Source organism: Lactiplantibacillus modestisalitolerans (assembly GCF_005405425.1).
GTDB lineage: Bacteria > Bacillota > Bacilli > Lactobacillales > Lactobacillaceae > Lactiplantibacillus > Lactiplantibacillus modestisalitolerans.
Genome location: NZ_BJEA01000021.1, coordinates 1 through 49,185, shown reverse-complemented (window position 1 = coordinate 49,185; position 49,185 = coordinate 1). Strand labels below are relative to the sequence as shown.

The 49,185-nt window shown below is 50.1% G+C and carries 48 protein-coding genes and 1 rRNA gene; 31 read left to right on the top strand and 18 right to left on the bottom strand.

Annotated features, from left to right (window positions below; genetic code table 11):
* The first annotated feature begins 6 nt into the window (after positions 1 to 6).
* The 3 genes from rrf (at position 7) to FFM79_RS11490 (ending at position 2,563) form a co-directional block, all read left to right on the top strand.
* Positions 7 to 123, top strand: a 5S ribosomal RNA gene (gene rrf / locus FFM79_RS11500).
* Positions 124 to 689: 566 nt separating this feature from the next.
* Entirely contained in the window at positions 690 to 950 is a 261-nt protein-coding gene (locus tag FFM79_RS11495) for a DUF2187 domain-containing protein (RefSeq protein WP_137643624.1), read from the top strand.
* Between the two features lie 194 nt (positions 951 to 1,144).
* The gene (locus FFM79_RS11490; protein WP_137643623.1) at positions 1,145 to 2,563 is read left to right on the top strand and encodes an MDR family MFS transporter; all 1,419 of its coding nucleotides are present in this window, start codon (positions 1,145 to 1,147) and stop codon (positions 2,561 to 2,563) included.
* Positions 2,564 to 2,632: 69 nt separating this feature from the next.
* Here FFM79_RS11490 and FFM79_RS11485 read toward each other — a convergent pair whose 3' ends face one another.
* Positions 2,633 to 3,532, bottom strand: a complete 900-nt coding sequence (locus FFM79_RS11485; RefSeq protein ID WP_137643622.1) for a metal ABC transporter solute-binding protein, Zn/Mn family — start codon at positions 3,530 to 3,532, stop codon at positions 2,633 to 2,635.
* 166 nt (positions 3,533 to 3,698) lie between these two features.
* Here FFM79_RS11485 and FFM79_RS11480 point away from each other — a divergent pair, with 166 nt between their 5' ends.
* The 8 genes from FFM79_RS11480 to FFM79_RS11445 all read left to right on the top strand — a co-directional run bounded on the left by FFM79_RS11480 (position 3,699) and on the right by FFM79_RS11445 (position 9,550).
* The gene (locus tag FFM79_RS11480) at positions 3,699 to 4,229 is read left to right on the top strand and encodes a CvpA family protein (protein WP_137643621.1); all 531 of its coding nucleotides are present in this window, start codon (positions 3,699 to 3,701) and stop codon (positions 4,227 to 4,229) included.
* Between the two features lie 261 nt (positions 4,230 to 4,490).
* Positions 4,491 to 4,859 carry a dihydroneopterin aldolase gene (folB, locus tag FFM79_RS11475; protein WP_137643620.1) on the top strand — a complete coding sequence of 123 codons (369 nt, stop codon included), beginning with the start codon at positions 4,491 to 4,493 and terminating at the stop codon, positions 4,857 to 4,859.
* Positions 4,849 to 5,361 carry a 2-amino-4-hydroxy-6-hydroxymethyldihydropteridine diphosphokinase gene (folK, locus tag FFM79_RS11470; RefSeq protein ID WP_137643619.1) on the top strand — a complete coding sequence of 171 codons (513 nt, stop codon included), beginning with the start codon at positions 4,849 to 4,851 and terminating at the stop codon, positions 5,359 to 5,361. Before folB ends, folK begins: the two co-directional genes overlap by 11 nt.
* Positions 5,354 to 5,923, top strand: coding sequence for a GTP cyclohydrolase I FolE (gene folE, locus FFM79_RS11465; RefSeq protein WP_137643618.1), 570 nt, complete (start codon positions 5,354 to 5,356; stop codon positions 5,921 to 5,923). Before folK ends, folE begins: the two co-directional genes overlap by 8 nt.
* 13 nt (positions 5,924 to 5,936) lie before the next feature.
* Positions 5,937 to 7,274: a bifunctional folylpolyglutamate synthase/dihydrofolate synthase gene (locus tag FFM79_RS11460; RefSeq protein WP_137643617.1), complete on the top strand. Its 1,338-nt coding sequence runs from the start codon at positions 5,937 to 5,939 to the stop codon at positions 7,272 to 7,274.
* Positions 7,271 to 7,876: a non-canonical purine NTP pyrophosphatase gene (locus FFM79_RS11455; RefSeq protein ID WP_137643616.1), complete on the top strand. Its 606-nt coding sequence runs from the start codon at positions 7,271 to 7,273 to the stop codon at positions 7,874 to 7,876. The genes FFM79_RS11460 and FFM79_RS11455 overlap by 4 nt, the downstream gene beginning before the upstream one ends.
* A 2-nt stretch (positions 7,877 to 7,878) precedes the next feature.
* Positions 7,879 to 9,030, top strand: a complete 1,152-nt coding sequence (folP, locus tag FFM79_RS11450; RefSeq protein ID WP_137643615.1) for a dihydropteroate synthase — start codon at positions 7,879 to 7,881, stop codon at positions 9,028 to 9,030.
* Positions 9,023 to 9,550: a DNA-3-methyladenine glycosylase I gene (locus tag FFM79_RS11445; protein WP_137643614.1), complete on the top strand. Its 528-nt coding sequence runs from the start codon at positions 9,023 to 9,025 to the stop codon at positions 9,548 to 9,550. Before folP ends, FFM79_RS11445 begins: the two co-directional genes overlap by 8 nt.
* A 233-nt stretch (positions 9,551 to 9,783) precedes the next feature.
* Here the strand turns inward: FFM79_RS11445 and FFM79_RS11440 are convergent, their stop codons facing one another.
* On the bottom strand, positions 9,784 to 10,671 hold the full coding sequence (locus FFM79_RS11440; protein WP_137643613.1) for a cation diffusion facilitator family transporter: 888 nt from the start codon (positions 10,669 to 10,671) through the stop codon (positions 9,784 to 9,786).
* Between the two features lie 137 nt (positions 10,672 to 10,808).
* On the opposite strand from FFM79_RS11440, the gene FFM79_RS11435 reads away from it, so the two are divergent.
* The 5 genes from FFM79_RS11435 (at position 10,809) to FFM79_RS11415 (ending at position 14,062) form a co-directional block, all read left to right on the top strand.
* On the top strand, positions 10,809 to 11,153 hold the full coding sequence (locus FFM79_RS11435) for an ArsR/SmtB family transcription factor (protein ID WP_137643612.1): 345 nt from the start codon (positions 10,809 to 10,811) through the stop codon (positions 11,151 to 11,153).
* Between the two features lie 401 nt (positions 11,154 to 11,554).
* Positions 11,555 to 12,193, top strand: a complete 639-nt coding sequence (trhA, locus tag FFM79_RS11430) for a PAQR family membrane homeostasis protein TrhA (protein ID WP_137643611.1) — start codon at positions 11,555 to 11,557, stop codon at positions 12,191 to 12,193.
* A gap of 180 nt (positions 12,194 to 12,373) precedes the next feature.
* Entirely contained in the window at positions 12,374 to 12,682 is a 309-nt protein-coding gene (locus FFM79_RS11425) for a DMT family transporter (RefSeq protein ID WP_137643610.1), read from the top strand.
* A 150-nt stretch (positions 12,683 to 12,832) separates the two neighbouring features.
* Complete coding sequence (locus FFM79_RS11420; RefSeq protein ID WP_137643609.1) at positions 12,833 to 13,213, top strand: DMT family transporter; 381 nt, start codon at positions 12,833 to 12,835, stop codon at positions 13,211 to 13,213.
* A 15-nt stretch (positions 13,214 to 13,228) separates the two neighbouring features.
* Positions 13,229 to 14,062 carry an aminoglycoside 6-adenylyltransferase gene (locus tag FFM79_RS11415; RefSeq protein ID WP_137643608.1) on the top strand — a complete coding sequence of 278 codons (834 nt, stop codon included), beginning with the start codon at positions 13,229 to 13,231 and terminating at the stop codon, positions 14,060 to 14,062.
* Positions 14,063 to 14,279: 217 nt separating this feature from the next.
* Here FFM79_RS11415 and FFM79_RS11410 read toward each other — a convergent pair whose 3' ends face one another.
* Positions 14,280 to 15,401, bottom strand: coding sequence for a vitamin B12 independent methionine synthase (locus FFM79_RS11410; protein ID WP_137643607.1), 1,122 nt, complete (start codon positions 15,399 to 15,401; stop codon positions 14,280 to 14,282).
* A gap of 449 nt (positions 15,402 to 15,850) precedes the next feature.
* Between FFM79_RS11410 and FFM79_RS11405 the strand changes: the two genes are divergently transcribed.
* Complete coding sequence (locus tag FFM79_RS11405; protein WP_137643606.1) at positions 15,851 to 16,891, top strand: AI-2E family transporter; 1,041 nt, start codon at positions 15,851 to 15,853, stop codon at positions 16,889 to 16,891.
* Between the two features lie 155 nt (positions 16,892 to 17,046).
* On the opposite strand, the gene FFM79_RS11400 is transcribed toward FFM79_RS11405, so the two are convergent.
* From FFM79_RS11400 to FFM79_RS12665, 3 genes are all read right to left on the bottom strand, one after another.
* Positions 17,047 to 19,074: a KUP/HAK/KT family potassium transporter gene (locus FFM79_RS11400; protein ID WP_137643605.1), complete on the bottom strand. Its 2,028-nt coding sequence runs from the start codon at positions 19,072 to 19,074 to the stop codon at positions 17,047 to 17,049.
* A 247-nt stretch (positions 19,075 to 19,321) separates the two neighbouring features.
* Positions 19,322 to 20,737 carry a branched-chain amino acid transporter BcaP gene (gene bcaP, locus FFM79_RS11395; RefSeq protein ID WP_137643604.1) on the bottom strand — a complete coding sequence of 472 codons (1,416 nt, stop codon included), beginning with the start codon at positions 20,735 to 20,737 and terminating at the stop codon, positions 19,322 to 19,324.
* Between the two features lie 304 nt (positions 20,738 to 21,041).
* Entirely contained in the window at positions 21,042 to 21,191 is a 150-nt protein-coding gene (locus FFM79_RS12665) for a hypothetical protein (RefSeq protein ID WP_170177455.1), read from the bottom strand.
* Positions 21,192 to 21,321: 130 nt separating this feature from the next.
* Here FFM79_RS12665 and cls point away from each other — a divergent pair, with 130 nt between their 5' ends.
* Positions 21,322 to 22,767, top strand: a complete 1,446-nt coding sequence (cls, locus tag FFM79_RS11390; RefSeq protein WP_170177454.1) for a cardiolipin synthase — start codon at positions 21,322 to 21,324, stop codon at positions 22,765 to 22,767.
* A 494-nt stretch (positions 22,768 to 23,261) separates the two neighbouring features.
* Here cls and FFM79_RS11380 read toward each other — a convergent pair whose 3' ends face one another.
* The 3 genes from FFM79_RS11380 to FFM79_RS11370 form a co-directional block, all read right to left on the bottom strand.
* The gene (locus FFM79_RS11380) at positions 23,262 to 24,044 is read right to left on the bottom strand and encodes a tyrosine-protein phosphatase (RefSeq protein WP_137643627.1); all 783 of its coding nucleotides are present in this window, start codon (positions 24,042 to 24,044) and stop codon (positions 23,262 to 23,264) included.
* Positions 24,045 to 24,257: 213 nt separating this feature from the next.
* Entirely contained in the window at positions 24,258 to 25,229 is a 972-nt protein-coding gene (locus FFM79_RS11375) for a GMP reductase (protein ID WP_170177457.1), read from the bottom strand.
* 25 nt (positions 25,230 to 25,254) lie between these two features.
* Entirely contained in the window at positions 25,255 to 26,544 is a 1,290-nt protein-coding gene (locus FFM79_RS11370; RefSeq protein ID WP_137643601.1) for an adenylosuccinate synthase, read from the bottom strand.
* Positions 26,545 to 26,861: 317 nt separating this feature from the next.
* On the opposite strand from FFM79_RS11370, the gene purB reads away from it, so the two are divergent.
* A complete protein-coding gene (purB, locus tag FFM79_RS11365; protein ID WP_137643600.1) occupies positions 26,862 to 28,160 on the top strand; it encodes an adenylosuccinate lyase in 1,299 nt (432 codons plus the stop codon).
* Between the two features lie 114 nt (positions 28,161 to 28,274).
* On the opposite strand, the gene FFM79_RS11360 is transcribed toward purB, so the two are convergent.
* Together FFM79_RS11360 and FFM79_RS11355 are read right to left on the bottom strand one after the other, a co-directional pair.
* Positions 28,275 to 29,609 (bottom strand): dihydrolipoyl dehydrogenase family protein, encoded by a 1,335-nt coding sequence (locus FFM79_RS11360; RefSeq protein WP_137643599.1) that lies wholly within the window; start codon positions 29,607 to 29,609, stop codon positions 28,275 to 28,277.
* Positions 29,610 to 29,759: 150 nt separating this feature from the next.
* Positions 29,760 to 30,218, bottom strand: a complete 459-nt coding sequence (locus FFM79_RS11355; protein ID WP_137643598.1) for a nitroreductase family protein — start codon at positions 30,216 to 30,218, stop codon at positions 29,760 to 29,762.
* Positions 30,219 to 30,373: 155 nt separating this feature from the next.
* Here FFM79_RS11355 and FFM79_RS11350 point away from each other — a divergent pair, with 155 nt between their 5' ends.
* Entirely contained in the window at positions 30,374 to 31,492 is a 1,119-nt protein-coding gene (locus FFM79_RS11350) for a glycerate kinase family protein (protein ID WP_137643597.1), read from the top strand.
* Between the two features lie 60 nt (positions 31,493 to 31,552).
* On the opposite strand, the gene FFM79_RS11345 is transcribed toward FFM79_RS11350, so the two are convergent.
* The 3 genes from FFM79_RS11345 to FFM79_RS11335 form a co-directional block, all read right to left on the bottom strand.
* Positions 31,553 to 32,494 (bottom strand): alpha/beta hydrolase, encoded by a 942-nt coding sequence (locus FFM79_RS11345; RefSeq protein ID WP_137643626.1) that lies wholly within the window; start codon positions 32,492 to 32,494, stop codon positions 31,553 to 31,555.
* Positions 32,495 to 32,782: 288 nt separating this feature from the next.
* Positions 32,783 to 33,406 (bottom strand): DUF3862 domain-containing protein, encoded by a 624-nt coding sequence (locus FFM79_RS11340; RefSeq protein ID WP_170177453.1) that lies wholly within the window; start codon positions 33,404 to 33,406, stop codon positions 32,783 to 32,785.
* Between the two features lie 320 nt (positions 33,407 to 33,726).
* Positions 33,727 to 34,425: a zinc metallopeptidase gene (locus FFM79_RS11335; protein WP_137643595.1), complete on the bottom strand. Its 699-nt coding sequence runs from the start codon at positions 34,423 to 34,425 to the stop codon at positions 33,727 to 33,729.
* Positions 34,426 to 34,594: 169 nt separating this feature from the next.
* On the opposite strand from FFM79_RS11335, the gene FFM79_RS11330 reads away from it, so the two are divergent.
* The 4 genes from FFM79_RS11330 (at position 34,595) to FFM79_RS11315 (ending at position 37,641) form a co-directional block, all read left to right on the top strand.
* A complete protein-coding gene (locus FFM79_RS11330) occupies positions 34,595 to 34,762 on the top strand; it encodes a hypothetical protein (protein ID WP_137643594.1) in 168 nt (55 codons plus the stop codon).
* A 711-nt stretch (positions 34,763 to 35,473) separates the two neighbouring features.
* Positions 35,474 to 36,313 carry a DegV family protein gene (locus FFM79_RS11325; protein WP_137643593.1) on the top strand — a complete coding sequence of 280 codons (840 nt, stop codon included), beginning with the start codon at positions 35,474 to 35,476 and terminating at the stop codon, positions 36,311 to 36,313.
* Positions 36,314 to 36,491: 178 nt separating this feature from the next.
* A complete protein-coding gene (locus FFM79_RS11320) occupies positions 36,492 to 37,220 on the top strand; it encodes an LrgB family protein (protein WP_137643592.1) in 729 nt (242 codons plus the stop codon).
* Between the two features lie 10 nt (positions 37,221 to 37,230).
* Positions 37,231 to 37,641, top strand: a complete 411-nt coding sequence (locus FFM79_RS11315) for a CidA/LrgA family protein (RefSeq protein ID WP_137643591.1) — start codon at positions 37,231 to 37,233, stop codon at positions 37,639 to 37,641.
* A 334-nt stretch (positions 37,642 to 37,975) separates the two neighbouring features.
* Here FFM79_RS11315 and FFM79_RS11310 read toward each other — a convergent pair whose 3' ends face one another.
* Positions 37,976 to 38,527, bottom strand: coding sequence for a GNAT family N-acetyltransferase (locus FFM79_RS11310; RefSeq protein ID WP_137643590.1), 552 nt, complete (start codon positions 38,525 to 38,527; stop codon positions 37,976 to 37,978).
* Between the two features lie 208 nt (positions 38,528 to 38,735).
* On the opposite strand from FFM79_RS11310, the gene FFM79_RS11305 reads away from it, so the two are divergent.
* Together FFM79_RS11305 and FFM79_RS11300 are read left to right on the top strand one after the other, a co-directional pair.
* Complete coding sequence (locus tag FFM79_RS11305; RefSeq protein ID WP_137643589.1) at positions 38,736 to 39,581, top strand: metallophosphoesterase family protein; 846 nt, start codon at positions 38,736 to 38,738, stop codon at positions 39,579 to 39,581.
* A gap of 68 nt (positions 39,582 to 39,649) precedes the next feature.
* Positions 39,650 to 39,856 carry a PLD nuclease N-terminal domain-containing protein gene (locus FFM79_RS11300; RefSeq protein WP_137643588.1) on the top strand — a complete coding sequence of 69 codons (207 nt, stop codon included), beginning with the start codon at positions 39,650 to 39,652 and terminating at the stop codon, positions 39,854 to 39,856.
* Positions 39,857 to 40,028: 172 nt separating this feature from the next.
* Here the strand turns inward: FFM79_RS11300 and FFM79_RS11295 are convergent, their stop codons facing one another.
* Positions 40,029 to 40,514, bottom strand: a complete 486-nt coding sequence (locus FFM79_RS11295; RefSeq protein WP_137643587.1) for a Fur family transcriptional regulator — start codon at positions 40,512 to 40,514, stop codon at positions 40,029 to 40,031.
* 197 nt (positions 40,515 to 40,711) lie between these two features.
* Between FFM79_RS11295 and FFM79_RS11290 the strand changes: the two genes are divergently transcribed.
* Entirely contained in the window at positions 40,712 to 41,263 is a 552-nt protein-coding gene (locus FFM79_RS11290) for a hypothetical protein (protein ID WP_137643586.1), read from the top strand.
* A 54-nt stretch (positions 41,264 to 41,317) separates the two neighbouring features.
* On the opposite strand, the gene FFM79_RS11285 is transcribed toward FFM79_RS11290, so the two are convergent.
* Positions 41,318 to 42,559, bottom strand: coding sequence for a hypothetical protein (locus FFM79_RS11285; RefSeq protein WP_225424447.1), 1,242 nt, complete (start codon positions 42,557 to 42,559; stop codon positions 41,318 to 41,320).
* 309 nt (positions 42,560 to 42,868) lie between these two features.
* On the opposite strand from FFM79_RS11285, the gene FFM79_RS11280 reads away from it, so the two are divergent.
* From FFM79_RS11280 to FFM79_RS11265, 4 genes are all read left to right on the top strand, one after another.
* A complete protein-coding gene (locus FFM79_RS11280) occupies positions 42,869 to 43,126 on the top strand; it encodes a hypothetical protein (protein WP_137643585.1) in 258 nt (85 codons plus the stop codon).
* Positions 43,127 to 43,425: 299 nt separating this feature from the next.
* The gene (locus FFM79_RS11275) at positions 43,426 to 45,477 is read left to right on the top strand and encodes a PTS sugar transporter subunit IIABC (RefSeq protein WP_137643584.1); all 2,052 of its coding nucleotides are present in this window, start codon (positions 43,426 to 43,428) and stop codon (positions 45,475 to 45,477) included.
* Positions 45,478 to 45,904: 427 nt separating this feature from the next.
* Positions 45,905 to 46,768 (top strand): SDR family oxidoreductase, encoded by an 864-nt coding sequence (locus FFM79_RS11270; RefSeq protein ID WP_137643583.1) that lies wholly within the window; start codon positions 45,905 to 45,907, stop codon positions 46,766 to 46,768.
* A gap of 82 nt (positions 46,769 to 46,850) precedes the next feature.
* Complete coding sequence (locus tag FFM79_RS11265) at positions 46,851 to 47,297, top strand: MerR family transcriptional regulator (RefSeq protein WP_137643582.1); 447 nt, start codon at positions 46,851 to 46,853, stop codon at positions 47,295 to 47,297.
* A gap of 273 nt (positions 47,298 to 47,570) precedes the next feature.
* Here the strand turns inward: FFM79_RS11265 and FFM79_RS11260 are convergent, their stop codons facing one another.
* Positions 47,571 to 48,977, bottom strand: a complete 1,407-nt coding sequence (locus tag FFM79_RS11260) for a subtype B tannase (protein WP_137643581.1) — start codon at positions 48,975 to 48,977, stop codon at positions 47,571 to 47,573.
* Positions 48,978 to 49,185 lie beyond the last annotated feature (208 nt).

Below are 49,185 nucleotides of genomic sequence, written 5' to 3'. Positions count from 1 at the left end.
CAATAGTGTGGTGACGATGGCGAGAAGGATACACCTGTTCCCATGTCGAACACAGAAGTTAAGCTTCTTAGCGCCGATAGTAGTTGGGGGATCGCTCCCTGCGAGGGTAGGACGTTGCCATGCAAGCTAGAACCGGGAGCACCGGTTCTTTTTTTATACCCGATTTTAAGCGCTTTCACAAGTGCGGCGATTAGTTCAGCTCTCAGCTTCAACCGCCCCCACCAGTCCATTCATCGGCTGCAGGCAGCACGAGCCTCCCGCGCCGAAAACGGACCTCCGCTGCCGTTCCCATGTGCATCTAAATACCGACGGCCGGCCAAGAAGTCGCCCACAGGTCCACCCTTAGGGCCGCCCACCGCGCGGCCGGCAGTGCTGCCAACTTAAGACCAACCAAATAACCGCACAGCGTTTAGCACGAATCATAACTACCGTTAGGATTGGTTAGTAGCAGTTTACACGCCCAGGCTTGAGCGTCGTCACCCGTGCAATTAGGGGTGCGGTTGGGGTCATTTTTTCAAAACAGTAACTCTTCATTATAGTCGGATACCCAGCGATGTAAACGGATTAGGTATATTTTGAATGGTTAACATTGGAACCGGATAAAAAAAGTCGGATTTCGGGAACTTTGATTGTTATTCCCCCCGTTAAGTGCTATGTTATTAGCATATTTTAGAAGTGGAGTGATTGTAATGGCTAAAATTACGGTTGGGGATCGCGTCAAATGCCAGAAGAATGGTAACACGAGCTATGATTTTTACGCTAAAGTGGAAAAAATTTACGAAAACTCCGCGTTCGTCACGATTACGCACTACGATGTGCGCGATGATATTAACGTGGCCGAGTTACAATATCGCGCCGTGATTGCGTTGAAAAAAATGAAGGTGGCGCAACCATCAGCGAGCGACAAGGAAAAAATGCAAGCGGTTAGTCCGGCAATGTTAGCGGATTAGCACGCCAATCAAAATGGGTCCCACCGGTGGCGATGGCTGTCGGTGGGGCTCTTTTTGCCCACTGGTCAAATTAATGGTGAAAGTAACCGGATACATTGAAAAGTCAGTGATGGATTGCTGTACATCAAGTATCAGAATGGTACAATGATCAGTGACAGTTAATAACTGTTCTAAAGTAAGGGGGAGGAATTTTGATGAATACTGCAAATCAAACCGCGACCTTAACGGGTCGGCGTCGGTTTTGGTTTATTTTCACGTTACTAACGGGGACGTGGACGATGTCGATCAGTCAGTCGTCATTATCAACGGTTTACCCAACCTTCATGCGCGACTTCAGCATTTCAGCGTCCACGGTGCAATGGTTAACGACCGGGTTTATGCTGACCATGGTCGTGATGATGCCAATTAGTCCGTGGTTATTGAACAACATTGGTTTTAAAAAGCTGTTCTTAGCGGTGCTCGTGCTATTTGACGCCGGATCAATTATTATTTATTTTGCACCTAATTTTGCCATTATGATGATCGGGCGTTTAATTAAAGCGGCGGCCGTCGGGGTATTATTCCCGTCCTACCAATCAATCCTATTAACCATCACTCCGGAAGAGAAGCGGGGGAGTACGATGGGGATTGCCGGTTTAGTCATGGGGACGGCGTTAGCGTCCGGCCCAATTATTTCGGGGGTCGTTTTAAAGTTTACCGACTGGCACGGTTTATTCGCCGTTTTCATTACGGTTGCCACCGTACTGATTTTACTGAGTTTTGCGACGATCAAGGACGTGCTAATTAGTAAGCCGTCGAAGTTGGATTTGCTCTCGATTGTGACGTTACTCGGCTTTGCTGGCATTTTGTACGTCGTTAACCAAATTGGTAAGGCCAACGTCAACTGGCCGCTAAACATTGGGTTACTGGTTGTCTCAATTGTAGCGGTGGCGTACTTTACGTACCGGCAGTTCCACATCCAAACGCCACTACTTGAGTTACGAGTATTAAAGACGTTTAATTACGATTTGGCGATCTTCTTAACGGCGATTTCATACGTCGCGTTGATTGTTGTGACCATCATCTTCCCACTTTACTACCAGGGCGTCTTGAAGGTTTCCCCGTTTATTTCCGGGATGGCGCTAGTGCCCGGGGCGGTGTTCCTAGCCATTTTGAACCCGTTGACCGGCCGGTTGGCTGAAAAAATCGGTTATAAGCAGATTATGTTGTTAGGGATGACGATGATCGTCCTTGGCTGGCTGATTTTAGCGCTAGTTAGCGCGCAGTTGAACCTTTGGACGATGATTCTCCTAGCGGCCTTAATCGAAGGCGGAAACGCCTTTGTAATGATGCCAGCGGTTACGCTGGGGGCGAACTCACTACCCAATGAATTAATTTCACACGGAACCGCGGTCATTACAACCGTCCGCCAAATTCTTGGGTCGGCCGGCGTTGCCGTGGCCACCTTAGTACTGTCGAACGTGACGGCTAGTCAATTGCGTGCTGGCACGCCCCGGTTGGCGGCTAGTCTAACCGGTTATCACACCGTTTTCTGGATGATGTTCGGGATTGAAGTGGTTGGACTGATTTTAGCGCTGCTATTACGGGATGAACGCAGTCAAGCCACGAAGTAACGATTAAAGAAGAATAAGTGAAAAACGCGTCGTACCGGAGAGTTAGCTTGCCGGTACGGCGCGTTTGCGTTAGTTGGTTTTAGCCTGAATTTTACTAAGTTGGCGGTATTGGCTGAGCATCCAGGACTCGTAAGTCTGATTGGCCGGGAGCGTTTCGGTCACTTTTAGCACCGGTACGTTGTAACGCTTAGCTAGTTGAACCATGTTGGTGATCAGGTTGCTATCAGACTGCGTGTTTTCGACGAAAAACGCGATCCGGTGGTGGCGAATGTCGCTTTGCATTTGCTGAATATCTTTGGGCGACGGGTCGGCTCCTTCCTCGATCGATTGGGCGAAGTGCGGATTGCTGATCTGGTAACCAAGGGCCTTTAAGGAATAGTCGAAAACGGGCTCGCTAACCGCAACCCGCTGACCCTGCGCGTGCTTCTTTAAGTCCGCCAGCTCGGCCGTGATGGGTTGCAAACGTTGGCGGTAGGCGCGCGCCTGTTGCTTAAAGTACGCCGCGTGCTTGGGTTGGAGCTTGGCGAGATCGGCCGCAATCCGGTCCGCGAGTTTGGGCATCGTTGTCGGGTCATACCAAACGTGCTCGTTAGCGCCGTCTTGAAGGTGGTTAATGGTGGTACCCACTTGGATAACCCGGGCGTTGCTGGCCTTATTGACGGTCAACTTTTGCATCCAATCGTCGTAGCCCAGGCCGTTATAAATAATTAGTTGCGCGCTACTAGCCTGTTTTGCCGTTTTAACGGTCGCTTCAAAGTCGTGGGGGTCAACGCTGGGACTGTCGATCACCGAGGTGACCTGTCCATATTTGCCGGCGACCGCGCTGGCCGTTTGACCGTAGAAATCGAGGCTCGCCATAATTTTAATTTTGCCATTAGTGGTAGTGGTTGCCGGCTGACTTTGACAACCTGCGAGTAGCCCACTTACTCCGAGCAACACGCCTAACCATACCCATATTCGTCGCCTCATTGTTACCGCTCCATCCTATTCTAGTTGACACATTACTGTTGACTTTAGCGAAAAACGGCGGGAGCGTCAAGTAATTAAGATAATCTTTATTTCGGGCGGCAAACGCGCGCTGACGGTGGTGACGTGCTAAAATAGGTCTACCTATGAAAGGAAGGATGGCGCGCCGATGATTTTTACCATTATCATTTTATTACTTTTAATTTCAGCAATTGTTCGCGGGATTCGCCGGGGATTTGTGATTGAAGTACTCCATTTAATCGGGACAATCGCCGTGTTGATTTTTGCTCGCTTGCTATACCAGCCCCTTGGGACCACGCTCACGTCACTCTTATCAAGCCTACACCTAATCAACGTTAGCACTGCCAGCACCCTGGTTATTAACCTCGTGGCGTTCTTTATTTTAACGTCGCTTGGCTGGGCGGTCATTCGCTTCCTTGGTCAAATTTCGCGGGGAATCACCTGGTTACCGGTTATTAAACAGGTCAACAGCTTAGCCGGGGGTGCGGTGGCGTTTGTGATTTCCTACTTGGTGATTTTCGTGGTGTTGTCACTGGCTAATTTTGTCAACACACCGTTTATTCAGACCCAAATTAATGAATCGGCGCTGGCAACTTACATCGTGAAAGAAACGCCTGGTTTAACCAGTCAATACTTGGGCAAACTCATTAAATTTGAAGACGGGACGCAGGTCTCGTAAAAAAATCATCAACCGCCGACGTGCTTGGAGCGCCGGCGGTTTTTCTATGGTGCGATGATATGCAGTGTTCCAGCCAACCGGTTACACCCGCTGCTGGCGGCATATTAACACGAATTGGTAGTGACCTCACTAGTTGATTGTGGTTCAGTCATTTTTCCAAACATTTCGCCGTTGAACTTGGCTTATTTGTCGGATTACTATCACATGAGCGGGGCTTCATGCTATGATTATAGGTAAAAAATAAGCAGAAGAGGGATATTGATGGGCATGATTCGAATCAACAATTTACGGTTTCATACGTTCAACGGGGTGTTACCAGAGGAGCGCCGCAACGGCCAACAGCTGGCCCTCGACATCGCCATTGACTATCCGATTGAAACCCGGGTGCGGCACGACGACGTCCATGAAACGATTAATTACGCGGAAGTCCGGCAGGTGGCCGATGATTTTATTAGCAGCCATTCGTACAAATTGATTGAATCGTTAGCCAATCACTTATTAGAAACGTTGTTGGCGGCCTTTCCTACGGTAAACGGGATCACGCTAAAAATTCGTAAGTACAGCGTCCCGATGCCGGGGATTTTTGACGACGTTGAGATTGAAGTTGAGGGGGCGCCGCATGCCGACTGAGCAGGAACGGGTCTATTTGAGCGTGGGTGCCAACTTACACCCGCGGGTCGCAACGATTCGGCAAGCCATCGCGCAATTAGCGGCCGTACCGGAAGTGACGGTGCGCGCCACGTCGAACTGGTACGAGACCGAGCCGTGGGGCAAACGTGACCAGCCCAATTTTTATAACGTATCAGTTGCGCTGACTACCACCCTGACGCCGGCGGACTTGTTAACCGTGCTTCATCAAATTGAACGGACTTTTCATCGCCAACGGAAAGTTCATTGGGGACCGCGAACCCTCGATATGGATATTATCTTCTGGGGTGCCCGGACTATTCAGACCCCCACGTTAACGGTGCCACACCCGCAGGCGGCGCACCGGAATTTTGTGTTGCGGCCAACCCTTGAAATTGCGGCGGCGGACCCGCAAGTCGGACCCCAAGTTCGGCGAATGATGGCCGCTAATCAGGATCAAAGTTGGATTAATAAAGTAGGAAATGTGAGTGAGTTAGATGATTGATAAGGAAAATAAAGCAAAGATTGAAGCTGCGGTACGAACGATTTTAACGGCAGTGGGGGAAAATCCCGACCGCCCCGGTTTAGTGGAAACACCAGAGCGGGTTGCGCGGATGTACGCGGAGGTCTTTGCGACTAAAACCGCGGCGCCGTTTGACAACTATAAGTTGTTTAAAGTCGACCACCCAACGGAAATGGTGCTATTAAAGGACATTCCGTTTTATTCGATGTGTGAACACCACCTCTTACCGTTCTTCGGGACCGTGCAAGTCGCGTACGTCCCACAACATCAGCAGGTGATTGGCTTGAGTAAAATTCCCCGGTTGATTGACTACTGTGCAAAGCAGCCCAACGTGCAGGAGCGCTTGACGGTCAACATTGCTGATGAGCTCCAACGGATCTTAGATCCAGCGGGCGTGGCCGTTTCAATCTCGGCGCGGCACATGTGCATGGAAATGCGGGGGGTTAGCAAGCCCGGTGTTCATACGGAAAGTAGCTACTATACCGGTCAATTTAAAGCGGACCGGGACTTGAAACAGGAATTTTTACAACGAATCGCAAACTAGGCGGTGACAGTTAGTGGAATCAACAACAGCAATGCAAACTTACCGCGACTTGCGCGCCCATTTAAATCAGGCGATGCTGGCCGCAAATGATCAGCGGGTCCCGCTCTTACGCCGGATCATGGCCCGCTTGGATCACCCAGACCACCAGTTTCACGTCATCCACATTGCCGGAACCAATGGTAAGGGTTCAACCGGCGCGATGCTCGCCAGCGTTTTACGGGCACAAGGGTACGAGGTGGGCCGGTTCAGTAGCCCGGCCATCAGTGATGACCGTGAACAGCTCCAATTGAATGGTCACTGGATTAGTCCGGAAGCCTTCGTCGCGACGTACCACGAAATCGTGCCCACGTTAACTAAAATGGGCTTGCGTTCCAGCGACGTTTCAATTTTTGAATGGTTTTTCTTAATTGGGATGGTCTGGTTCCGCAACCAGGGCGTACAATGGAGTATAGTGGAGGCCGGTTTAGGGGGCCGCGATGACGCGACCAACGCCCTAGCAAGCCCCCAACTGACTATTTTTACGAAGATTGCGCTGGATCACACCCAAATTTTGGGGCGGACGATTACGGCGATTGCCGAAAATAAGGCAGAAATTATCAAACCGCAGACGACGGTCGTTACGTTAAATGACCAGGATCCCGCCGCACTGGCAGTCATTGCGCGCGTTGCACGTGGGCGGGGCGTCCCGCTCTTGACCGCGAGCGGGTTAGTCCAAACGGTGCGCTCGCAAGACGTCCTTCGCACCGTGGTTGATAGTCACAGTCAACTGTTTGATTGGACCGCGCTGGAAGTGAGCCTAAGTGGGAATTATCAGCGACAAAACCTTAGCCTCGTACTGACCGCGATTGCCGCGCTACAACGGCAACACGTGCCGCTATCGACGATTGCGGTTCGCGAGGGTTTAAAACACGTGACGTTGCCAGGCCGGTTAACGGTCTTGCAGACGCACCCGTTGATGATTGCGGATGGCGCCCATAATCCGGACGGCATGCGGGCGCTCGTGACTAGCCTGCAACAGTTACTGCCTAACCGCGACCTGATTTACGTGCTGGGAACGTTACGCGATAAGGATTATCGAACGATGTTAGCGACGTTACTGCCCACGGCCAAGTTGGTCATTACCAATACGCCGGACAATCCGCAACGAGCGCTCAGTGCCAGTGACTTGGCACAGGCAGCGCTGGCAGTTCAGCCGGCGGGAGCTCCCGAAATTCTCGTCCAACCGGACATTACGGCGGCCGTTAGTTTAGCCCAACAGCGGGCGACCGCGAAGACGGCCATCGTTATTACGGGCTCATTTTACGTTGTGCGGGAACTGCAACGGCATGGTTGGCAGGAGGCTCTAAAATGAACTGGTTAATCGCATCGAATAATCACGGGAAGAGCGGTGACCTACGCGCCTGTTTAGCGTATTACGGGCTCACCGCCGAGTGCTATGACCGCTATTTTTCACGGTTGACTTTTCCAGCCGAAACGACCAGCAGCTACGTCACGAACGCGGTGACTAAGGCTCGCTTTGCTGCGCAACGGTTAGGGCAGCCGGTTATTGCGGATGATAGCGGAATTGAAATTCCCGCTTTGCCGGGGCAACTCGGCGTGACCACCGCGCGTGATCTGGGGGTTGCGGTTAGTGGCTTTCAACGCAATCAAGAAATCTTAACCGCCTTAACGACGTGTCCGAACAGTCACCGTCAAGCCACCATGTGGGCGACTTTAGCGGCGGCTTGGCCGGACGGACACGCCGTTTGGGCACAGGGTAGTTTAAGCGCTTACATTTCTAGTAGTCAGTTAGGGACGCATTCCGGGGGCTTCGACCGTATTTTTTGGCTACCCGCCTACGGTCGAACGTTAGCCGAACTCCCAGCCGTCTGGCGCATTCCCCTGACCCACCGGGGGCAAGCAGCCCGGCGCCTAGTACGTCAGCTTCAAGCCTTGAAAGGATCGGTGAGTTAACCATGTTAGTCGAAGATATTACCAATTCATTAGCTAAAGCAACGGATTTTGCCAGTATCGCGCTCAACGCGCAGGTACAGCGGCAACAACAAATCGTGCTCCGGTTTAGTCAGTATACCCGTGAGCAACAAGTTGATTTAACGCAACTTTGCCATCAATTAGACGGTGTTGTGCAGGCTAGTCCCGAACAGTTGACCGTTTTATTAAATCAACCAGCGGGCTACTTATTAACGAAGCGCTGGGCGGATTATTTTCACGATCAAGCGCCCGTTCAAATTCAATTGACCCAAATTATGAAGCAATACGATGTTTATTGGCAAGCCGGTGATCACCGGTTTAACTTAACGAAGCGGCCCCTCATTTACGGTATTATGAACATCACGCCGGATTCATTTTTTGATGGTGGTCAGTATAAGACGAAGGATGACGTGCTAAAGCACGTTGGGACGATGCTGCAGGCCGGTGCCGACGTCATTGAGGTTAACGGCCAGACGACTCGACCAGGCTTTAAAGAAGTCACCCCGGAAGAGGAATTAAACCGGACGTTACCGTACATTAAGGCGATTCAACAAGCCTTTCCTAAAGCTGTGATTGCGGTTGATACTTACAAGTACCCAGTGATGCAACAAGTGTTGGAAGCGGGCGTTAGCATCATTAACGACGTCAACGGCTTTACCGATGATCCGCGTAAATTGAAGTTAATGGCTGACAGCCGAGCGGGACTGCTCACGATGCACAGTAGCCGTGAACACGAGTACATGGATCTAACGACCAGTATGCGCGACTTCTTTGAACAGAACTTGGCCGAACTAACCCGCGCCGGCATTGATATTGAACGGATTGCGTTAGACCAAGGCATTGGGTATTCCCAAGTGGCGCACGGCGAACAAGACTACGCCATGATGCGCAACATCGACGATTTCAACTACCTGCGGCGGCCGATGATGGTGGCGATTTCGCGGAAGGGGTACCTGGGCTTACTGCTTGGTTTGAAGAAGGAAGACCGCTTGCCAATGACTCTAGTGACCGAAACCGCCATGATGCTTAAGGGCGGCCGGATTTTACGGGTCCACGACGTTGGTGAAACGAAGCAGATGGTGACCTTATTAGAACGCATTCAAAAGGGTTACTGGCTCGTCAACGACCATGCTTAGTTCAACTGATTTTAGCGATTTTACGAGTAACGGCGTTCAGGATTATCACAATTACTTTGGCACGCCAACCCACGACGACCACGTTTTATTTGAGTTATTGATCGTGGGTATTTTGCAAGTCGGTCTTGGGTGGCAACCAGCCGCGAGCCAGTTACCAAAGTTACGTCAACACATGGACGGGCTCCGAGTCGAAGTGGTTGCCGGTTACGTGGAGCCCGACGTTGAGCGGTTGATGCAAACGCCGGGTGTGATGCACAATTCCCGCAAGTTACGGGCAATCGTAACGGATGCGCAGGCGATGATTGGGATTCAACGGGAGTACGGCAGTTTTAGTCGCTACTTATGGCAATTCGTGGACGCCACGCCGCTAATTATGCCGGCGCCGGACGACGAACTGCCAACCCGTTCGCCACTGGGGGCCCGCGTTGCGCGGGATTTACACCGGCACGGGTTCACGTTTGTTGGTCCGGTGGTTACCCACATGTTTTTGCTAGCAGCCGGGTTGATTCGCGTGAATTAGTGTGGAAAGCTGCGGTTGTAATTATGGCTTAGAATAAGGCTCGAATTTGAAATTAATCAGTGATTTTCTGAGTGAGCTTAAATCGATGCCCGCAGTGTTTACGCCAACCGATTACACCCGCTGCTGGCGGCAAGATCAATACCAATTGGTACAGAACAAAAAAAACTGCTAACACGCCGGATGATACCGGTCAGTGTTAGCAGTTTTGTGGTTTAAATTGGTTTTAGCTAAGCTTAGATTGAGTCATCGGTCGTTTCGTATTCAACCTTGCCCAATTCAATTTGAATGGTAATGTGAGTTAAGTTATAGTTGGTGCTCAACTGTTCGTTGAGTTTCTCGAGGAACTCGTTATTGCGATCGAGTGTGTTACGACACAGGTGGACAGTCATGGCCGTTTCAGTCGTACTCATCCCCCAGATGTGCAGATCATGGACTTGGTTGACGGTCGGGCGCGACATTAAGTAGTCGTAAATCGCTTGCCGGTCAACGTTGTTAGGAACGGCTTCCAGCGAATAATCCATGGCGTCGCGGAGCAGCCCCCACGTGCCGATTAAGATGATCACGGCAATTAATAGCGAGACGACCGGGTCAATCCAGAACCACCCGGTTTTTAAAATCACAAACCCAGCGAGCACGACGCCGACGGAAACGCCGGCATCGGCCGCCATGTGGAGAAAAGCTCCTTTGATGTTGATGTCGTGTTGCTGGCCCTTCATGAAGAGGAGGGCGGTTGCACCGTTAATAACGATCCCGATGGCCGCTACGATAATGACGTCCCATTCGGCAACCGGACCGGGATTGGCAAGCCGTTGAACGGCTTCAATTGAAATGGCGCCAATCGCGACCAGTAAAAAGACCGCGTTGAACAACGCTGCTAAGATTGACGAGCTTTTGTAGCCGTACGTGTACTTAGCGTTAGCACTTTTCTGGCCGAGCCAAATCGCGAGCCACGAAATTAGTAAGCCTAACACGTCGCTTAGATTATGCCCGGCATCCGCGACGAGCGCTAATGAGCCGCTCGCAAAGCCATAACTGGCTTCTAAAACAATAAAAATAGTATTGAGTGCGACGCCAATTTTAAAGGCGCCGGTTTCTTGCTTAACTTGATGACGATGAGCCATATTTTCACCTGCTTCTTGGTTGCGTCTTAACCTTGAATGGTTATAATTTAAATATGAATAGCTAAACATATGAATACTTGTTCATGTGTATTGTAACACGTCAATTAGTTGAAAACAATCTGAAAATGAGGTTAAAAATGAACTCAGAGATCAATCATGAAAATGTTATCAAAAATTTGGATAATTTAATCCCCCAAAGTGAGGAACTAGCCCGAATTACGGCGATTTTTAAGGCCTTAGGGGACCCAACCCGCGCTCGAATTATTTACGCGTTAGCCGTTAGTAAATTAAGCGTTGGCGAACTTGCGACGGGGCTCCAATTGACCCAATCAAACGTTTCGCACCAGCTGACGGTGTTAAAGCAATTAAATCTAGTTGTGGGGACCCGGACCGGGCGGAACGTGCACTATCAATTAGCGGATAAACATATTATTAGTATTTTTGAACAGGTAGCCGCCCATGCGGAAGAAGCTGCGGATTGAAATTCGGGGATCGGTGAACCTCAAAAAGGACGGACTAGCACTCTTAGGAGTGGCTGGCCGTCCTTTTTGGGTCTATGACATTTGATGCTGATCTGCGAAGAAGGATGCCAATTGAGTTTTCAAGCAGTTTGCTGTGACTACCGAAATAAGCAAGGGAGATTACGCTAAATAAAATTGAGTAACCGTTCTGAATTATTTTCATTATTTGAGACTTACTGAAATAACTCCTGGAACTCAGTATAAAAACCCGTTGCTGGCGGCAATCGCAACACCAATTGGTACGGAGCATCTTTTTTATCGAATGATGCCAACTGGATTACCTAGTTTGCTAAACTAGATGTATTGATATTCACACGATATGATGCTATGCTATTACTAACGAATAAATGAGGTGATTAAGCATGGCACAAACGTCGCGGCAGTATCAAATTACAAACGAGGTCCTAAATTCAGTGACCCACGGCATTGGCATCATTTTGAGTATCGTTGGCTTCGTCTTTTTAATGTTGAAAGCGTATGCGGACGGCCAAACACTTGAATGGGTCGCCTTCATCATTTACGGTTGCTCGCTATTTACACTGTATACTTGCTCAACGCTTTTTCACAGTTTGTACTTTACCCGAGCGCGGGAAGTCTTTCGGATTTTTGACCACAGTGGCGTTTACCTGCTGATTGCCGGAACGTATACGCCCTATAGTTTAATGGCGATTAAGGGCTGGTTGGGTTGGACCATTTTAATCACCATCTGGGTACTGGCCATCGCCGGTATCACGGTCAACGCAATCTGGCCGGGGCGGTTGCGCAAAATTGAAACGGTGATCTACGTGTTGATGGGCTGGCTCTGCTTAGCCGGTGGCCCCCAACTATGGCACCACCTTGGTCAGACTGGTTTTTGGCTGTTGGTTGGTGGTGGTGTGGCGTTTACACTTGGTGCGTTACTGTATAGCTTTCCCCATATTAAGTATCTACACGTCATTTGGCACCTATTTGTGATGGTCGGCACGACCCTGATGTTCTTCTCAATTTATCTCTACATTTAAAATTCAAATTATTTTGATGACGCGCCCGCAATTTCGCCGGGGGCGTTTTTTCGACTTTTTCCCGTTCTGGTTATCAAAAAAATTATGAGAATCAGATGAGCCAGGCGTATCTTTTGATTGCCTTTTATTTTAAATTTCCGTAAAATGGTAGAACAGCTGAAATTGTGTGAGGTGATAAAAATGGCATACGGATTATTGTTTGGTGGCATTTTCATGGAGGTCGTCGGTAGTTTCTTCTTAAAGCGGACGAATGGGTTTCGGAATATAATCCCGTCCATCATGGTTTTGTTAGGGTATTTTAGTTCGTTAGTTTTAGTAACGCTAGCGATGCAACGGCTCCCACTAGGCGTGACGTATGCCATGTGGGCCGGCTTCGGCACCTTTGCAACCGTCGTGTTAGCAGTGGTGGTTTACCGAGAACGGCTTAACCTTGCACGCATTAGCGGCCTTGCGGCAATCGTGATTGGTGCGATTTTACTAAACGTTTAGACCGGCGGGGTCGGTCCCAACGCAAAGTGTGCAACAATTCAATGTCGCCGAAGTTGGGGCAACCAGCGGGTCCGGACAAGCAACAATGATCGTGGTGGTCGTCGTAAAATTGACTGCGACGGCCCGGGTTGATTGAAAGGAGCGGTTGACATGCGTGCATGGATTCAATTAATTTTAGCAATTGGTGTTGAAATCGGTGGGACTAGTCTATTAAAATTATCAGCGGGGTTCCAGCATCCGGTAATCGGAATGGTTGGGATGTTACTGTACGGACTAGCATTATTTAGCTTTTCACGGGCGCTCAGTCGAATTCCACTAAGTGTGGGTTACGCCATCTGGGCGGGTGCCGGGACGGCCGTCACTGGTCTGATTGGTATTTGGGCGTTCGGCGAATTAATGACCGGTTTGAAGCTAGTTGGGTTTATCGCAATTGTAATGGGAGTCGTATTATTAAACGCACCCGTTAAAGTTTCCGCTAGTCGGCCAGTGCGGCCGGCGCGGTGGCACTTTCGGACGCGAATCAATCGTTAGTGTGGCGAATAGAAAATGGGATTAGTAACACAGTTAATGGAATATGGGCGCGCGCAATCCTGGGTCCGGGCAATCGGGACTGAGGGTTCGCGCAATGATCCGCAGGCGCGTTCCGACGCGTGGCAGGATATTGATATGACGTATTTTACCACCGATGTGACCCAGTTTGACTTTGAAGACTGGTGCCAAACCTTCGGTAAACCGCTGATGTGTCAGCACTTAGTAGGACAAAACCTTTTTAATAGTGAGGGTCACCAGTGGGACGTCCATTTAGTGCAACTCGGCGGGCTCGCCCGGATTGATTTAAAGATCGCGCCAATTTCGGTGATGCGAACGTATTTAGCGGCCGATTCGCTAAATACGATCAATTGGTCCCGGAATTCAGTTGCGTTGACGCGGCAACCGGATAACCATACCCACTGGGTCGGGACGCCGGATCAGGCCCAATTTGACGCGGCACTTAATGAATTCTATTGGTGTGCGGGTAACGTGGTAAAATGTTTAGCCCGCCGCCAAGTCATGGCGGCGAATGAAATTAATAATCGGAATGTCCGCCCAGAACTCTTGCGATTACTTGCCTGGAACGCGGCGATTCCGTTGAAGGGCCGGTTTGATCCCGGTTCGGAATACCGTTACTTAGGGGCGCGGTTACCGCGGGTGATTCAACGCCAAATTATGGCGACCTATCAGCAAGGCGATCTGGTTGCCAGTCGGCAAAGTTTGCAGACCGAGCTGATGGCGATCCAGTGGTGCCAAACGCAACTCGTAGATGCGCTCGACCTAACGCTCCCAGATTTCGTCGTGCCTAGCCGCCGCCAATTACGGCAATGGTTAAAAATTGATATTTAAAGTTTAATAAAATAAATGAGCGTGTGCTAAAAGTCGGTTGGCTTTTGACACACGCTTTAGCTATTAATATGAGATGATACAAAAGCGGCCGCGACAAACGTCACGGCCGCTTTTGTAGGTTTAGTTAAGCCCAAGGGATGAGTAATCACACATTTGGTTAGGTTTCACCATGGTTAAAAGCCGACTTATTCACGTCGGCCACTCCAGCTCTACGCCCCTAAATTGTTGGCCATACGTCCTTGGCCGTGCCGATAACCAGGGCGAGCTTCGCCCACTGCTGGGCTTCGGTCAGCTGGTTGCCTTCCTCGGTTGAAGCAAAGCCACACTGCGTTGAAAGTGCCAAGTTTTCAAGTGGGACCTTCGTTGCGGCCGCTTGAATCCGGGCCTGCAAGTCACTGGCCTTTTCCAATTCAGGAAACTTAGACGTGACTAATCCGAGGACGATTCGTTTGTGGACGTCACCGTTCCAGATTTGATCGAGCACGTCAAAATTACCCGCGCGCTGGTTATCGTATTCCAAGAAGAGGCCGTCGTAGTTGAGCTGGCCTAGGTAGGGCGCGACTACGTCATAACCACCAGAGAAGAGATACGTGGACTTAAAGTTCCCCCGGCAAATGTGCGTTGTTACGGTCAAATCAGCGGGGAGGTCCGCTAAAACGGCATTGATCACCCGAACACTATCCTGCGCTAATTGGGTGTAATGGTCGCGGTCGGCGTGTGGGTCGTTCAGCTTGCTGATGAGAAAAGCCCAGGTCGTATCGTCAAGTTGGAGGTAGCGGCAGCCAAGGTCGTAAAAGTGGACGATGGTGGCATGGTAAGCCTGCGCAACCGCGGTCAAATAAGCGTCCCAGGTGTCGTAAAACTGGTTCCAGTGGTCGCTGCGGTTATCGCGAAAGAGCATCGTGGGTGATGGAATCGTCTGTTTGGCTAGGACGCCGTCGGGAACGAGCGACTGGAGGTAGCTGAACGCTTCAAAGAAGGGGTGGTCGGGATTGTAGGCTACGGGTCCGACTAACTCGGCGTTGTCAGTCCGCGTATGGTCGCCCTTGAACCGGTAACTTTGGTGGTAGTCGTACTTACCGACGCCGGTTAAGCCCCAGAGAAAGTCTAGGTGCCACCAGCTCCGAGAAAATTCACCGTCCGTAACCGCATGGAGGCCCAGTTTAAGTTGTTCGGCAACGATTCGTTTAATTTCGGCGTGTTGAACCGCTAATTCCTGGTCCGCGGTAATGGCGCCAGCGGCCAACTGAGCGTGAGCTTGCTTAAGACTGGCTGGGCGTAAGAGGCTGCCGACGACGTCGTAGCGAAAGGGTGCTTGAAGGGTAGTTGTGTTTGTCATATTAAAAATCTCCTTTTGGGTGTAGAACGAAAAAAAGTCCCGAATGATCATTTGATCATTCAGGACGACGCGGGCCGTGGTACCACCTGAGTTTTAAGTCTAACGACTTACTCAACGTAACTGCAACGCAATTACGAACTTAGGCTAACGGTTAGTTAAACCGGTGTTAGCTTGCACGGATGCTCACTAATACGAACGGAACCCCAGACCATCTTCACTAGTTGCCCCGGTACCGTTCCACCAACCCGGTACTCGCTGTGCGGTTACGCTAGCTACTCATCTTTAATCGTTCTTTAATTATTGATTCCTATCATACTGATGTTGAGAACGCTTGTCAACTTGATTTATGAAAAAATAATGGCAATTGCGTCAATTGCGGATACTCGGACGCGGAAGAAACCGGGCTGAGCGTGGTATAATCCACATGTTATGGATAAGGAGGGCTTGGTTTGGATCGAATCAGTCGGTTTTTAAAACGGGATGACGTTGGATTATACTTAACATTGATCTTTTTAATCGTGGTAGTGTACTTAATGCGGGGCTTTGCGACGATTTTACTTTTGACGACAATTTTTGCCTTTTTAGGCATTAAAGTTAGTCGTTGGCTAAACTTACGGACGCATTTACCGTATTGGATTGCGGTAATTTTAGCGTACGTCGTCGTCATAACGGTCTTTGTGGGGGCGTTGTCGTACGCGGCTCCGACGTTGATTGCGCAGTTGCAGATTATTCCGGACATGGTAGCTAAGGCAATTACGGATCACCCGGTTTTGAATAAAAATATTGACCAGCTAGTAAATCAAGCGATTAGCAGTAGTGAATTAATTAAGAACGGTAAGGCGCTCCTTGTTACGGGGATTAAGGAACTGAGTTCCGTGGGAACGGGATTTACCCACGTGGTGTTAGCGATTTTTCTGAGCTTTGTTTTTGCGGTTTCGCGCGGGCGGATGATGTCGTTTGGGCGCCAGTTCTCAAAGTCACGGTTCCACCGCTTCTTTGAGAACGTCTATTACTTGGTGCATAAATTTATCATGATTTTAGGACGGATTATTGAAACCCAGCTCATTATTTGTACGATCAATACCGCTTTGATGACGATTGGATTCTTGATCATTGGTATGCCCAGTGTGTTAGTGTTAGCAATCATTGTCTTTATTCTGGGCCTCGTTCCGGTGGCCGGCGTATTATTGTCGATGATTCCACTGACCCTGCTTGCGTTTGCGTCGGGGGGCCTGATGCGGGTCGTCTGGATCATCCTACTCGTCATTATCATTCACGCGTTTGAATCGTACTTCTTGCATCCCCGGTTAATGGCTGACCGGACCGATTTACCGGTCTTTGTCACCTTTATCACCCTGATTATTATGGAAAGCTTACTGGGGGCGTGGGGCTTAATCATTGGGATTCCAATTGTTGCGTTCTTCCTCGACGTATTTGACGTCCAAAGTTCAGTTCCCCAACGGCGGACGGGTCCGGCTACTAAGCAATAGCGGTTCCCAAACCGGCACCTTGATCTAAATAAGATAGGCACGTCAAATAGCGGCCGGCACCTAAACGTGGCGGCCGCTATTTGCAGTCTTAATTATGGGTGTGTAGCGTTTCTGAAATTAGATAGCGTTTGGCCAGGCTCATATAGCGTTTGTGATTAAGTTTCCGGGTGCCGGTCGTGCTGGATGGCCTGACTGGTTAAGGTAGCATCGCGGGCTGATTGGATAAAGAGTGGAACCGTTTCTTCCAACACGTCACTGAATTCGAGCCCGTACCAAACGGCGGGGGATGGGGTGATATTTTGCAGGAGCACCCGACCACCGATTAACAAGCGGTCTAGCTGACTAGCCAGCGGGTTGCTAGCTAGATCCATAATTTGCTGATTTTGGACGACAAACTTAAAATCGCCGACGCGCCGGGGCTGGGTGGTCCCGTAACGGGAGTATTGCGGGTCGATTCGGCCATCCGCAATCAGTTCGGTCACAATTTGCCGGAGGTACAGGTTAATGTGCTGTGACTTACGAAAGCCGAGGTTCAGCCGCACTTCCACGATGTTGCGGGTTCCGAGCATGTCGACGTGGTAGTTACAATCGTAGGGGCGGTTGGTTTCGTTAATCGTGATAAACCAGTAGACCTTGGCGCGCTTGGGACGCTTATCTAAAATCGAGTAAAGAATGGCCCGCTTAAGTCGGTGGGCCTGATCAACGCGGGCAAGGTACACTAAGTTGGTTGCAAATAGTGGCAGTCGGTCGTCGTGGCTCAGCGCAATCAGTTGCTGGCGGTAGTCCAGCAAGCTGATTTGCTCGTGGGTGCGGTTGTAGGCGAGGCGGCGCCGTTTACCGAAATACCAAACCACCATGACGAGAAAAATTAGCAACGTTAACGCGAGCGTTAAGTACCCGCCGTGAATGAATTTTGACAGGCTCGCCAGTAGGAAGACCGTTTCTAAACTACCGAAGCCGAGTAGTAACGCAAGCGCTGAACGCCGGTAACCACGCATGGCGACCCACTGGTGCAGTAGTAGGGTGGTCATCAGCATCGTGATGGTGATGGCGAGCCCGTAAGCGGCTTCCATGTGCGCCGACGTTTGAAAAAGCCAGACGATCAGGAGGGTGCCGGCGCAAAGTAGCCAGTTGACCGCGCCAATGTAGATCTGACTGCGCACGTTGCTCGGATGCTTGATGACCATCCGGGGTAGAAACTTCAACCCAATGGCTTCGTCAACGAGCGTGTAGGAGCCGGTAATCAGCGCCTGGGATGCAATGATGGCCGCAAGGGTCGCTAAAATAATCATGCTTATTTGAAGCTGGTTGGGGAGCATCGCGTAGAAGGGGTTCAAGTTGGTTAAATTCGCCCAACCGTTGAGCCGGTAATGGCTCAGTACCCAGGCCCCCTGACCAAGGTAGTTGAGGGCCAACGTCGCGTAGACGAACGGCCAAGTCGCGTGGATGTTGGCTTTGCCGACGTGCCCCATGTCGGAGTAAAGCGCTTCGGCCCCGGTCGTTGCGAGAAAGACGCTGCCGAGAATAAAGATGCCGGCGTGGTTGCTGGGACTGAACAGTACTCGTAAGGCAGGTAGCGGGGAGAGCGCCCGCAAAATTTCCGGCGCCTGGCCAATGTTTAACAGTCCGGCGAGGCCAATGGCGGTAAACCAGAGGAGCATAATTGGGCCGAATGACCGGCCAATGGCGGCGGTCCCAAAGCCTTGAATCATAAAAAGAACTAGTAGAATGCCGGTCACGGTGAGTGGGATTAGCCACGGATGACTGTCTAATAGCGTGAAGTTGGGGAGGCTGCGCAGGCCTTCAATCGCTGACGTGACCGTTACGGCTGGCGTCAGGGTCCCATCGGCGAGTAGCGCCGCGCCCCCCAGGAGGGCCACGATGATTAGCCACTTCGCCCGCTGCCGCACAAGGGCGTATAACGCAAAAATACCGCCCTCGTGATGGTTATCCGCGCGCAGGGCGATTAGGACGTATTTAATCGTTGTAATAAGCATGAGTGTCCATAAAATTAGTGAGATACAGCCGATGACGTAGGTGGGTGTGGCCGCTTTTAAGGCGCCCGCATCATTTAAAATGGCGTTCATGACGTAGAGTGGTGACGTTCCGATGTCACCGTAAACGACGCCTAACGTAATGAGCATTCCCAGCCAAGATCGTTGCCGTAGCCGTTGTTGCCGCATTGGTGCTCGCCCCCGTTAACTCAAAGTGTAATCCATACTATACAAGCTTCAATTTAATTGAGCGGTTTCAAGGGCCTAAACGGGGGACTTTGTTCGGCGGCCTTACGGGTTATTTAGTTTGCTTAGTAACGTTTCAAAGCATTTTGAGAAAAAATATGCCAGCGCCGACTGTCAACGTAGTACTTGCTGGCAATTCGGGCTGGCGTTTGAACGTTTCTTTAACCGCGTAAGCGGATTGGTTGGGAGGCTAATTTTGAGCATTGGCATTTAGCTTAGAGTGGCGAATGGAATAGCTGAAGTAAACGACCATGCCAATCGCGAGCCAAATAACGAACCGCAACCACGTAACGGGTCGCAGGTTAACGAGCAGGAAGACGCAACAGATGATCGACATGATTGGAACGAACGGAACCCACGGCGTCCGAAACGGCCGTTTTAAATCGGGTTGCGTTTTGCGCAGCCGAATAATCGAGAAGGACACGAGGGTGAAGGCGGTTAAGGTCCCAATGTTGACCAGTTCTGCTAGGTCGGCAAGCGGGATGAAGCCGCCCATGACGGCCGCAATCCCGCCGAATAGAAGCGTTGATTTGACCGGTGCGCCGGAACGCGGACTGATTCGACTGAAAATTGGTGGAAGTAGGCCGTCGCGGGACATTGAAAACGAAATCCGGGTTTGTCCGTATAAGCATACGAGCATTACGGTGGTCATCCCGAGTACGGCACCTAAATCAACAATACCGGCCATCCAGTTTTGGCCCGAATACCGAAGAACCGCGGAAACCGGGTGATCAATGTACTGGGCAAAGGTTCGGAACGGGACGACGCCGGTCATAATGGCCGATACCGCGACGTACAAAGTCGTACAAATTCCAAGCGATAGTAACATTGAACGGGGGAGCGTTTTAGACGGTTCGAGGGTTTCTTCAACGCTGGATGAAATTGCATCAAACCCAATAAATGCAAAGAAGACGCTCGATGCGGCCCCAAAAACGCCCTTCATCCCATAGGGGAGTAGTGGCGACCAGTTGGCTGGCCGGACAAAGCGAACGGCGGTTAAAATGAAGAGAATCACGACGGCTAACTTAATGACGACCATGACGTTATTGACCCGCTTCGTCTCCTTGACGCCTAGTGATAACAGCATGGTAATCAAGGCAATGATGGCAAAAGCTGGCAGGTTAAAGTAGCTGCTGACGCCGGCAACCGAACCCGGTGCCGCTGAGAGGGCTGCGGGTAATTTTAAGCCAAAACCAGCCAGAAAAGATTGAAAGTAGCCCGACCAGCCGGCGGAAACGGTTGAAACGGCAAATAAGTATTCCAACATTAAGTCCCAGCCAATGATAAAGGCTACGATTTCACCCAGCGTCGTGTAGGAATACGTATAGGCCGAGCCGCTTTCGGGCACCATCGCAGCGAATTCGGCGTAACATAGTGAAGCGAATAGGCAGGCAATGGCGGCAATGACGAAGGAAATCATTAGGCCAGGTCCGGCGGTTAGGGCGCCGGTCCCGGTCAAAACGAAGATCCCAGTTCCGATAATGGCGCCGATTCCGAGCATCGTCAGGTCGAAGGTTTTCATTTCCTTTTTGAGCGGGCTGTGGTAGCTCGTCAACATGACGTGAATATCCTTTTTACGTAACAAATGGTTATGCGAAAGATCCATAAGCAACGCCCCTTTCATTTGATTAGTTCCAATTGTAGGGCTTACGGTGAAAACGGCGATGGTCAACTTAGCCAAAAATCGGTTAATTTTTAGTGGCTTTCGCTAAAATAAGCGTAAAACCGCTTACTTAAGCGGGCGGTTATTGAATCAGCCAATTAGTTTGACCGACTTTGACGACGAGCGCCGCACCGCTGCCGGCTTAGGGCCAAGCGCCAGCTTGCGGTTGGTGGTGGACTTTTAGTTTGGTTATTAACCACGTAAACGCTGCAAAAAAACGGCGTTGAAACCGCAGTCTCAACGTCGCTTAACGGTGTTGGCGGTAATAGCGATACGCAATTGCCAACACAACTAAAATTAAAATGATCCCGACGGCCGCCTTGGGGCCTGCCAGGTGTTCGGTCATGTGAAACATTCGAATTGGGCCCAGGCCGTGAATTCCTAACATGGCTAACATTTAAACGCCCCCTTAGCGAAATTATTGCGTGTTTGGTCGTAAATTGCAATGATTACCGTCGCAAAACGTTATTATTAGAATGCATTATGCGGTAGAATGAAAATAACATTAAATTAGGTGGGTGCCTCCATTGCAATATATTTTGCCAATTTTTAACGTCATTGTTGTCATTAATGCGGTGGCAGCGGTGATCACGGTCTTCCGGGACCGCCGTGATATTGCGGCGACTTGGGCGTGGTTGCTCGTGTTGATCATGATTCCCGTTGCGGGTTTTATTGCTTACGCGTTTATTGGGCGGAAGTTGCCGAAGAACCGACTGTTCCGCTTGAAAAAAGAGACTCAGATTCGGCTGGAACAAATGATTCAACGCCAGCGCGAGGAACTAGGAAACGATTTGATGCCGGCGGATGCGGTCACGAGTTCGGTTCGCGGGATGGTTAGTTTGTTTTTAAATTCAGACGGGGCGTTGTTAAGCCGGAAAAACCGGGTCAAAATTTTTACCGACGGCCACGAAAAGTTTCACGCCATGTTTCAGGATATTGAAGCGGCGAAGCACCACGTGCACATTGAGTACTACACGTTTTATAATGATCAAATTGGAAATGAGTTGTTACACCTGTTAGAACGCAAGGCGGCCCAAGGGGTCGACGTGCGGGTCATCTATGATCCGTGGGGCTCAATGGGAACGTTCCGCAGCTTCTTTAAGCACTTGGAAGAACTTGGTGGCCATGCGCGGCCGTTCTTAGGTGCGCGCAGTGCGGTCATGGATTTTCGACTGAACTTTCGTGATCACCGCAAAATCGTGGTGACGGATGGCCGGGTTGGCTACGTTGGTGGTTTTAACGTTGGTGACCAGTACCTAGGTCGGAAGGAAAAATTTGGTTATTGGCGCGACACCCATTTACGGATCGTGGGTTCCGGGGTATTCGAATTACAAGAACGCTTCATTCGTGACTGGAACGCAACCGCAACCGAATTACGGGTTGAGCCGAACGCGGAAATGTTCCCGGTCATTAAGGTCAAGGGGGACACGTCGTTACAAATTGTTTCGAGCGGACCCGATAGTGATGAACAGCAAATTAAGTTGGGCTACATCAAAATGATCATGACGGCGCAGCACCGTCTCTGGATTCAATCGCCATACCTTATTCCGGATGATTCGGTGCTGGATGCGATTCGCATTGCGGCCATGTCGGGCGTTGATGTTCGGATTATGGTGCCGGATAAACCCGACCACGTTTTCGTGTACCGGGCGACCCAGTACTATGCCCGGGAGCTAGCGGAGTCGGGCGTTAAAATCTATTACTACAATAACGGGTTCTTGCACGCGAAAACGATGGTGATTGATGGTCAGGTCGCATCGGTTGGCTCGGCGAACCTCGATTTTCGAAGCTTTAAGTTAAACTTCGAAGTGAACGCCTTTTTATACGATACGGCGCTTGCTAAGGAACTTGAGCGCGTTTTTCTTCGTGATCAGGACTTAAGTAGTTTAGTTACCGTTCAAGACTTTGAAAATCAGCCGTGGTGGTTGAAGTTTAAACAAACCTTCTCCCGGCTGTTGTCGCCAATTTTGTGAGCCTACGAATTTGAAAAAGCAGTTCAACGATTTAATAAGTAAGTATCAAAGTAAGTTTAAATTAAAATCCCCAGTAACGTTGTAAGCGTTGCTGGGGATTTTTGCGGCTCTATGATAGATGGTGTTGATCTGCTAGAAGAGATGCCAGTTGAGCTTTCCAAAAATTCATTATGCTTGCCAGAATAAGTGGGCAAGGTTGCGCTTAATTTAATAAATGTTGCGCAGAACCAGCCTTGCCACTTGAGGATTACTAAAGCCCGCCGCGAAACTCCGTATTAAGGCAAGACTAGCCAGTAGCGGGTGTAACCATGGCTCAACTGCGAAATTATTCTTAGCCGGAAGTGGGCTGCTTCCGGCTTAGAATAAGGCTCGAATTTGAGATTGCTCAGTGGTTTTCTGAGTGAGCTCAAATCGATGCCCGCAGTGTTCCAGCCAACCGGTTACACCCGCTGCTGGCGGCATATCAACCCTAATTGGTATAGAACCATTTTTGATTAATCAAGGTAAAGTTCCTTTAAACGGTTGATGTCGGCAATTGAAAGACCAATGACTTTACGCAGGTAGCCCAAGCCACCGTCGTATAAGTTATCGAAAACCTGAAAGACCATCTTTAAATTTTCAGCTTCGACCGCCATGGCGACGTTGAATTGACTAGCTAAGTCACCAGCATTGGCCTTGGTAATAATCGTCGCGGTGTCCAGGCTATCGGCCGCCATAAAAATGGCGTTCGTTAAGAGGTAGTCTTGCATGATAGTTTCGCGGGGAACGTCTAAAGCGGTCATAATCAGCATGGCCGCAATTCCAGTGCGGTCCTTACCCGCAGCACAATGGAAGACCACCGACTGGTCGGGTTGATCGTTAGCCAGTAAAACGGCAAACAGACGCTGCCAGACCTTGACGGCGTGCGAATCAGTAACCATTTGAACGTAAGTTTGTGAGCTAAACGAATCGTCTAGGAGCACGCGTTTTAATAACCGTTTCAGGCGCCGGTCGAGCTGGCGATTATCCGTGAACGGATAAACGGAAGCGTTAATGTAGCGGGTCGTTTTAGGGTAGCGGTCGGGGGTCATTTCAACCTCGTTAGCTTGGCGCAAGTCAAAATCGTAACGCAGACCGTAGCGTTGGAGGTAGGCTAAATCTTGCTTAGTGAGTAGCGACATGCCCCCGCAGCGGAGTAACTTTTGCCATTTAATGGTTTTACCCGCCGCCGTTTGGTAGCCGCCCAGTTCGCGAAAATTGATGCCGTGTTGTAAACGTAAAACCCGATTGTGTTCCATCATGATTACCTCGATTACTGAATTAAGTCTAGTATAACCGCTTTCATCGCGATTGTCAGGCGAATTCGCGGCGTGATAACGGTGTGCTAACAAACGCGACGGGCAAGGTGTACCACCGGGTTAAGCGGGGGCGGCTGACTTTTGGCGCCCGTTTTGGTGCTAAACAACAAAGAAGGGACTGCGACTTCTGTCACAGCCCCTCATACGAACGATTTAATCACCGTTATAAATGGAATTACGTACAATGACGTAGTCGCACTTCGTAATGGCTTTGAGATCCCGACCACCGGCGTATGAAATTGAGGATTGCAGGTCTTCCTGCATTTCGTTTAACGTATCCCCAATACGTCCGCGGTATGGAACTAACATTTGCTTACCCTCAACGTTTTTGTGTTCCCCTTTTTGGGTTTCACTCGCTGAGCCGTAATATTGCTTATAAGTTTTACCGTCTATTTTCAGAATGTTACCCGGAGACTCCTGATGGCCGGCCAACATTGAGCCAATCATTACCATGGTAGCGCCAAAACGAATCGACTTCGCGATGTCACCGTTGGTACGGACGCCACCGTCAGCAATGATTGGTTTACGGGCGGCCTTCGCGCACCAGCGGACGGCGGCTAATTGCCAGCCCCCGGTACCAAAGCCCGTTTTAACCTTCGTGATGCAGGCTTTCCCCGGACCGACCCCAACTTTGGTGGCGTCGGCGCCCGCGTTTTCAAGGTCGCGGACGGCAGCCGGGGTGGCAACGTTCCCCGCAATGACGAAAGTGGTGGGGAGCACCTGCTTGATATGCTTGATCATGGCAATAACGCTATCCGCGTGGCCGTGGGCGATGTCAATCGTCACGTATTCGGGAATGCGTTCTTGCATCGCCAACTCGTTGATAAAGTCGTATTCAGACGGCTTAACCCCGACTGAGATTGACGCAAACAGTTGGTCAGCGTGCATCTTGGCAATGAAATCTGAACGTTGTTCGGGTTCAAACCGGTGCATGATGTAGAAGTAACCGTTGGCGGCTAGCCAATGGGCGAGGTCGTCGTTAATGACGGTTGCCATATTGGCGGGAACGACCGGAATCTTAAACGTCCGGTCACCCAGCGTGACGGTCGTATCGGCTTCAGACCGACTGTTAATCACGCACTTGTTTGGAATTAGTTGAATATCTTCGTAATCAAAAATCTCCATCGCCATGTCTTCAAAACTCCTTTAATTAATCCCAGATATTTTGGTCGATCACGTTAGTTTGATCCCGGTCAGGACCAACGGAGAAGGTAGCAATTTTAACCCCAACTAATTCTTCAATCCGTTTCAAGTAGTTTTGGGCGTTAACGGGAAGTTCCGCAACGGTCTTGACCCCGGTAATATCTTCATCCCAACCAGGTAACTCGTCATAAATTGGTTTGCAAGCTTCCAGTTCTTTCAAGCTAGCGGGGTAATGATAAATTGTCTTACCGTTTAAATCGTAAGCGGTACAAATCTTGATGGTCTTTAAGCCGGTTAAGACGTCTAAGCAGTTTAAGCTTAAATGGGTGAGACCGGAGACCCGTTTAGCATGGCGCAAGACGACGCTATCGAACCAGCCAATCCGACGGGGACGCTTCGTAACGGTCCCATATTCGTGAGCCGTTTCACGGATGAAATCGCCAACTTCGTCAAACAATTCAGTTGGGAACGGCCCGTCACCAACCCGGGACGTGTAGGCTTTTAAGACGCCCACGCAGTTGTCAATCTTAGAAGGCCCAACGCCACTCCCAATGGTAACGCCCCCGGCAACCGGGTTAGATGACGTGACGTAAGGGTAGGTTCCTTGGTCAATATCCAGCATGACCCCTTGGGCTCCTTCGAATAGGACCCGTTTGCCCGCGTCGAGTGCGTCGTTGATAACGACTGACGTATCGGTGACGAACGGTTTCAATTGTTGCCCGTAGTTATAATATTCATCAAAGATGTCTTCAAATTTAAGTGGTTCTAAGTCGTATAATTTCGTGATGATTTGGTTCTTTTCGGCTAAGTTGCGTTTCAAAACGGCCGCAAAGGTTTCTTTATCTAATAAGTCGGCTACACGGACGCCGATTCGTTCGGCTTTATCCATGTAAGCCGGGCCGATTCCCTTGTTAGTCGTCCCAATTTTGCCACTCGCTTTCGCCTTTTCTTGAGCACCGTCTAAGACGATGTGGTAAGGCAGGATTACGTGAGCCCGGTTTGAAATTCGTAAGTTATCTGGATTAATGCCGTTATCCCGTAAGTATTGTAATTCTTCTACAAGTGACTTCGGATTGAGCACGACCCCGTTACCGATAACTGCTAATTTGTCGTGGAAGAAAATCCCGGACGGAATCAGCCGCAATTTAAACGTCTGACCATTAAATACGATGGTGTGGCCGGCGTTATCGCCGCCTTGGTAACGTGATACCACATCTGCTTCCTGACTTAAAAAGTCCGTGATCTTTCCTTTACCTTCATCGCCCCATTGGCTACCGACTACTACGACTGATGCCATATACTCCACCTCATTAAAATAGTTTAAATTATGAATGTTAAATAGCAAGGAACAGTGAAACGTTCACCACTCCAACCCAAATGAGTATAGCAATTTTACTACTAAAACGCAACCGCAAAACCGAATGTTCTTGTTTTGATGATAATTAAATGTTCATACTTACGCTGGAAACACTGAAATATAACCGCTTTAATAACCAAATTAATGAAAAATAAGTTTAAATTTTCATTGTTCGCGCCTGTTTAATTCTAAATTGGTATGTTATAATAATGTTCGTGTTTTGTTAGTGAATAAGTGAATAGAAATGAGGATTAACAATGATTGATCGTTATACGCGTCCAGCAATGGGGAAAGTATGGTCGTTAGAAAACCAATATCAAGCATGGTTAGAAGTTGAAATCGCGGCGGATGAGGCCTGGGCTGAATTAGGTAAGATTCCTGCCGAAGACGTTGCTAAAATTCGGGCCAACGCCAAGTTTGACGTTGACCGGATTGCCGAAATTGAAACGGTCACGCACCATGACGTGGTGGCGTTTACGCGCGATGTTTCTGAATCACTAGGTGCTGAACGGAAATGGGTCCACTATGGTTTGACGAGTACCGACGTGGTCGATACAGCGCAGGGGTACCGTTTGAAGCAGGCCAACGCCATTATTCGTGAGGACTTGCAGACGTTACGCACGACACTAGCACAACAGGCGAAAAAGTATAAATATACCGTTGAAATGGGGCGGACTCACGGAGTTCACGCGGAGCCAACGACTTTCGGCTTAAAACTCGCCCGCTGGTATTCGGAAATCAACCGAAATATTGAACGTTTTGAACACGCCGCTGCCGGCGTGGAAGCGGGTAAAATCAGTGGAGCGGTTGGGACGTTTGCGAACATTCCGCCGTTTGTTGAGAAGTTTGTTTGCGATAAACTGGGAATCCGCGCGCAAGAAATTTCAACGCAAGTGTTACCCCGGGACTTACACGCCGAATACTTGGCGACGATCGCGCTAATCGCGACTAGTGTGGAAGTGATCGCGACTGAAATTCGGGGCCTTCAGAAGTCTGAGACCCACGAAGTTGAAGAGTTCTTTAATAAGGGTCAAAAGGGCTCCTCAGCAATGCCCCATAAACGCAACCCGATTGGTTCGGAGAACGTGACTGGACTGGCGCGGGTTCTTCGCGGTCACATGTTGACGGCTTACGAAGACGTGGCATTATGGCACGAACGTGATATTTCGCATTCGTCGGCGGAACGCATTATCTTACCGGATTCAACGATTTTAATTGATTACATTTTGACACGGATTAACAAGATTGTGGCGACGCTCACGGTCTTCCCAGAGCGAATGAAACAGAATATGGATGCAACTTACGGTCTTATTTATAGTCAACGGGTACTCTTGAAGTTGATTGATACTGGGATGTCCCGTGAAGCGGCCTATGATCTGGTTCAACCATTGACGGCAAAGGCCTGGGACGAACAGTTGCATTTTAAACCGTTAGTTGAGGGGAACGCCGAAATTCGGCAACACCTCGACCAGGCGGCCATCGACGATGCGTTTGATTACCATTACCACTTGCGCCACGTGGATGACATTTTTAAGCGGTTAGGCTTGGATGACTAACGTAAACTTGTAAATTAATAATAAAGCGACCAAGGACCGTCCTTTGATTAGGACGAGCCTTGGTCGCTTTTTAAGCTTAACCCGGGAGAAAAGCCTGAGTTTTAGCTTTTAAGTTTATGCGCGGTGCCAAGCCGCGTAACCAATTGATGGGAAGAGGCCAATCAAGCGGCCGACTTGTTCGCGGTCGAACTTAAATTCAATGGCTGGTAGTAACGCGTTGATTGCGTCTTCGGCTTGGTCACTCATTTCGGTAACGCCGACGAGGTGCCCCTGCTTATCATGAACTTGTTTGCTAGCGGCAAGCGGTTCGCGGTCAATTTGATAATACCAGTAGTTGGCGAGGTCGTTTTCGGATACGTCCAATCCTTGGGCCTCGGCCGTTTCAATTGAAACCCCAGCTTGCGCGATTCGCGGCGATGTGAAGACAACGGTTGGAATTACCGGGAACTTGATCGGAGCGTCCGTTTGGCCGCTAAACAGTTGCATCAAGTACTTCGAGCCAAAGTAGGCTGCCGGGGTGACCTTCGGCTGGTCACTCTTAGTGACGTCCCCGACCGCATAGATGTTTGCCACCGTTGTTTGGAGATGGTCGTTGACGTGGACCCCGGCTTCGTCATAAGCTACGCCGATTTGGTCCAGACCGAGATCGGCAATGTTTGGAATTCGGCCGGTTGCATCTAAAATCCAGTCAGTCGTTAATTGTTGTTGCTGGCCGTACTTAACGACGAGGCGGTCATTGGCCCGCTCAAAAGCTTGGACGTTGGCGTTGGTGATAAAGGTGACGCCCCGTTGCTTTAAGTCGGTGACTACTTGCTTCACAAACGGTTGGTGGAAGTGGCGTAAGACAACGTCACCGCGGAGCATCACGGTGACGTCAGCTCCGGCTTCGTTCGCCATCGTGGCAAATTCCATGCCGATGTAGCCCGCCCCAATAATGGTGAGATGTTTTGGTAATTGCGTTAAGTTCAGGAACGCTTCGCTATCGTGGGCGAGTTCGGTCCCCGGAATAGCTAAGCGGTGGGGTTTTAAACCGGTTGCGATGACGATTTTATCCGCGGTGATGTCGCGGCTACCGTCAACCGTAACGGTATGGGCGTCCTTAAATTTTGCGCGCCCCTTAATGATGGTCGCCCCCGCATCTTCTAATTTAGCAGTTAAATTAGCGGGGAGGACGTCGATGATTTCCTGTTTATGGGCGACGTTGGCGGTCCAATTGATCTTAGGATGGTCGGTTAAGACGGTATCCAAGCGGGCGGCTTCACGGCTCACCTTGACCGCTTCGTCCAAGGTGATTTTAGCGTTGCAGCCGCGGTTCGGACAGGTGCCCCCGATGAGTCCGCTTTCAATCACACCAACCGAAACGCCGGTCGCTGCTAGTGGCGCGGCACCGTCAAAAGTACCGTGGCCCGCACCGATGTAGAGCACGTCGAAATCAAAATTAGTTGCCATAAAATGATTCCCCCTGTGAATGATTTGATACGATTAGCATACCGATTTTTAATTGGGCTTACAATTGATTTGCATTATAAAATCCATTCTGACCAGATAAAAAAACCCGGAAACGCAAACGGCTTTCCGGGTTAAACATTAAATTTAGGTTTATTTGACAGTTGATTTTTGAATCCGGTCGGCCGGTAAATTCCGGGGTGTAAACGTTTCGCTAGTTTGACCCACCGTTAACGCAATCAGTGGTTTGAAGCCGGCTGGTAAAACGTCGGCTGGAATTGAACCAAGACTTGCCATGTTATAGTTGGCACCTAGGCTGAGGTCTTCAGCGGCTAACGCCATGTTGTGGACGATGATGCCGGCGGAAACGGCTTCCATTGGGGTGTCCGCAGTCGCCGCAACGACGAAGACGGTTGGTGCGTCGTAAATCCCGTTTAATTGGGCAAGTACGCTTTCCTTTTGGATTGCGATGACCCGGTAATTTTCAAACTGGCCCATCCCGACGGCGCCGGCGTTGGCGGCGTCAAAAATGGTTTGGAGTTGCTCAGCTGAAATTTGACCCGTGTAGCTCCGAACAGCCTTGCGCGCTTGAATCATTTTTAATGTTTCCATGTTAAATACCCCCACGTAATAAGAATTACCTTAATGATAACTGTTTTTGAATCCGTTTGCATCCCTAGATTTGACGGTTCTGGTTTAAAAACCGTTGAAGGTAAGCTAAGGCAGTGCTTATACTAAAACTAAGTCATACGAAGGAGAGAATTGAGATGCACGCGTTAATTGCGATTGATTCGTTTAAAAACTCAATGACCAGCTTGCAAGCTAACCAGATTGTTGCCGAGCAGTTGGGTCACCACGGAATTAGTAGTGAACAAATTGCCATCGCGGATGGTGGTGAAGGGACGGTGGCGGCTTTTTTAGCTAACCAACCGGGTGGGCAAACGGTAACCGTCCCAACCGTTGACATTGCCCAACGGCCGATTCAAGCGACGTACGGGTACTTTGAAAGTCAGCGCTTAGCCGTCATTGAAGTGGCCGCCGCCTCGGGGATTCAATACGTGACCCCCACGTTAACGCCCGCCATGACGAATACGTACGGCACGGGACTACTGATCAAGGATGCGGTTGAGCGGGGGGCTCAAAAGATCATCATTGGTCTAGGCGGTAGTGGGACGGTTGACGGCGGTGCGGGAATTTTGCGAGCCCTGGGGGTTCAATTCTTTGACGCTCAGGACCGGCCGCTGAAGATGATCGGGGCCGACCTAGCGAAGGTGGCGCGGATTGAGACCCACCAATTATTGCCCGCTTTGCAGGGCGTTCAAGTGGTGAGTGCGGCCGACGTCACGAACCCGTTGACGGGTGCGCAGGGTGCGGCGGCAGTTTTTGGACCACAAAAGGGGTTACCGGCAGCGCAAATTAAGGCCCATGATCAAGCGCTGGCGCACTACATGCAACTGGCTACTGGGCGCGTTACGGCGCATGCGGCGGACGGTGCGGCGGGCGGCATTGGCTTTGCGCTCCGTTACTTTTTACACGCCGAAGTGCAGTCGGGCTTTGCGTTAATTGCCAAATTGAGCGCTTTTCAGGCGCGCGTTCAGCGGGCAGATTTAGTTATTTCCGGTGAGGGTCAGGTTGATGATCAGAGTTTCATGGGCAAGGTGCCCATTCAAATTAGCCGGATGGCGCAGGCGGCGCATAAGAACTGTTACCTGGTGGTGGGCAATCAGCGGGGAGCCGCGGAGGCCTTTGCGCGGCAGGGCGTAACCGCGGTCCTACCGATTGTTGATCGGGTCATGACGTTAGAAATGGCGCTCAAACGCGGGCCCGAAAATTTGGCGCGGACGGCTGATCGGCTCGGGCGGATGGTGACGCAGCCGGTGGATTGAAGGGGACAAAAGAACCGCTAGCTTGACCAAGTAGGGCCGAGCTAGCGGTTTAGTTCTGAGCTATGCTTGTGGTAAATATTGCTTCAAGAAGGCTTCAACGTGTTTTTGATAGGTTGCCGGGTCGATCCAAAAACTTTCAGCGTGGGTGGCGTTGGGAACCTGCCACATTTGCTTCGGGCCGTTAGCAGCTTGGTAATTCTTCTTTAACATCCAGCTCGGGACGTAGACGTCCTTTTCGCCGTGAATGAATAAAATCGGCCGGGTGTTTTTGCGCAACTGTTCTACGGAACTGACGTCACTTAAAAAGTAGCCCATCCGGTGGCGATTAATGAAACTAACAATCGGTACGAACGGATATTTCGGTAGGTGGAACTGGCGTTTGAGTAGGTAGGCCAATTCTTCTTCAATACTCGTGTAACCGCAATCGGCAATGATCGCTTGGACTTGGGGCGGTAGCGCTTCGCCACTCATCATCTCAACCGTGGCGCCGCCCATGCTAACACCGAACAAAACAATCTGAGTCCGGGGGCCGTTGGTTTGCAACACCCGGGAGATCCATTCGAGGTAGTCGCGCCGATCTTGCCAGCCAAAGCTGATGTACTTGCCGGCACTTTGACCATGACCGCGGTCGTCGGGTAACAGAACATTGTAACCCATTTGGTGAAACATGTAGGCGTAGTTAGCCATGGTTTCGCCATCGCCCTTATAACCGTGGGAAATAATGACGGTTTTTTGACTGGCGCCCTTAGCCGGGACGTAGGTGGCGACGAGGTGGTTTTGATCGTCGTCAGGATTTAGTTCCCAGTTTTCAACGGGTTGGCGGTGGAGCCAATCGACATAACTCCAGTAGGCGTCAGCATACTTTTGCTTGTCGGCCGACGTTTCTGGAACGTAGTCGACCCGTTTGAAAGCAAAGTTATATAACTTTTCACTCGCGAGTAAGGTTGCGGAAAAGAGCGCGACGGGGGCGCTGATTGCAGCCAGGATGCGGTGTTTCTTCATCATGATCACTCCTCAATCTCTACTCGGTAATCATACGCCCATTGTTTTTCAAAATGCAACTTTTCTGAAAATAAAAAACCCACCGAAAAAGCGGTGGGCGAAAGGAGTCGTTCGATTGATTAGGCGCGAAACCTAGTCAGTTTTGGTTTTCATTCGCTTTGGAGGAGTAAATGAAAAGGGTTCTGGTGCTAAGCCGATGCTTAGCGTCCATGACCACAGTATAGTCGTATGTAGGTAAAAAAGGTATTAGAGTGACCAGTTCGTTAGTTTAATAATATTAACGTAAGGTTAGCTCATCGTTTGCCCGTTTTTGAGGGTCGCCGTTAATTGGTTTTGCTTAAAGACGAAACCAATTTCGGTTTGGGGGAGCGCCTGAATGTTGCGATAAGTTAAGATTTGAGTGTTGTCATGGGCCGTGCCGGCCATGGCGACCGCGTTGGGCGGCCCGAAGCGGGCAATCACCTTTTCAATCGTACTACCAGTTTCGAGTTTGGTGAGGGCGTCCTGTGTTAACTCGCGGTTGCGCCCAAATTCGGCGTGATGGTAGGCTTTGTCGACGACCGTCCCGTCAATTAGCCAAACGTGAACGTCGGCCCCGGCTAAGCTGGAATCAGTCTCAGTCCAAACGTAGTGTTTAACGGTTTGGCCGTCATTAGTGGTCGTTTGAATTTGGTCGGGCTTACCAAAGAGGGCCCGCACTTGTTCGATACTGCTGGCGTGGTCTTCAGCTTTAATGGCAACTTGAATGCGACTAAAGTTGGTGAGCGAAACCTTGGGCGTTGGTTGGCTCGCCTTAGTACTGGCAACCCGCGTGACGTTCGGCTGGGTTACTGGTGGCGTCGCTTGGGATTGACAGGCCGCAACGATTACGGCTAGTAGTGCGACACCAAGTAGCGTGATGAATTTTTGCACGCGAAACGCACCTCCTAAAAGCACGCCATTAAATATACCATCATATCGCAGTTACATACAAGTCTTGGCAAAATAAAACCACCGTATCGGGGAATACGGTGGAAAAAGGAGTAGGGTTAGCACGCAACGGGGAATCGCGTGCCAACTATGAATTTCATTACTTTGGAGGAGTAAATGAAAAAATTTTAGGTTGTGTTATAGTCAATCGAGAAAACCTCAATTGCTATGATGCTATCATACCGAGCTGGTATGAAGAATTTGTGAACGAACCGTTCCGTTGTCGTGAAAAAAGTCCTAAATAAAAGTTAAGCAGCGCTTCATTAATTGTCATCGCGGTTGCCACCGAATAAAATAATCAACCGCAGGAGCTGTAAGAAGGTGGCGAGCGTGGCCGCTACGTAGGTCAAAGCGGCCGCTGTTAACACTTTTCGCACCATCGGCACTTCATCGCGGCTCAGCACCTGCCCGTCCGATAAAATCCGTAAAGCGCGCCGAGACGCGTTGAATTCTACTGGGAGCGTTACGAGTTGGAATAATAAGGCGAGTGAAAACAAGAAAATCCCGATATAAATCAGCGTTTGGTTAAAACTCAGTAAGACGCCGACGATAATGATTGGGAACGATAACGTTGACCCTAAGTTGGCCGCTGGTACGAGTGCGGTTCGGAGCCGCATTGGCCAATAGTTGAGGTGGTCTTGAACGGCGTGCCCGCACTCGTGGGCCGCCACACCGATTGCGGCAACCGACGTAGAATCTGCGGTCGCTTCGGATAAGCTTAAAATTTTAGTTTGACCGTTATAGTTATCGGTTAGATCTCCGCTAATTTTTTGAACGCCGACGTTATTAATGCCGGACTGACTCAAAATAAAGCGGGCTGCGTCAGTCCCCGACGTGTTTGTGCGGCTGCGGTACTGATCATAACGCCGAAACGTGTGGTTAACGTACGCGGAGGCTGCCATTGAAATGACAAGCCCGATAATGACAAGAATATAGGTTGGATCAAAAAATGGATAGAACAAGTTAGCCCCTCCTCAAGAGTTGATGTTAAGCCGTATTTTAGCAGATAAGCGGGCGTTTGCCCACTAGTTGATTCAATTTGACTGACGGTTTAGTGGCTCGGAATTTGGCAAGCCGCTATACTTTAGACGTTGACCGAACAAACGCACTCAAAGTTAGGGGTTTAGTACAATGGAAAAGGTCTATCGGACACAGACTTATGGGGAAATACCGTTGAAGTTGAATACTGGTAAGGGCTTTGTTTTTCCGAAGGGGGTCGAAGTTAAGGCGCACGTTGATTTGCAAACGGGCGCGGTGACGTTCTTCATTGATCCTAAGGATTTAGAAAAAATGAAATAGATTTGAATGACGAGACTGCGCGTTAATTGGCGGCCTCGTTTTTGGTGATTAACCCGACAAAAAACCACCACATGGACATGTGGTGGAAAGGGGGAGTTAGGGATATTCGATCCTTTGGGGAGGATGAATGGGTGCGTTATGGAAAGGGGAGTTCCTTAACGACGATGACCATAGTATAGGCGGTCCCGGTGAAGAAAGTGTGCTTGAATTATTGTAGAAATTAGGTTTTAGTGTAACGAAGTGGTGGCGGACGGTTGATTGGTGTTGCGGTTGCTGGGCTAAGGGGATAAGGATAGACTTCAGGCGCTTCTTTGCGAGCTAGCCGAAACGTGCTCCAGGTCGGCTGACGCCTGCGCCTACTACGCTAAGGACACAATGCCCAAACCCGGCATCATGCCCTAAGCTAGGTAGCGCTCAGTACTAGGCACTTCTTTGCGAGCTAGCCGAAACGTGCTCAAGCCGACTGGTATCTGTGCTTGCTACGCTAAGTCGCCATCGCCAAACCCGGGCGATAACGCCTTAGCTAGGCAATGCTCAATACCAACCCGTCGGCCCGAACACTCTTTAGCTCTTCTTATAAACTTTATAACAACCTCTTCCGACTCCTCCTCATCTGAATACGCCCAAACAGCGGTCCTCCGCGCTTTCTGCCTTCCTATTTTGGGACCGTGCTATAATTACCCTCAAAATAACAGAAAGCGTGGTTTTACCATGACAATTAAAATCGTCACCGACTCTTCCGTTCAGCTGACCGCAGCTGAATTAGCCCAGTATGACATTCACGTAGTCCCGTTGCTCGTTGGCTTCGGCGGCGACCTGATTGCCGACAACACCGTCGACCCCGCCGCCTTTGATCAACAAATGGCGACCAGTCCGGTGCTGCCAACCACTAGCCAACCACCAATCGGGGACTTTGTTCAACTATATGATCAGTTGACCGCCGATGGGAGCACCGTGTTGTCCCTCCACCTAACAGAGACGCTCAGCGGAACCGTTAACGCTGCCCGCCAAGCGGCTAAACTGACGGACGGTAACGTGACCGTCGTGGATACCCACGCGGCCGATCGTGGACTGGCCTTTCAAGTTCTGACCGCCGCCCGGATGGCCCACGGTGGTGCCGACCTCGATTCAATCTTGGCGAAAATTAACGTTATTCGGGCGCACACGAAGACCTACCTGTTTGTCGACACCCTGGATAATTTGGTGAAGGGTGGTCGGGTCCCGAAGGTTGCTGGGATGGTCACAAATTTGATCAAGCTAAAATTTGTTTTTGAGCTTGCGGATGGCAAGCTTAAGTTTTACACCCGCGGTCGCGGGAAAAAGGCCCTGATCAAAGCGCAATCCCAAATTTTAGCCCAATTACAAGATGCGACCCGCGTTGAGGCGGCCGGAATTTCCTACGTGGGCGACGAAAGCGTTGCAAGCGCCCCCGAAACGTTAATGCAAAAAGTCTGCCCACAGGCCGATCTCTTAGTGGCGCGGACCAGCCCAATCATTGCGACCCATACCGGGGTTGGCGCCTACGCGTTAATGTTTTATACGGTTGATTAAAAAAATAATAAACAACTAACTATTAATTAAAACTTTTGTATGATATAATTATTTAGTAATAATTTTTAGAGCCGTGTTGGCGCACTGTTCTGAGCCTAACCACCATGTAAATGATGACTAGACCCGGATGGGGCGCCTTTTTTGTCGCTTTTTTCAACCATAGAAAGTAGGAACCTTAGTGAATTTTCTTCTCAACAATCCATTTTTCGGAATCGGCCTTTCCGTCATCGTTTATGGGATTGGCGAGTATTTATATCACAAAACGAATCGCTTCGTATTATTCCAGCCCTTATTTTTTGGAATGCTGCTCGGGATTGGTTTATTGGTATTAATCGCGTCAATCTTACGCGCACCCGTCCAGCAAGTTTACGAAGCATATCAGGTTGGCGGCGATTGGTTATTCTGGTTCGTCGCCCCTGCGACGGTTTCGTTCGCGGTGCCCTTATATAAGCGCAATGATATTTTCAAAAAGCATTGGGACGTTATCCTAATTGCGCTCTTCTTTGGCCTATTATTATCATTATTCGGAATTTATGGAATTTCCCAGTTACTTGGTTTGACGGACGAAGCCCTCGGCGCGATGTTAGTGCAAGCCGCAACGACGGCAATTGCGCTTCCCGTAGCGGAGTCGGTTGGTGGCGATCAAGCCATCGCAGCCTTTGCCGTTATTTTAAATTCCGTGCTCATTTACGCGTTAGGTGACCACTTTATTCGGTGGTTCAAATTGCATAAAAATCCGTTAGGCGCGGGCCTGGGGTTTGGAATTGCCGGCAATGCGGTCGGCGCAACTAAAGCGATTGAAGTTAGCGAGGCGGCGGGGGCAACCGGCGCAATCGCCTTCGTCGTGGCGGGAATTTTAGTGAACTTTATGGTGCCCGGGTTTGCCCAGTTCGTGGGGTTAGGATAGGAGTTTGCGAATGAAAAAAAGTTTATTTATCAAACAAATTATGATTTATGCCGTTATTTTATTGATTAGTAGCTTGATTTCTAAGTTAGCTAGCTTGGTCTGGCCAACTTTTCCGTTACCAACGGCCCTGATTGGCATGATTTTACTGTACTTATTACTGACGTTTAAGGTGGTCAAGCTGGAGCACGTGGCTGGTGTGAGTAATTTCTTTGTACAAATTATGAGCCTCGTTTTTATTCCGTCGGGAATTGCCCTGGTGACTAAGCTGGATGTTTTGAAGGCGGAGGGAATCCAGATTGTGCTGGTCGTGATGGTCTCAACCTTGATGTTGTTACTATTTACCGCGGGGATGGCCTGGCTATTGATTCAAGTTAAGGAATGGTGGTTAGCACGCCGAGCCGCGGCGGCTTCATCTGATTAACGGTAGTGGGTAACTGCCGGAACCAACAGAAACTACTAGTAACCGGCCCTTCGTTGGGGGCGGTTTTTTATTTTTCAATAAAAAAGCCACCACATCGAAGGATGCAGTGGTCAAGGAGTAGGAAACATCAAAGTGGGGGCTTTGATGAACCCCATTCATAGGACTTGGGGGAGTCTATGAATGAATCGACTATTAGCAGACGTTATGGCAGCAACGCTACCAATAATCTAAAACTAAAGAATATTAAGGACTGACAGCTAGTTGGTCACTGACTATCAATCTGCGACTATTATAATTGCAAACGCTACCGTCTGCAACTAATTGAGCTGATTAATTACTTTAAATTAATCCGTGGTTGGAAATTTTCGGCAAATAAGGCCATGTGATGCAAATCAATCCGGTGCCCGTCACGCTTGACGGCAAGCCTGTTCGTCCCCTCAAATTCGAAGCCACTATTTTGGTAAACTGCGATGGCTGCCTGGTTTGTTGCGATGACGTCCAAACAGACCTTGAAGAGGTTTAATTCGTTGAAACCGTAGTTGAGCATTAAATTAAGCGCTTCGGTGCCGTAGCCTTGACCGCGGTCGTCGGGATCACCGATAGCGAGAGCGAGTTGGGCGAGTTGATTTTGCCACTCGATATTGTAGAGGGTGACGAAGCCAATTAGGCGATCTTCGGCGATGGTTCGAACGTGCAAGTAAATTTCAGTATCCCGGTCTAAATTGCGATAGGTTCGTTCCAAATCTTCACCGGAAAGGGGCCGGGCGATACTCGTATCCATTTTACGCACGAAGTCTCCGTCCGCGTACCAATCACTAATTTCGTCAAAGTCCTCGGGCTGCGGAACGCTCAGGTACACCCGCGGGCCGTTAAAAATGTTTTTCACTGATAAGACCTCACTTAAGCCATTAATAAACGTTACGTTTAAGTCATATTATACCGGTTTTTAGGGATGACGGATAGCTAAGGGCGCACTGGAATAAGCGCAACGGAATCTTTACAATTCCTTTATCAAATTGGCACTTAAAAATTTACGTTGATTCGTTATATTAAAGTCAGCCATTTGGTGAATACAAGTTAGAGAAGTGATTCGAATGCAGTGTTTACACGTTGTTCAGATTTCTGACCTACATTTGACGCCGCACGGACAGGTACCAGTTCACCATCAACAACTTGATCCGTGGGCGAAATTAGCCAATATTATTGCGGATATGCGCCAATTACCTTATGAGCCAGATCTGATTGTGTTAAGCGGCGATTTAATTCAGGCGGGGACTGCGGATGACTATCAGCGACTACATGCCCTGGTTCGAACGATGAAGTTGACTTTTAACTGTCACGTCCGGGTCATTTTAGGCAACCATGATAGCCGCAAAGCGTTTTATGAGGGGTATTTACCGGCTAACCCCGGACCGCACTATGCAAATCGGATGCGGATTGGTAATAATGATTTTTATTTTTTAGATTCTAAAGTGACCGGTTACGAAGCCGGCTGGTTGGATATTAGTCAGCTCCAGTGGTTAGGAAAACGTCTGCGCCAGGCGCCGACTAAGCGCGCGTTCATTTTCTTACACCACCCCCTAGATGGCCCGGCCTTAACTAATTTACGGTACACGATCTTGCAGAATACCCCGGCGTTACTATCGGTTTTGCGGGGTCATAACATTGGTGGGGTCTTTACGGGCCACCTTCACTTTCCGCTGAATTACGTCGTGGGTGATCGGGTTCTAAACGCGGTGGCGGGCTCGGCGGCCTATACGGTCGATTGTGCGCTGCCCCATCACCACTACCTTTATGAGAGTAGCAGTTATCAAATTATTACGATTGACCACGGTCAGGTTGCCGTTACCCAGCGGCCGCTGTTGTACCGACCGACGATTATTGATGAAAGTTTTGCCGCTAACGTCAAGTTTTTGACGCAACGCCCGGTCGGTTATTGATATTGGTGGCGCTTACACTAATGGCCCGGTATAATAAAACTAATCATAATAAAATAGGGGCTGATTAGATGAAACACCAACGAAAAATGACCAAGCAGCAACGACAACGGTTACTCCCAGTGGTCGCCTTTGAAACGACTGCTACGGCGATTGCCGTAACGGATGTTTTACGGGCAAAGCAATTTCGGCGTGGTCATAAACTCGGTTGGCTGTTGCTCGCCTTCGTACAACCGATTGGTCCGTGGCTCTACTTTGCGTTCGGGCAGCATCGTTAGGCAAATGTCAAAACGCTGATTTGAATGTTTGAATCGATTACGGGGCGAACGCTGCCCAGCCGCCAACGGATTAAAACGCGCCTTCCAACGAGTTGCTGAAAGGCGCGTTTTAAAATGGATTTGAATAACTAGCTAAGTAATTGGTTTCAAGCGCAACTTCAACCAGATATGCTTAGGATTCAGCGTGCGATAGGTTTAAGCGACGCAGGTCGCTCGTTTCGGTGACGTGTAAAAGTTTTTGACAGTCAGGGCACAATCCGTAAACTTCCATATTGTGACCAGTTACAAGGTAACCGGATAGCTCGGCAGCCTTGGTTTCGACGCTGCGAAGATCGGGTTCAAAAACGTCGGTGATTTTACCGCAATTTTCACAGACAACGTGGTAGTGGGGCCGACCAAAGAAGTCGTAGTGCGTACCGGCGTCGCCGTTTTGCAGTTCAATCACGATTCCAAGATCAACAAATAGTTTTAAAGTGTTATAAACCGTCGCCAGACTTAAATTTGGCAGTTGTGCTGCGAGTGCCTGATAGATGGTTTCAACCGATGGGTGGTTATGATGGGTAACAAGGTACGTCAAAATGATTTGTCGTTGCGGCGTTACTCGAATTCTATGGTCCTTAAGTTGCTTTAAGGCTTGTGTTAACATATCTTCTGCCACGGCGCGGTTCCTCCTTTGTTAAGATTCACCCTTATTAAACCACACTTTTTAGAAGGATTCCAATTTAAAAACGTTACTAAAGGCGACCATTGACAAAATTAAGTAATGAATTGGCTCTGAGTTATTTATTGTTGCGTCTATCCCGACTACACTTAGAGTTGTTAAGGGTTCCAACAACTACAATGGAAGGTGATTGCATGCGAGCAAAAATTGTACCAGCGTTACCAACGGAACGAGCGCAGTATGAACAGTATTACCGCCTCGGATTAGCGGCGGTCACAACTGCAATAAATACATTGCGAGCACAACAGCGGCTTGCAACGCAGCGGCCGCTTAACTGGTTTCCGCAATTTACGGTCGTTTGTGCGGCGGTGGCGCCGCAGCGACAATTAGCCGCGTTGCGACGGGCAGTGCGGGCGTTACCAGTTAGTCCGACCGCAGTCACCATTCAGGCAAACGCGGTCCGCTTAACGTTTGCGTTACCGGTCGATCAGCAAACAACTGGTTGGCAACTCACTGAGGGTGCGGTTTGGCGACTTTATGACGGCTTGTTAAATAACCTGGTTGGGACGGCTTTTCAACCGGTTACCGCCATTCAGGTTGGCTTAACGGTGAGTGAGCCGGATCAGTCTGGCTCGCAGGCGACCCAACGATTAAGCTTTAGGAATTACGGGACGACAGTGCCCACGGACTGTCAGTGGAGCGTAATGCCAACGCCTTGCGTGGCGGTCAGTCAAGTTGAGTCTTAAAATTAAATCGGCAATAAAAACGTCCGCTTAGATTTGTTAAGCGGACGTTTTAGATTAATTATTGTTAGGCTTGGCCGACGCATTCTTTTGAGTTTGTGCCCACAGTAATAATTGCGCCTGAATATTTTCTAAAATTTTCATGGCTAGTTGATAGTCACGTTCGGAACCAAGGCTATTAAAGCTTAATGTACAGGTACCTGCAAAGGTACTAGCAGCTAATTCCATTCGCGGTGTAATTTGAAAGGCCCCCGAAAAGACGCAGTTAACCACGGTAATGCCGTGAAACTTCAAGCGTTGCTGATCAATCGTGCCAAAATTCGTGTAAGTTAATGGACGCTGTGCCAACCAACGTTGAGTGAATTTGCGCATCAGGCTAATTGGGAGCGTGTGGTTCATTTTTTGTAAATTGGTGAGCCGGTATAAAAAGGCCGCCCGGGAACGTTCTTTGTCGAGTAACGTGTGGACCTGCTGAACGAGGTCGTTAAAATTGGCATCCGCGTCGACTTTAATGGTTAAAAAGACCGTTCCCGTTAAGTTGGCAATTCGCGTAGTTTGCTCGGCCGTGGCCGTAAACTGACGAAAGTCAACCGGGCATGGAAGCGTAATCGTCGTGTGCCGGGTCAGGACTTGTAACGCCTTGGCGTATGCGGCGAGTAGCACCTCACTAATCCCAACGTTCTGCGCTTTAGCGGCTCGCCGCACCCGGCTAAACTGACTACTGCTCAACATGACGTGCCCGCCGTGGCGTAAACTAATACCGGTATATTTCGGCAACTTGACGGCCGTGGTCACGAGCTCACCGTGTGGCCGGGGGCGGGTAAACTGGCGTTGAAGCTGCGTAATGACTGGCCGTAAGCGCCGTTCGTTGCGGTAGCCGCTCAGGTCGTCGTAATTATAAGCTTGTACTAATAAATAAAGGTATTCTTTAAAGCCAACGCTGTCAGCGAGTAGCCGGCTCATGAACGCCTGCAAGACGTCGTAACCATCGTGATGGACCACGAACAGTTGGAGTTGCGGGGCCGTGGTAAAGTCAAAATCCGTATTTTCAGGACTGTACGGACTTTGGACCTCGTGGACGATGGCGTTAACTTGTTGTTCGGTCACTTCAAAGCGGTTATGTTCCGATTGGTAGTGACCAAAAATTTCGGGGACGATTTGGGCCGAAGCGAGGACGGCGGCTTTAAGACGCTCAACGTCAACTTTACTGGAAAAAACGAGCCGCAGCCGCATTAATGGCGCGGTGTCGTTTGTGAGTAACATATTCAAAAAATCTAATACTTCGCCACGATAATACACGGTGAACCCCCCGATCATTTTCTCTAACAGTAAGTATACCAGACTCTTTTGACCGCGGTGGCTTGCAAACACTGGCTTTTGAAAAAAGTTAATAAAGCGCGCCCGATTTTGCAACCTGTTAAGGTAAGTGAACCAAATAATTGGCAGCCAACCGCGAGACTTTTTGTGAGAATTCAGGGAAACGCGCCCGTTACTTTTGACAAGTTGCGGTATACTAAAAGTAAGTCATTGGACTGGTAACAATGGACGCTTCCAGCCAAGGTCAACGCTCATTGCACGATTAAACTAGGAATAAGGAGTTGTTTTGCAGTGGATAAGGAACGGAAGTTAATCTACGTCATCTTAAACGATGAGGACGTGGAATACGATTTGGAAGAGTTAGATGATCAGTACGTGGTTTATATCCGGCAACAGTCTGGGGACTCACGCGACTTGGCGTTGGTTAATACTGAGATTCAAGCGCTCTTTAAGGATGCGGAGCTAAACTTTGAAGAGAAGGTCAAGCCCGCTAACCACCCGGCTGATATTGTGCTCGCGGTTAAGCGGAGTACTGTTAAGGACGATTAATTTAATTAAAATAGTTAAGGCTTGAATTCCGTTATTTACGGGACTCAAGCCTTTTTTTCGGGCACTGATTAACTGATCCCATGTCAGTTTCTAAATTAGCAGCCAGGCTTTGATCGTTTGTTGAACTAATGTTTTAAGTTAGCCGTTAAGCGAACCAACGGATAGAAGCGGTGAAGATAATTGACCGTTAATTTTACTTGCCGGTATGATGGGTGCACCAAAGTAATGAAAGCGGTTTATGAGACGCGTGTTGACCACGGCGTACGTCGAATAAACAAACCATCAAAGGAGGTAGAGTGATGACGCAAGTACAATTATTGACGCCAGTTGCTGGGCAACTTTGCGAGTTAACGGCGGTGGCCGACCCCATTTTTTCACAGGGGATGATGGGGCAAGGGTTTGGTATTGAACCGGAAGCAGAACAAGTGGTTGCACCGGTGAGCGGCCAAGTGACAATGGTTGCAGCAAGTTTGCACGCCATTGGTTTTAAGGCGGACACCGGCCTAGAAGTACTTGTCCATTTGGGCATTGATACGGTCGAACTGGCCGCTAACCCACCGTTTACCGTCAGCGTGCAAGTTGGGGACCACGTCACGGCCGGAGGGGCCATTGCCACGATGGACTTAGCGGCGATTCAGGCGGCGGGGAAGGCGCCCACGGTCATTTTGGCGGTTACGAATTCGGCCGATACGCTAACTCAGTTTGAACCGCAAGTTGGTCCAGTTCGTGCGGGGGTCGTTGGGGCACTAGCGACGTTGATGAATAAAGAACAAGCGGCCAATGAGCCGGCTATCCAGTTAGCTACTGAAATAAGTTCAACTGCAAATGCCAGTGTCCGCACGGGTGACCGTTACGCCCAGCTTGCCGCGCAGATTATTGAGCAAGTTGGCGGGGCGGTTAACATTAAGAGCGTGATCCACTGCATTACCCGGGTGCGCTTTTATCTGAAGGATGAACAGCAAGCTAACGACACTATTATTCAAAATTTAGACGGGGTCATTGACGTGGCTAAGGCGGGCGGCCAGTACCAGGTTGTCATTGGGCCCGCGGTTAATGACGTTTATGACGCGATTATTGCGCAACTTGGACCGGGTTTTGGTGATGAGGAAGCTACTGAAACCGCAGTCGCTAAGGAAGCGCGGAAAGCAGCCTGGCAAAAATTGTCACCGCTACAAAAGGTGAAGCAGGCTTTCAGTAGTTTGATTGGGGTTATTACCGGTTCGATGATTCCGGTAATTGGACTGTTAGCGGCTTCCGGAATCTTGAAGGGGGTGCTCGCCCTCCTGACAACCTTTAAAGTCGTTTCCGCCAGTGCGCCAACTTACGTGATTATCAACGCGATGGGCGACTCGGTCTTTTACTTCCTGCCAATTTTTGTCGGCTTCACCGCCGCCAAGAAACTGGGGGCCGATCCGGTCATCATGGGTATCGTTGGCGGGGTGTTGACGTACCCCGCCATTGTCAGTCTAGCCAGTGGCGGCAAGGTGACCGGCCATTTATTAGGAATGGCGATTAACGCCGACTTCTTTGGACTCCCCGTTCACGTTGCGGCGTATACGTACTCGATTTTTCCGATGATTGCCGGTGCTTGGCTCGCCAGCAAGTTAGAACCATGGTTGAAACGGGTCATTCCGACGGTCTTACGGATGATTTTTGTGCCGCTAATTGAAGTTGTTTTAATCGCCGGTGCGATTTTACTCGTGCTCGGACCCGTAATTACGGCCCTTTCTGGTGCGTTGGCCGCTGGAATTGTTGGCATTTACCAATTAAGCCCGGCCATTTCAGGGCTCCTGATTGGTGGCTTTTACCAGGTTCTTGTCATTTTCGGCCTCCACTGGGCGATCATTCCAATCGTGGTCAACGACATTACCACGAATGGGCATAGCTACCTCAATGCGATTGTCTCCGCAACGATGGTTGCTCAGGGGGGCGCGGTACTGGCGATTGCGTTGAAGTCCAAGGTCGCTAGTGTTAAGGAACTTGCCTGGCCCGCGACGATCTCGGCGTTTTGCGGAGTAACCGAGCCCGCGATGTACGGGATTAACTTGAAGTACGGCCGGGCCTTTGCGACGGCTAGTGTTGGGGGTGCGGTTGGCGGCTTTTTGACTGGACTAATGCAGGTCAACATGTGGGGCTTCGCCGGATCGCTGATTGGGGTGACGTCCTTCATCAATCCCCAGGGCGTTGATTTCAGTCTTTGGGGGTTCCTGATTGCCTCGCTCATCACGGTGATCGTTTCCTTTAGCCTGACGTACGCTTTTGGCTTCACCGACGCGGACGTCCAAAATGTTAAAACCGCGCCCGCAAAAAAACATTTGGGTGAAGAACGGGTGGCGTCAACGGAAATATAAAAGTAAGCAAAACAAGGTCGTGATTGATGTCGCGACCTTATTTTTATGGTTCGGTACCAATTGGTGTGGATATGCCGCCAGCAGCGGGTGTAACCGGTTGGCTGCTATATGGCCGAAACGTGTTCGACCCAGCTGCCCCCTGTGCTTGCTACGCTAACGCGCCATCGCCAAGCCCGGGCGACAACGCCTTAGCTAGGCAATGCTCGGCATGGTTTCTCACTGCTATATAGCCGAAACGTGTTCCGGGTCAGCTGACGCCTGCGCTTACTACGCCAAGCGCACAATGCCAAAACCCGGCATCATGCCCTTAGCTAGGTAATGCTCGGCATCAACCCGCCGACCCTCCACACTCTTGCCTTTCCTTGACAAAGTTCACCAAATTTGTTTAAATGTAACTATTAAAGTTACAGGAAAGGCGCGAATTAGTATGAAATACACGATTACGGGAGCCACCGGGCACCTTGGCCGGCAGATTGTCCAAGCCATGCAACGGCGCGTTGCCTCCACGGACATTCAACTTGGGGTGCACACCCTCAGTAAGGCTGCGGACTTACAAGCCCAAGGGATGGCTGTCGCAGCCATTGATTACCAGCAACCACAAACCTTAGTACCAGTGTTACAAGGGAGCGACGTTTTTATTTACATTCCCAGCAAAAGTCACGATAGTTTTTCGCGGGTCCAAGAATTTGAAAACGTTCTGACGGCGGTGGAACAGGCCGACGTTCGACACTTATTAGTGATGGGCTTCATTGCGGATCAGGTTAACAATCCGTTTGCATTGTCAGCCTTTTACGGCTACGTCCCGCGTCGGCTAGCGGCAACTAATATTAACTATACAATTATTCGTAATGCACTGTACGCTGATCCGCTGGTACCGTACTTGCCCGAATTGGTGGAACGCCAAAACGTCATTTACCCAATGGGTGATCAGGCGCTGAGTTTTATTTCCCAAGCCGACAGTGCCGAAGCGTTTGCGCAGGTCGCTACCACCCCCAGTTTGTTAAAACGCGGTGCCCGCTACACCTTAACGCAACCACAGGCCTACACGATGCCCGAATTGGCAGCCGTCTTAAGTGCGGTCAGTGGGACGCAAATTGGGTATCAACCGGTCAGTTCGGCTCAGTTTGCGGCGCTGTATGACCAGCACCACGAAGGTCACATGTTAGCGTCGATGTACGCTGGGGGCGCCTTAGGCCTATTATCCCCGGTTAGTGCAGATTTTGAACGCATCATGGGGCGGCCCGCCCAAGCGTTGCCAGCATTTTTGAAGGCTGAATTAGCGAAGCAATAAAAATCGGCCCCCGCGCCAGCGCCGCACGGATAAAGCATGCTATAATCAACATTAGCAAGATTTTTTGGAAGGGGGCCGCGGGATGGCTGACGGCGTAAAATCAGATTTTCGCGACATGTTTCATAAGGGCCAGCTGACAATTGGCATTAGTGAGCTAAGCCGCATGACGGGAGTTTCGCCCCGTCAGTTACGTTATTGGCAGAAGAAGGGCTACATTATCCCGAAAAATGAGGACGAGCCGGGGCGCGCTCGTATTTATACGATGCGGATGGTTTTGAAGGCGGCTGCGATGAGTAACTTGTTGCAGACGGGTTATACGTTGAAGGCGGCCGCCGCGCAGGTCGACGAACGGATGAAGCCGGCGCAGACCATGTACCACGTCCTGTTTGACCGCTATCAGGGTTACGAGGTTACTGATGCGGGTGAAATTTTGGTGGATTTGGGCCCGTTTGATCCTGATCCGACGCAGGAGTTGTACGCCCAGTTGGTGGCGGAGAAGCCACGGTTTGTGTTAAAGGGTAGAGTGTGAGGGCCAGCGGGTTGACCTCGAGCATTGCCTAGCTAAGGCGTTGTCGCCTGGGCTTGGCGATGGCGCCTTAGCGTAGCAAGCGCAGGGGTCAGCTGGGCCGAGCACGTTTCGGCTATTCATTAAAGTCATCTAAAATAGACCTGATTCCGAACAGAATCAGGTCTATTTTAGATTCGATGATCTACGGTGTTAATCTGCTAACCCAGTTGAGTTTTAAAAATTTATTATGCGTGCCAGAATAAGTGGGTAAGCTCGTCGAACAAGGATTAGCCTTTACCGAGCGACCACCCGATCGATCCAATCAAATAAGTCGTTTAGGTCGTAGTCACCGCTATGGGGCGTGTCCCACGGCAGGGCGAAGTCCACGCTGCGGCCCTGCTGCCGTAACAAGCTTGCCAAAATAAGTGGAATGGCAAAACTGGTATCCCGGTCGGCCGCACCGTGTCGAATACGCCAATATGGCGCGACGGTCGCTTGGGCTGCTTGTAGCTGACTAACTGGGTCGGTCAACGCGACGAGGTGGTCAGCGGCCTGGGTACCGTTGGCGGTATCGTGGGCCTGGCTAAACGCGGTAAAGTGTTTGGCTGGGACGGTTTCATCGCCAAAGAGGTTGTTTTCGGGACTACTCAAGTCAAAGGTATCAAACGCGGGAACGGCCTTCATTCGGGTCAGTGAGCGGACGTAGCTGGGGAGGTCGACGGCGGTTACGCTGCCGGCCATGGTTTGAATGCCCGCGTATTTATGGACGTCAACGCCTTGGTCATAGGCGCGTTGAGCGGATTGCTGAATGAGCCGCGCAATTTCATCGGCAAACGCCCCCTTGCCGGTTGCGTCTAGGGTCAGTGGTTTTCCGGCTGGGCCGGTGAGGTGTAAGTCGTTCAAATAAGCAATAAACTGGCTTTTTAAGGCCGTTGAGGCGGCTTGCTGCGCGGTGCTCAGGTTCCCGGTAATCGGGGTCATTTTAGGTCGCTGGCCAACCGCGAGCGGCGTAATTCGGAAACGATGCCAGTCATTAATGCCGTTAAATTGCCATTCGTAGGCCATGTCGGCGTGCGCTAAGTTGTGGATGGGGCAGTACGCGGAAACGGCGTAAACGTCGTCCGGGACATCGGCGGCCCCGATTGCTTTTAAGAACGGTTCGTAATCTTGAACGTTACCTGCCGCTCCCGCCAAGGCCGCCGTTGCGCCCCCGGCACTGGTACCGTTGGTGATAATGCGCGCAGCGTTACCGGGGAGAATCGCCGCGTTATACCGAACGTAGCGGATTGCCGCCTTCAGATCAACGATAAACGCTGGGGCGTGGCCGGCCTCCTGACCGTCAGTCGTGGTTGTGCGGCCGCGTAGTCCGGCGGAAACCACAACGTAACCGCGCTTTAAAGCGCCGATAATCGTTCGTGCGTTGGATGGCCAGTCTGATTTTTGCGGTGAATCGGCTGGGCCGGGCATGTAGCCGCCGACCGTGTTTGGCATGAAGATGGGGGCGGTCGCGGCCGTATAGCCGTTGACGGTCCCATTTGCTTGCATGTAAGCGGTCGGTACAAAGACGTTGAGCCGCTGAATAGCTGCGACGGGGTGAGTCACGTACGAAATGTCGTTAGCGGCATAGTACTGGAAGGGCTGGCCGTTAAAGGAAACCGTTTCTAATTGGAACCACCGGGAATGAAAATCTAAAATTGCCATGTTGAAGCACCGTTCCTTTCGATGTAAGCGTTGATTGCGTTCATACGGTCAGCGTACGATGAATTTCGGTTGAAATCAATTCTATTTTTGACGAGTTGTTATTCTAATTTTTACTAATAGTCTAAAAAAAGGGCTCTATACCAATTGGTGTTGAGGTTGCCGCCAGCAGCGGGTGTAACCGGGTGGCTGGAACACTGCGGGCATCGAT

Excerpts from the sequence above, each read along its gene's own strand:
- FFM79_RS11495 (WP_137643624.1), top strand. The coding sequence starts at position 690 with ATGGCTAAAATTACGGTTGGGGATCGCGTCAAATGCCAGAAGAATGGT.
- FFM79_RS11490 (WP_137643623.1), top strand. The coding sequence starts at position 1,145 with ATGAATACTGCAAATCAAACCGCGACCTTAACGGGTCGGCGTCGGTTT.
- FFM79_RS11485 (WP_137643622.1), bottom strand. The coding sequence starts at position 3,532 with ATGAGGCGACGAATATGGGTATGGTTAGGCGTGTTGCTCGGAGTAAGT.
- FFM79_RS11480 (WP_137643621.1), top strand. The coding sequence starts at position 3,699 with ATGATTTTTACCATTATCATTTTATTACTTTTAATTTCAGCAATTGTT.
- folB (WP_137643620.1), top strand. The coding sequence starts at position 4,491 with ATGGGCATGATTCGAATCAACAATTTACGGTTTCATACGTTCAACGGG.
- folK (WP_137643619.1), top strand. The coding sequence starts at position 4,849 with ATGCCGACTGAGCAGGAACGGGTCTATTTGAGCGTGGGTGCCAACTTA.
- folE (WP_137643618.1), top strand. The coding sequence starts at position 5,354 with ATGATTGATAAGGAAAATAAAGCAAAGATTGAAGCTGCGGTACGAACG.
- FFM79_RS11455 (WP_137643616.1), top strand. The coding sequence starts at position 7,271 with ATGAACTGGTTAATCGCATCGAATAATCACGGGAAGAGCGGTGACCTA.
- folP (WP_137643615.1), top strand. The coding sequence starts at position 7,879 with ATGTTAGTCGAAGATATTACCAATTCATTAGCTAAAGCAACGGATTTT.
- FFM79_RS11445 (WP_137643614.1), top strand. The coding sequence starts at position 9,023 with ATGCTTAGTTCAACTGATTTTAGCGATTTTACGAGTAACGGCGTTCAG.
- FFM79_RS11440 (WP_137643613.1), bottom strand. The coding sequence starts at position 10,671 with ATGGCTCATCGTCATCAAGTTAAGCAAGAAACCGGCGCCTTTAAAATT.
- FFM79_RS11435 (WP_137643612.1), top strand. The coding sequence starts at position 10,809 with ATGAACTCAGAGATCAATCATGAAAATGTTATCAAAAATTTGGATAAT.
- trhA (WP_137643611.1), top strand. The coding sequence starts at position 11,555 with ATGGCACAAACGTCGCGGCAGTATCAAATTACAAACGAGGTCCTAAAT.
- FFM79_RS11425 (WP_137643610.1), top strand. The coding sequence starts at position 12,374 with ATGGCATACGGATTATTGTTTGGTGGCATTTTCATGGAGGTCGTCGGT.
- FFM79_RS11420 (WP_137643609.1), top strand. The coding sequence starts at position 12,833 with ATGCGTGCATGGATTCAATTAATTTTAGCAATTGGTGTTGAAATCGGT.
- FFM79_RS11415 (WP_137643608.1), top strand. The coding sequence starts at position 13,229 with ATGGGATTAGTAACACAGTTAATGGAATATGGGCGCGCGCAATCCTGG.
- FFM79_RS11410 (WP_137643607.1), bottom strand. The coding sequence starts at position 15,401 with ATGACAAACACAACTACCCTTCAAGCACCCTTTCGCTACGACGTCGTC.
- FFM79_RS11400 (WP_137643605.1), bottom strand. The coding sequence starts at position 19,074 with ATGCGGCAACAACGGCTACGGCAACGATCTTGGCTGGGAATGCTCATT.
- bcaP (WP_137643604.1), bottom strand. The coding sequence starts at position 20,737 with ATGGATCTTTCGCATAACCATTTGTTACGTAAAAAGGATATTCACGTC.
- FFM79_RS12665 (WP_170177455.1), bottom strand. The coding sequence starts at position 21,191 with ATGTTAGCCATGTTAGGAATTCACGGCCTGGGCCCAATTCGAATGTTT.
- FFM79_RS11380 (WP_137643627.1), bottom strand. The coding sequence starts at position 24,044 with ATGGAACACAATCGGGTTTTACGTTTACAACACGGCATCAATTTTCGC.
- FFM79_RS11375 (WP_170177457.1), bottom strand. The coding sequence starts at position 25,229 with ATGGAGATTTTTGATTACGAAGATATTCAACTAATTCCAAACAAGTGC.
- FFM79_RS11370 (WP_137643601.1), bottom strand. The coding sequence starts at position 26,544 with ATGGCATCAGTCGTAGTAGTCGGTAGCCAATGGGGCGATGAAGGTAAA.
- purB (WP_137643600.1), top strand. The coding sequence starts at position 26,862 with ATGATTGATCGTTATACGCGTCCAGCAATGGGGAAAGTATGGTCGTTA.
- FFM79_RS11360 (WP_137643599.1), bottom strand. The coding sequence starts at position 29,609 with ATGGCAACTAATTTTGATTTCGACGTGCTCTACATCGGTGCGGGCCAC.
- FFM79_RS11355 (WP_137643598.1), bottom strand. The coding sequence starts at position 30,218 with ATGGAAACATTAAAAATGATTCAAGCGCGCAAGGCTGTTCGGAGCTAC.
- FFM79_RS11350 (WP_137643597.1), top strand. The coding sequence starts at position 30,374 with ATGCACGCGTTAATTGCGATTGATTCGTTTAAAAACTCAATGACCAGC.
- FFM79_RS11345 (WP_137643626.1), bottom strand. The coding sequence starts at position 32,494 with ATGAAGAAACACCGCATCCTGGCTGCAATCAGCGCCCCCGTCGCGCTC.
- FFM79_RS11330 (WP_137643594.1), top strand. The coding sequence starts at position 34,595 with ATGGAAAAGGTCTATCGGACACAGACTTATGGGGAAATACCGTTGAAG.
- FFM79_RS11325 (WP_137643593.1), top strand. The coding sequence starts at position 35,474 with ATGACAATTAAAATCGTCACCGACTCTTCCGTTCAGCTGACCGCAGCT.
- FFM79_RS11315 (WP_137643591.1), top strand. The coding sequence starts at position 37,231 with ATGAAAAAAAGTTTATTTATCAAACAAATTATGATTTATGCCGTTATT.
- FFM79_RS11305 (WP_137643589.1), top strand. The coding sequence starts at position 38,736 with ATGCAGTGTTTACACGTTGTTCAGATTTCTGACCTACATTTGACGCCG.
- FFM79_RS11300 (WP_137643588.1), top strand. The coding sequence starts at position 39,650 with ATGAAACACCAACGAAAAATGACCAAGCAGCAACGACAACGGTTACTC.
- FFM79_RS11290 (WP_137643586.1), top strand. The coding sequence starts at position 40,712 with ATGCGAGCAAAAATTGTACCAGCGTTACCAACGGAACGAGCGCAGTAT.
- FFM79_RS11275 (WP_137643584.1), top strand. The coding sequence starts at position 43,426 with ATGACGCAAGTACAATTATTGACGCCAGTTGCTGGGCAACTTTGCGAG.
- FFM79_RS11270 (WP_137643583.1), top strand. The coding sequence starts at position 45,905 with ATGAAATACACGATTACGGGAGCCACCGGGCACCTTGGCCGGCAGATT.
- FFM79_RS11265 (WP_137643582.1), top strand. The coding sequence starts at position 46,851 with ATGGCTGACGGCGTAAAATCAGATTTTCGCGACATGTTTCATAAGGGC.
- FFM79_RS11260 (WP_137643581.1), bottom strand. The coding sequence starts at position 48,977 with ATGGCAATTTTAGATTTTCATTCCCGGTGGTTCCAATTAGAAACGGTT.